This window comes from Pectobacterium atrosepticum (assembly GCA_019056595.1).
GTDB lineage: Bacteria > Pseudomonadota > Gammaproteobacteria > Enterobacterales > Enterobacteriaceae > Pectobacterium > Pectobacterium atrosepticum.
On sequence record CP036163.1, the window covers coordinates 4,152,349 to 4,210,019 of the forward strand.

Annotated in this window: 43 protein-coding genes (1 of these 43 running past the window's edge); 27 read left to right on the forward strand and 16 right to left on the reverse strand. The window is 51.8% G+C overall.

Annotated elements, in window-relative coordinates:
- The 6 genes from DCX48_19525 to DCX48_19550 form a co-directional block, all read left to right on the forward strand.
- Positions 1-693, forward strand: partial view of a DNA polymerase III subunit gamma/tau gene (locus DCX48_19525; protein ID QXE16509.1) — the end only. 1,383 nt of this gene lie to the left of the window's left edge; the window shows 693 of its 2,076 coding nt (coding positions 1,384-2,076); its start codon lies beyond the left edge, outside the window; its stop codon occupies positions 691-693.
- 40 nt (positions 694-733) lie between these two features.
- Complete coding sequence (locus tag DCX48_19530; GenBank protein QXE16510.1) at positions 734-1,063, forward strand: YbaB/EbfC family nucleoid-associated protein; 330 nt, start codon at positions 734-736, stop codon at positions 1,061-1,063.
- On the forward strand, positions 1,063-1,668 hold the full coding sequence (recR, locus tag DCX48_19535) for a recombination protein RecR (GenBank protein ID QXE16511.1): 606 nt from the start codon (positions 1,063-1,065) through the stop codon (positions 1,666-1,668). The genes DCX48_19530 and recR overlap by 1 nt, the downstream gene beginning before the upstream one ends.
- Positions 1,669-1,837: 169 nt before the next feature.
- On the forward strand, positions 1,838-3,727 hold the full coding sequence (gene htpG / locus DCX48_19540; protein QXE16512.1) for a molecular chaperone HtpG: 1,890 nt from the start codon (positions 1,838-1,840) through the stop codon (positions 3,725-3,727).
- Between the two features lie 261 nt (positions 3,728-3,988).
- The gene (locus DCX48_19545) at positions 3,989-4,633 is read left to right on the forward strand and encodes an adenylate kinase (GenBank protein QXE16513.1); all 645 of its coding nucleotides are present in this window, start codon (positions 3,989-3,991) and stop codon (positions 4,631-4,633) included.
- 222 nt (positions 4,634-4,855) lie between these two features.
- Positions 4,856-5,818 (forward strand): ferrochelatase, encoded by a 963-nt coding sequence (locus tag DCX48_19550; GenBank protein QXE16514.1) that lies wholly within the window; start codon positions 4,856-4,858, stop codon positions 5,816-5,818.
- 118 nt (positions 5,819-5,936) lie between these two features.
- Here the strand turns inward: DCX48_19550 and DCX48_19555 are convergent, their stop codons facing one another.
- Positions 5,937-7,622 carry a Kef family K(+) transporter gene (locus tag DCX48_19555; protein ID QXE16515.1) on the reverse strand — a complete coding sequence of 562 codons (1,686 nt, stop codon included), beginning with the start codon at positions 7,620-7,622 and terminating at the stop codon, positions 5,937-5,939.
- Between the two features lie 667 nt (positions 7,623-8,289).
- On the opposite strand from DCX48_19555, the gene DCX48_19560 reads away from it, so the two are divergent.
- From DCX48_19560 to DCX48_19590, 7 genes are all read left to right on the forward strand, one after another.
- Positions 8,290-9,939 (forward strand): bifunctional UDP-sugar hydrolase/5'-nucleotidase, encoded by a 1,650-nt coding sequence (locus tag DCX48_19560; protein ID QXE16516.1) that lies wholly within the window; start codon positions 8,290-8,292, stop codon positions 9,937-9,939.
- A 230-nt stretch (positions 9,940-10,169) separates the two neighbouring features.
- Positions 10,170-12,182 (forward strand): discoidin domain-containing protein, encoded by a 2,013-nt coding sequence (locus DCX48_19565; protein ID QXE16517.1) that lies wholly within the window; start codon positions 10,170-10,172, stop codon positions 12,180-12,182.
- Between the two features lie 159 nt (positions 12,183-12,341).
- Positions 12,342-14,372: a discoidin domain-containing protein gene (locus DCX48_19570; GenBank protein ID QXE16518.1), complete on the forward strand. Its 2,031-nt coding sequence runs from the start codon at positions 12,342-12,344 to the stop codon at positions 14,370-14,372.
- A 292-nt stretch (positions 14,373-14,664) separates the two neighbouring features.
- The gene (locus DCX48_19575; GenBank protein ID QXE16519.1) at positions 14,665-16,818 is read left to right on the forward strand and encodes a carbon starvation protein A; all 2,154 of its coding nucleotides are present in this window, start codon (positions 14,665-14,667) and stop codon (positions 16,816-16,818) included.
- A gap of 145 nt (positions 16,819-16,963) precedes the next feature.
- The gene (locus DCX48_19580; protein ID QXE17318.1) at positions 16,964-17,167 is read left to right on the forward strand and encodes a YbdD/YjiX family protein; all 204 of its coding nucleotides are present in this window, start codon (positions 16,964-16,966) and stop codon (positions 17,165-17,167) included.
- 16 nt (positions 17,168-17,183) lie between these two features.
- Positions 17,184-18,170 (forward strand): GTPase, encoded by a 987-nt coding sequence (locus tag DCX48_19585; GenBank protein ID QXE16520.1) that lies wholly within the window; start codon positions 17,184-17,186, stop codon positions 18,168-18,170.
- 275 nt (positions 18,171-18,445) lie between these two features.
- On the forward strand, positions 18,446-19,828 hold the full coding sequence (locus tag DCX48_19590) for an exo-poly-alpha-D-galacturonosidase (GenBank protein QXE16521.1): 1,383 nt from the start codon (positions 18,446-18,448) through the stop codon (positions 19,826-19,828).
- A 451-nt stretch (positions 19,829-20,279) separates the two neighbouring features.
- Here the strand turns inward: DCX48_19590 and ybaK are convergent, their stop codons facing one another.
- The 3 genes from ybaK to copA form a co-directional block, all read right to left on the reverse strand.
- Complete coding sequence (gene ybaK, locus DCX48_19595; GenBank protein ID QXE16522.1) at positions 20,280-20,759, reverse strand: Cys-tRNA(Pro)/Cys-tRNA(Cys) deacylase YbaK; 480 nt, start codon at positions 20,757-20,759, stop codon at positions 20,280-20,282.
- 70 nt (positions 20,760-20,829) lie between these two features.
- Positions 20,830-21,648 (reverse strand): conjugal transfer protein TraB, encoded by an 819-nt coding sequence (locus tag DCX48_19600; GenBank protein QXE16523.1) that lies wholly within the window; start codon positions 21,646-21,648, stop codon positions 20,830-20,832.
- 155 nt (positions 21,649-21,803) lie between these two features.
- Positions 21,804-24,527: a copper-exporting P-type ATPase CopA gene (gene copA, locus DCX48_19605; protein ID QXE16524.1), complete on the reverse strand. Its 2,724-nt coding sequence runs from the start codon at positions 24,525-24,527 to the stop codon at positions 21,804-21,806.
- A 115-nt stretch (positions 24,528-24,642) separates the two neighbouring features.
- Here copA and cueR point away from each other — a divergent pair, with 115 nt between their 5' ends.
- A complete protein-coding gene (gene cueR / locus DCX48_19610) occupies positions 24,643-25,053 on the forward strand; it encodes a Cu(I)-responsive transcriptional regulator (protein ID QXE16525.1) in 411 nt (136 codons plus the stop codon).
- A 34-nt stretch (positions 25,054-25,087) separates the two neighbouring features.
- Here cueR and DCX48_19615 read toward each other — a convergent pair whose 3' ends face one another.
- From DCX48_19615 to ubiG, 6 genes are all read right to left on the reverse strand, one after another.
- Positions 25,088-25,543, reverse strand: coding sequence for an NfeD family protein (locus DCX48_19615; GenBank protein QXE16526.1), 456 nt, complete (start codon positions 25,541-25,543; stop codon positions 25,088-25,090).
- On the reverse strand, positions 25,543-26,457 hold the full coding sequence (locus tag DCX48_19620) for an SPFH/Band 7/PHB domain protein (GenBank protein ID QXE16527.1): 915 nt from the start codon (positions 26,455-26,457) through the stop codon (positions 25,543-25,545). Before DCX48_19620 ends, DCX48_19615 begins: the two co-directional genes overlap by 1 nt.
- Positions 26,458-26,720: 263 nt before the next feature.
- Positions 26,721-26,981, reverse strand: coding sequence for a 2Fe-2S ferredoxin-like protein (locus DCX48_19625; GenBank protein ID QXE16528.1), 261 nt, complete (start codon positions 26,979-26,981; stop codon positions 26,721-26,723).
- 3 nt (positions 26,982-26,984) lie between these two features.
- Positions 26,985-28,115: a ribonucleotide-diphosphate reductase subunit beta gene (locus tag DCX48_19630; GenBank protein QXE16529.1), complete on the reverse strand. Its 1,131-nt coding sequence runs from the start codon at positions 28,113-28,115 to the stop codon at positions 26,985-26,987.
- Positions 28,116-28,226: 111 nt separating this feature from the next.
- The gene (locus DCX48_19635) at positions 28,227-30,512 is read right to left on the reverse strand and encodes a ribonucleoside-diphosphate reductase subunit alpha (GenBank protein QXE16530.1); all 2,286 of its coding nucleotides are present in this window, start codon (positions 30,510-30,512) and stop codon (positions 28,227-28,229) included.
- A gap of 349 nt (positions 30,513-30,861) precedes the next feature.
- Positions 30,862-31,581: a bifunctional 2-polyprenyl-6-hydroxyphenol methylase/3-demethylubiquinol 3-O-methyltransferase UbiG gene (gene ubiG, locus DCX48_19640; protein ID QXE16531.1), complete on the reverse strand. Its 720-nt coding sequence runs from the start codon at positions 31,579-31,581 to the stop codon at positions 30,862-30,864.
- 249 nt (positions 31,582-31,830) lie between these two features.
- On the opposite strand from ubiG, the gene gyrA reads away from it, so the two are divergent.
- Positions 31,831-34,470 carry a DNA topoisomerase (ATP-hydrolyzing) subunit A gene (gene gyrA, locus DCX48_19645; GenBank protein ID QXE16532.1) on the forward strand — a complete coding sequence of 880 codons (2,640 nt, stop codon included), beginning with the start codon at positions 31,831-31,833 and terminating at the stop codon, positions 34,468-34,470.
- Positions 34,471-34,585: 115 nt separating this feature from the next.
- A complete protein-coding gene (gene rcsC / locus DCX48_19650; protein ID QXE16533.1) occupies positions 34,586-37,441 on the forward strand; it encodes a two-component system sensor histidine kinase RcsC in 2,856 nt (951 codons plus the stop codon).
- Between the two features lie 36 nt (positions 37,442-37,477).
- Here rcsC and rcsB read toward each other — a convergent pair whose 3' ends face one another.
- From rcsB to DCX48_19670, 4 genes are all read right to left on the reverse strand, one after another.
- Positions 37,478-38,122 (reverse strand): transcriptional regulator RcsB, encoded by a 645-nt coding sequence (gene rcsB, locus DCX48_19655; protein QXE16534.1) that lies wholly within the window; start codon positions 38,120-38,122, stop codon positions 37,478-37,480.
- 8 nt (positions 38,123-38,130) lie between these two features.
- Entirely contained in the window at positions 38,131-40,812 is a 2,682-nt protein-coding gene (rcsD, locus tag DCX48_19660) for a phosphotransferase RcsD (protein ID QXE16535.1), read from the reverse strand.
- A 16-nt stretch (positions 40,813-40,828) separates the two neighbouring features.
- On the reverse strand, positions 40,829-41,998 hold the full coding sequence (locus DCX48_19665; protein QXE16536.1) for an MFS transporter: 1,170 nt from the start codon (positions 41,996-41,998) through the stop codon (positions 40,829-40,831).
- Positions 41,999-42,134: 136 nt separating this feature from the next.
- Positions 42,135-42,554, reverse strand: coding sequence for a transcriptional regulator (locus DCX48_19670; protein ID QXE16537.1), 420 nt, complete (start codon positions 42,552-42,554; stop codon positions 42,135-42,137).
- A gap of 377 nt (positions 42,555-42,931) precedes the next feature.
- Here DCX48_19670 and DCX48_19675 point away from each other — a divergent pair, with 377 nt between their 5' ends.
- The 9 genes from DCX48_19675 to DCX48_19715 all read left to right on the forward strand — a co-directional run bounded on the left by DCX48_19675 (position 42,932) and on the right by DCX48_19715 (position 53,411).
- A complete protein-coding gene (locus DCX48_19675) occupies positions 42,932-43,702 on the forward strand; it encodes an SDR family NAD(P)-dependent oxidoreductase (protein ID QXE16538.1) in 771 nt (256 codons plus the stop codon).
- A 65-nt stretch (positions 43,703-43,767) separates the two neighbouring features.
- Positions 43,768-44,649, forward strand: a complete 882-nt coding sequence (locus DCX48_19680) for an SDR family oxidoreductase (protein QXE16539.1) — start codon at positions 43,768-43,770, stop codon at positions 44,647-44,649.
- Between the two features lie 107 nt (positions 44,650-44,756).
- Positions 44,757-45,644, forward strand: coding sequence for an SDR family oxidoreductase (locus DCX48_19685; protein QXE16540.1), 888 nt, complete (start codon positions 44,757-44,759; stop codon positions 45,642-45,644).
- 433 nt (positions 45,645-46,077) lie between these two features.
- Positions 46,078-47,400, forward strand: a complete 1,323-nt coding sequence (gene menF / locus DCX48_19690) for an isochorismate synthase MenF (GenBank protein QXE16541.1) — start codon at positions 46,078-46,080, stop codon at positions 47,398-47,400.
- Positions 47,401-47,688: 288 nt separating this feature from the next.
- Positions 47,689-49,371 (forward strand): 2-succinyl-5-enolpyruvyl-6-hydroxy-3-cyclohexene-1-carboxylic-acid synthase, encoded by a 1,683-nt coding sequence (locus tag DCX48_19695; GenBank protein QXE16542.1) that lies wholly within the window; start codon positions 47,689-47,691, stop codon positions 49,369-49,371.
- The gene (locus tag DCX48_19700; GenBank protein QXE16543.1) at positions 49,359-50,159 is read left to right on the forward strand and encodes a 2-succinyl-6-hydroxy-2,4-cyclohexadiene-1-carboxylate synthase; all 801 of its coding nucleotides are present in this window, start codon (positions 49,359-49,361) and stop codon (positions 50,157-50,159) included. The genes DCX48_19695 and DCX48_19700 overlap by 13 nt, the downstream gene beginning before the upstream one ends.
- A gap of 5 nt (positions 50,160-50,164) precedes the next feature.
- Entirely contained in the window at positions 50,165-51,022 is an 858-nt protein-coding gene (menB, locus tag DCX48_19705) for a 1,4-dihydroxy-2-naphthoyl-CoA synthase (GenBank protein QXE16544.1), read from the forward strand.
- Complete coding sequence (locus DCX48_19710; GenBank protein ID QXE16545.1) at positions 51,022-51,993, forward strand: o-succinylbenzoate synthase; 972 nt, start codon at positions 51,022-51,024, stop codon at positions 51,991-51,993. The genes menB and DCX48_19710 overlap by 1 nt, the downstream gene beginning before the upstream one ends.
- Positions 51,981-53,411 (forward strand): o-succinylbenzoate--CoA ligase, encoded by a 1,431-nt coding sequence (locus DCX48_19715; protein ID QXE16546.1) that lies wholly within the window; start codon positions 51,981-51,983, stop codon positions 53,409-53,411. Before DCX48_19710 ends, DCX48_19715 begins: the two co-directional genes overlap by 13 nt.
- Before the next feature lie 141 nt (positions 53,412-53,552).
- Here the strand turns inward: DCX48_19715 and DCX48_19720 are convergent, their stop codons facing one another.
- A complete protein-coding gene (locus DCX48_19720; protein QXE16547.1) occupies positions 53,553-53,750 on the reverse strand; it encodes a catalase in 198 nt (65 codons plus the stop codon).
- 250 nt (positions 53,751-54,000) lie between these two features.
- On the opposite strand from DCX48_19720, the gene DCX48_19725 reads away from it, so the two are divergent.
- Entirely contained in the window at positions 54,001-54,540 is a 540-nt protein-coding gene (locus tag DCX48_19725) for a hypothetical protein (GenBank protein QXE16548.1), read from the forward strand.
- Positions 54,541-54,734: 194 nt separating this feature from the next.
- Here the strand turns inward: DCX48_19725 and tyrP are convergent, their stop codons facing one another.
- Positions 54,735-55,943 carry a tyrosine transporter TyrP gene (gene tyrP, locus DCX48_19730; protein ID QXE16549.1) on the reverse strand — a complete coding sequence of 403 codons (1,209 nt, stop codon included), beginning with the start codon at positions 55,941-55,943 and terminating at the stop codon, positions 54,735-54,737.
- Positions 55,944-56,288: 345 nt separating this feature from the next.
- Here tyrP and cinA point away from each other — a divergent pair, with 345 nt between their 5' ends.
- Entirely contained in the window at positions 56,289-57,482 is a 1,194-nt protein-coding gene (gene cinA / locus DCX48_19735) for a nicotinamide mononucleotide deamidase-related protein YfaY (protein ID QXE16550.1), read from the forward strand.
- Positions 57,483-57,671 lie beyond the last annotated feature (189 nt).

Sequence of the window (57,671 nt, forward strand, 5' to 3'; positions counted from 1 at the left end):
CAGGCTCGCAGCCAGCTACTGCGAAAACAGGGGAGTACGCCACCAAAAAAGGCTGAACCGGCAGCGTCTGACAACACGCGGCCGGCAACCTCAGCGCTGGAGCGATTGGCTTCGGTGACTGAGCGCAGTATTCAACGGCAAAACGCGCAAACCTCTCCCTCCGAACCTAAAAAGCCGGAAGCGTATCGTTGGCGGGCGCAGAATAAAGTCGACGAAGAGAAGGTCGATGTGACGACGCCAAAAGCGCTGCGTTCGGCATTGGAGCACGAAAAAACGCCTGAACTAGCGGCACGGCTGGCGGAAGAGTCATTGGAGCGGGATCCATGGGCGGCGGAAATCCATCGCCTGACATTGCCAAAACTGGTACAACAGCTGGCACTCAATGCGTTTAAAGAGAGCGAAGAGGCAGGAAAAGTCCATCTACATCTGCGTTCATCTCAGCGGCATCTGAATTCGCCTGTGGCGCAAAAGACGCTGCTGGATGCATTGACGGCCCACTATGGGCATCCTGTAGAATTACTGATTACTGAAGACGATAACCCAGCGGTGCGGACGCCGCTGGAGTGGCGTCAGGCTATATATGAAGAGAAACTGGCGCAGGCGCGTCAGTCGATTCTGGCCGATACGACGATTCAAACGCTGCGGCGTTTCTTTGATGCGGAACTGGACGAAGAAAGTATCCGCCCTGTTTAACCGCTGCGAGTGCGCAGCCCGACGTGATAGAGAGAAAACTATGTTTGGTAAAGGTGGAATTGGCAACCTGATGAAGCAAGCCCAGCAGATGCAGGAAAAAATGCAGCAGATGCAGGAAGAAGTGGCGAATCTGGAAGTCACGGGCGAATCGGGCGCAGGTCTGGTGAAAATCACGATCAACGGTGCGCATAATTGCCGCCGTGTTGAGATCGACCCTAGCCTGATGGAAGACGACAAAGAGATGCTGGAAGATCTGATCGCTGCGGCGTTCAATGATGCCGCTCGTCGCATCGCAGAAACGCAGAAAGAGAAAATGGCAACGGTTTCCAGCGGTATGCAATTGCCGCCGGGCTTCAAGATGCCGTTCTGATGCAGACCAGCCCGCTTCTTGAATCATTGATGGAAGCGCTGCGCTGCCTGCCGGGCGTTGGGCCCAGGTCGGCGCAGCGTATGGCGTTTCAACTACTGCAACGTAACCGCAGCGGTGGTATGCGTTTGGCGCAGGCGTTGACGCAAGCCATGTCCGAAATCGGGCACTGTAGCGATTGCCGGACATTCACCGAGCAGGACGTTTGTGCGATTTGCTCGAATCCACGCCGCCAGCAAAATGGGCTGGTTTGCGTTGTAGAAAGCCCGGCTGATATTCATGCCATTGAACAGACGGGGCAGTTTGCTGGTCGTTACTTTGTGCTAATGGGGCATTTGTCGCCGCTTGATGGCATTGGCCCAGACGATATTGGTTTGGGGCGATTAGAAGAGCGCCTGCAAGTGGAATCGTTCAACGAAGTGATTCTGGCTACTAACCCGACGGTAGAAGGCGATGCTACAGCGAATTATATCGCTGAGCTCTGTGCGCAACACGGCGTGATGGCCAGCCGCATTGCACACGGCGTTCCCGTTGGCGGTGAGCTGGAAATGGTCGATGGCACGACGCTCTCTCATTCGCTCGCGGGTCGTCAGCCCTTCCGGTTTTAATCTGTCGGCTGCCAGTCGCATCATCTGGTAGCCGCAGTCATCTTTTCTTCCCCCACGATTTTCTTGATCCGCTGAAATTTACCCCTTGAAATCACCTTGGTTTATCCCCATTTGCTACTTATCGTCAGTTTAATCAGCCTGAATAATATTAGGATTGAGGTAAGCAACAATGAGTATGAAAGGCCAAGAAACTCGCGGGTTCCAGTCCGAAGTTAAGCAACTACTGCATTTGATGATCCATTCGCTTTACTCCAATAAAGAAATTTTTCTGCGTGAATTGATCTCCAACGCCTCTGATGCAGCAGACAAGCTACGTTTCCGTGCGCTGTCCACACCAGAACTGTATGCGGGTGATGGCGACCTGCGCGTGCGCGTGTCTACGGATAAAGAAAAACGTACTCTGACGATTTCTGACAACGGTATCGGCATGAGCCGTGACGAAGTGATTGATAATCTGGGTACTATTGCAAAATCCGGCACTAAATCCTTTCTGGAATCCATGGGTTCCGATCAGGTTAAAGATAGCCAACTGATTGGTCAGTTCGGTGTGGGTTTCTACTCTGCCTTCATCGTGGCGGATAAAGTGACCGTGCGTACCCGTGCCGCGGGCGCGAATGCCGATCAGGGCGTGTATTGGGAATCTGCCGGTGAAGGCGATTATACCATTGCTGACATCACTAAAGACGATCGCGGAACGGAAATCACTCTGCATCTGCGTGAAGGCGAAGACGAGTTTCTGGATGACTGGCGTGTGCGTTCCGTCATCAGCAAATACTCTGACCATATCGCGCTGCCGGTAGAAATCGAATCCCAGACAGAAAGCGAAGAAGAAGGTGGTGAGTCCACTGTTAGTTGGGAAAAAATTAACAAGGCACAAGCCCTGTGGACGCGCAGTAAATCTGAAGTCAGCGATGATGAGTACAACGAATTTTATAAGCACATCTCCCATGACTTTACCGATCCGCTGAGCTGGAGCCACAACCGTGTAGAAGGCAAGCAGGAGTACACCAGCCTGCTCTACATTCCTGCACATGCACCGTGGGATATGTGGAATCGCGATCATAAACACGGTCTAAAATTGTATGTTCAGCGTGTCTTCATTATGGATGATGCTGAACAGTTCATGCCGAATTACCTGCGTTTTGTTCGTGGCCTGATTGATTCCAACGATTTGCCGTTGAACGTTTCCCGTGAGATTTTGCAGGACAGCCGTGTGACGCAGAATTTGCGTAATGCGCTGACCAAACGTGTGCTGCAAATGCTGGACAAACTGGCGAAAGACGACGCGGAAAAATATCAAACGTTCTGGCAACAGTTCGGTCTGGTGCTGAAAGAAGGTCCGGCGGAAGACGGTAGCAACCGGGAAGCGATCGCGAAACTGCTGCGCTTTGCCACCACGCAATCTGATAGTTCAGCGCAGACGGTGTCGCTGGAAGATTACGTTAGTCGCATGGTGGAAGGTCAGGACAAGATCTACTACATCACTGCAGACAGCTATGCGGCAGCGAAGAGCAGCCCACACCTGGAGCTGTTCCGTAAGAAAGGCATTGAGGTATTGTTGTTGTCCGAGCGTATTGACGAATGGATGATGAGCTACCTGACCGAGTTTGACGGTAAATCCTTCCAGTCTGTTAGCAAAGCGGATGATACGTTGGACAAACTGGCTGATGAAGAAAACGATGCGCAGAAAGAAGCACAAAAAGCGCTGGAGCCGTTTGTCGAGCGTGTGAAAACGCTGCTGGGCGAACGCGTTAAAGACGTGCGTTTCACGTACCGTTTGACCGATACGCCTGCAATTGTCGTGACGGATGCCGACGAGATGAGCACGCAGATGGCGAAACTGTTCGCCGCAGCGGGCCAACAAGCGCCGGAAGTGAAGTACATTTTTGAACTGAACCCGGAGCACGCGTTAATTAAACGTGCAGCTGACGTTTCTGATGAGGCTGAATTTGGTGAGTGGGTTGAGCTGCTTCTGGATCAGGCTTTGTTAGCGGAACGCGGAACGCTGGACGATCCAAATCTGTTCATTCGTCGTATGAATCAGCTATTAAGCGCCTGATATTGATGTCCTTCAGACCCCGGTGTCAACCGGGGTCTTCTCCGATTTTACTCTTCCTTCCTCTGACGAGGGTTTCTTCGTCTACACTGAATGGCAACATTAGGCAGACGGCAAACCGTATTTTTGGGTATTTGGTTTTTTTTCATCTGCCTACGCGATGCTGAAGCGAGCCAGTTCCTTGAGCATAAGCGTCCAGAATGGTATGGTTCAGCGTTTTTCAAATTTATTTTATAAATATTACATAGCAAGGGGATTTACGCGATGCGTATTATTCTGCTGGGCGCTCCGGGCGCAGGCAAAGGTACTCAGGCTCAATTCATCATGGGAAAATACGGTATTCCGCAGATTTCCACGGGTGACATGCTGCGTGCAGCGGTAAAAGCCGGTACTGAATTGGGCAAGCAGGCTAAAGAAATCATGGACGCGGGTAAACTGGTCACTGATGAACTGGTCATTGCTCTGGTTAAAGAGCGCATTGCACAGGACGATTGCCGTAACGGTTTTCTACTGGATGGCTTCCCACGCACCATTCCGCAGGCTGATGCTATGAAAGATGCTGGCATCGATGTGGACTACGTCATCGAATTCGCAGTTCCTGACGAACTGATCATCGATCGTATCATTGGTCGTCGCGTTCATGCGGCGTCCGGTCGTGTTTATCACGTAAAATTTAATCCGCCTAAAGTTGAAGACAAAGACGATGTGACCGGCGAAGACCTGAGCGTTCGTAAGGACGATCAGGAAGATACCGTGCGTAAACGTCTGGTTGAATATCATCAGCAGACTGCGCCACTGGTTTCTTACTATCAGAAAGAAGCTGACGCGGGTAATACGCGCTATTTCAAAGTGGAAGGCACGCGTAAAGTAGAAGAAGTTCGCGCAGAACTGGAAACCATTCTGGGCTAGTTTTTCTAAGCGAATCATACCCCGCCATCTGAATGCCAGACGATCGTCTGGCATTTTTTTGTTCTGAAATTCTTGTTTGCTTATTTTTCTCTATTGATAGCATCGGCTTTACCCCTGCTATCTACCCGTATTTGTTTAGCTTTTTTTCGCTACAATAGGAATCTGATGTTACGCACTGGTGGGCTGAAAGAAAGCCTGCTTCTCCATAAAAGGAAGACGGCGATGAAACAAGAGAAATACGGCGTGCTGATGGTGAACTTAGGGACACCTGATGCCCCGACGCCGCAGGCGGTGAGGCGTTATCTGGCTGAGTTTCTGAGCGACCGCCGCGTAGTGGATACACCGCGTTTGCTATGGTGGCCGTTGCTGCGCGGTATCATCCTGCCAATTCGCTCACCACGAGTGGCGAAGCTCTATCAATCTGTCTGGATGGAAGGCGGATCGCCGCTGTTGGTGATTAGCCGTCGACAGCATCAGGCGCTGGCTGCACGTATGCCAGACACGCCTGTTGAGCTAGGCATGAGCTATGGTTCGCCCAGCTTGCGTTCAGCGCTGGATAAGCTGCTGGCGCAGGGCGTAACGCAACTGGTGGTTTTGCCCATGTATCCGCAATATTCCTGTTCAACGACCGCCGCGGTATGGGATGGGCTTGCTGCGCAACTGCGTGATAATCGGCAGTTGCCTGCGATTCGCTTTATCCGTGATTACGCTGAACATCCTGCTTATATTGCGGCCTTGAAGCACCGTGTTGAGCAGTCTTTTGCGGAGCATGGTGAGCCGGACAGATTGGTGATCTCCTATCACGGCATTCCCGTGCGTTATGCCAATGAAGGGGATGACTATCCGCAGCGCTGTCGGGCGACGACTGAGGCGCTGATTGCCGCGCTGGGGCTGCCGGAAGGCAAAATAATGATGACCTTCCAGTCGCGTTTTGGCCGTGAACCCTGGCTAACGCCGTACACGGATGAAACCATGCAGGGATTACCCGCACAGGGAATCAAGCACATTCAGATTATGTGCCCTGGTTTTGCTGCGGACTGTCTGGAAACGCTGGAAGAGATTCAAGAACAGAACCGTGAAATCTTCCTGCACGCTGGTGGAGAAGCATTCCACTATATTCCTGCGCTCAATGACGATCCGCTACATATCGATCTGCTGGAACAGCTAGTTGGAAAAGTAGAATAGGGGAGAGATTACCTTTGTTTGGTAATGCTTGAAAGCATCATACCTACGTTGAACAGCATAAAAAATGGCGGGCATAATTTGTCCGCCATTTTTGTTATTCAGCATGTAGTCGAGCCGTTTAGATAGGACACGCCTGAGGTGCTGGTGGGATTTCATCCAGCTTCAGCAGCGTGATCATGCTGTTGGCTATTTCCCTTTCGCCCATGACTACCTCATTGGCACCGTGCTCGGTAATGTAGCTAACTTCATCGTCATAGTGCGCGCGAGCAATAATCTCTAGGTCGGCGCGTTTCTCACGGGCCGCAGCGACGATTTCCCCGGCTTCATAGCCGTTCGGAATGGTCAGTAATAGCCAACGGGCACAGTCGATACGAGCAATATCCATGACTTCAGGCTTTGTAGCGTTGCCCAACACGGCTTTAATGCCTTGCTCACGTAGGGCATCGACGCGTGTACGTGAATTCTCAACCACTACCACGGGAATGCCTGCCTGATGCAATTTGGCGCCAATCAGGCTACCAACGCGGCCATAGCCGACCAGCAGAGCATGGTTGCACATATCGACAGGAATCTGTTTCTCTTCTTCGATGGCCTCTTCTACGATCTGCTCTTCTATTGTTTCGTTCTTCGCCAGATAGCGTTCAAGCAGCGTAAACAGCAGCGGGTTTATCATGATGGAGAGAATGGCACCGGCTAGTACCAGATTTCGACCCTCTTCGGACAACAGCCCCAACACAATGCCGAGTCCGGCTAAAATAAAGGCAAATTCGCCGATCTGCGCCAGACTGGCAGAAATCGTCAATGCTGTCCGTTTTGAGTGGCCAAAGAGGCGAACCAGCGCGAAAGCAGCGGCTGACTTACCGAACACGATGATTGCCAGAGTGATCAGCACGGAAACCGGATCGTTCAGCAAGATCATCGGATCAAACAGCATGCCGACAGAAACAAAGAACAGTACGGCGAAGGCATCGCGCAGCGGCAGTGTATCGTGAGCAGCCCGCTGACTGAGCTCAGATTCGTTCAGTACCACACCTGCAAAGAATGCGCCCAGTGCAAAAGAGACATCAAACAGTTTCACTGCGCCAAAGGCGATACCCAGAGCCATCGCTAATACCGCCAGTGTGAAAAGCTCGCGTGAGCCTGTGCTTGCGCTTTTTGCCAACACCCACGGCACTAGACGGCGACCTACCACAATCATCAGGGTGATAAACGCGATGACTTTACCTATGGTCCAAGCCAAATCGGCTAGCAGCTTGCTGGTGTCAGCATGCTCAGCCCCGATCATGTCGCCGAAGGCTGGCAGCAGAACCAGCGTAAGCACCATCGCCAGATCTTCTACGATCAGCCAGCCGATAGCGATTTGGCCACGCTGGCTATCAATAAGCTGGCGTTCTTCCAGCGCACGTAGCAGAACCACTGTACTGGCGGTTGATAGACAGAGGCCAAAAACCAGGCCGCTCGCCAGGTTCCAGCCCAGCATAGTTGATAACCCCATTCCAAGTAGCGTTGCCACGGCAATCTGGGCTATCGCACCGGGAATGGCTATAGACTTTACCGCCATGAGGTCTTTCAGCGAGAAGTGCAGGCCAACGCCAAACATCAGCAGGATTACGCCAAGTTCAGCCAGTTCTGATGCTAGTGAGGTATCAGCGACAAATCCGGGGGTAAAAGGACCGACAAGTACGCCTGCGGCAAGGTAACCAACAAGGGGAGAGATACGTAGGCGGTGTGCCAGAATACCAAGGATGAAGGCAAGAACCAGCCCCCCTGCGATAGTAGAAATTAGCGGTGTTGCAGCATGCATCCCAACTCCTTGTGCCATAGATGAAACGTAATTGAGCGGATTTACCCTTCTTGCCTTGAAGCTACAGCGTGGTTAGCGGCGCTTACGTACCCTTATCACTCTTATTATGTACCGAAAAGCGTATTGGGATTCGTTCGTTTGCTGTCTGGTTGCAACGCCAATTATTCTGGGTATATACAAATTCTATTGCATATAACGAAATGTTGCTTGGATAAAAGTGGTATTTTATGAAAAATATCAGCTTCTCCAGTTAAAGGTAGTGTAACACAGATTTATGGATGGTTTCTCACGATAAGCATTGATAAACATGCGTAATTATTATGATGGCGTGATGTTCTTGGTGTGAATTCACTACAAATTTTCCGTGTATTCAACGGAATGATTTTTTCCACCTGTGTAAAAGCCAGAAAACAGAGGATAAACGGTGTGATGTTAGGTTATTACGATGAAGTATCCATATTAGCAAGAGTTCGTGACGGTGCGACGACAGTGCCAGGCCAGCGTGATATCACTATAGCGGCTATACCTAATCTGATTTTGTCACCTACTGCACATTGCTGACGGATGGCGTGAACGTGCTTGGCGCATTGTTCATCTGGCTGTGATAATTTGTGCAATGAATTTCTCAGTGGTTCCACTGCAGCTTTAAAATAAACGGAGATTTATCATGCGCTTTTCAATAAAAGCTCTGGGATGTGCAATGGCAGTATCGCTGGCGTTAACACCTGTTATGTCAATGGCTTGGGAAAAAGACAAAACATACGCCATCACTATTTTGCATACGAATGACCACCACGGTCATTTCTGGCATAACGATCACGGCGAATATGGTTTGGCTGCGCAAAAAACGTTGGTCGATCAGATTCGTCAGGAAGTGGCGAGTAAAGGTGGCAGCGTATTACTGCTTTCCGGCGGTGATATTAATACCGGCGTTCCTGAGTCCGATTTGCAGGATGCGGAGCCTGATTTTCGTGGTATGAACATGGTTGGCTATGATGCGATGGCACTCGGCAACCACGAATTCGATAATCCACTGTCTGTGCTGCGTCAGCAGGAGAAATGGGCAAAATTCCCACTGTTATCGGCCAATATCTACCAAAAAAGCACCGATCAGCGGTTGTTCAAGCCTTATGCCCTGTTCGACAAGCAAGGTGTGAAAATCGCAGTTATCGGCCTGACAACGGATGATACGGCCAAATTAGGCAATCCTGAGTATTTTACCGATATCGAATTCCGTAATCCTTCGACGGAAGCGAAGCAGGTTGTTGAGCAGTTGCGTAAGAGCGAAAAGCCAGATGTGATCATTGCTGCGACGCACATGGGGCACTATGACGATGGTAATCATGGCTCGAATGCACCGGGTGATGTGGAAATGGCGCGTAGCCTGCCTGCTGGATATCTGGACATGATTGTCGGCGGCCACTCGCAGGATCCGGTCTGTATGGCGCAGGAAAATAAAAAGCAGGTGGATTATGTGCCGGGCACGCCTTGTGCTCCCGATCGCCAGAATGGTACCTGGATTGTTCAGGCGCATGAGTGGGGTAAATATGTGGGTCGTGCTGATTTCACATTCCGTAATGGCGAATTGAAACTTGAGCATTATCAGCTGATTCCGATCAACCTGAAGAAAAAAGTAGAGAAAGACGGCAAGACCGAACGGGTTTTCTATACGCATGAAATCACGCAGGACTCTGACGTCATGAAAATGCTGACGCCGTTCCAGGAAAAAGGACAGGCGCAGTTGGGCATCAAGATCGGTAGCGTGAAAGGCAAATTGGAAGGCGATCGCAATCAGGTGCGTTTCCGTCAGACCAATCTGGCACACGTGCTGCTGTCTGCGCAACTTGAGCGAGCAGAGGCCGATTTCGCCATCATGAGCGGCGGTGGAGTACGTGATTCGATTGAATCGGGTGATATCACTTATAAAGATGTACTGAAGGTTCAGCCGTTTGCTAACACGCTGGTTTATGTGAATATGAAAGGCAGCGACGTCGAGAAATACCTAGCCGTAGCCGCTAATAAAAAGGTGGATTCTGGTGCCTATGCGCAATTCCTTAACGTTAGCCTAACGGCAGACGGACAGGGCGTGCAGAACGTGAAAATCAAAGGTGAGCCGTTGCAGGCAAATAAAGTTTACCGCATGGCAACGCTGAACTTTAATGCGATGGGGGGGGATGGTTACCCACGTCTTGATAATTTGCCAGGTTATGTGAACACCGGTTTTGTTGATGCTGAAGTGCTGAAGCAATATATCGAGAAGCATTCTCCGCTGGATGCGCAAGCTTATGCACCGAAAGGTGAGATTGTTTATAAATAACTGATAATGATGGCGGTTTTTGTCTCTGTGCTGGTGGCGAAAACCGCTGTTTTTTCTCTGAGATATCTTAAAGAAATAGCGTGGATTTAAGATCTTATTTGCCAAAGTGAAATAAATTAATTCATTGGTTTAAATTATAAAAATCCCTTTTTCTTAACGCGCTTTAAAATAATTCCCCCGCAAAATAAATGATACTCCCTGTGCCTTTTATCAACGGAGTTATCAAAATAATGAAAAGCGTAAATATTGAAATTAATGTCTGTGATAGTACAGGAAAATCGACGTGTACTGTTCATCCCCCTATTCAGGTCACCCCTCATACTTGCTGTCATTCAAATGACGAGGGTGAGGAAGAACCTAATGTTTCGGGTGTTTTCTCCGTATTTGGACGGACTGGTGTTGTCACTGCACAATCCGGTGACTATACCGCCGATCAGATTACCGAAACGGCCACCAGAAAATTTGCTACATCGGATGAGAAAGCAGTCTGGAATGCGAAGCAGGCTGCATTAATCTCTGGAACAAATATTCGTACGCTCTTTGGCCAATCGTTGTTAGGTAGCGGTGATCTTTCACCAACACCAGCACAAATGGGTGTAGCAGCGGTAGGACATACTCATACCACATCGGAAATCACCGACTACACGCAAAAAACGAAACAGCTCATCCATTCCTCATTGGAAGCAGGGGCGGGCATAACGCTGAGTTATAGCCCTGCGAGTGAGAAAACGGTAATTAGCGCAACGGGCGGAGGCTCTGGCAGCGGCGATTCTGGCTATATTGTCGCCGATCGACAGGGCGCAACGGCAGGGCAAAATCACGCGTTCAGCATGAGTCCACAAAATAAATTTAATCTCGCGGCGTATGCGCTGAAAGAAGTCGTTGGTGCAGCGAATCAGGTTTATGTGGTTGATGATTTCAATGCATCGAGCAAAATTAACTATGAAACAACAAATGATGTTGTTTTTGATGGAAAAATACATCCGAATATTGGCGGAGGTGTTGAGCTTGTTAAGAACGGTGATTTTTATTCATCGGAGGTGAATTCGGGTAATCGTGCTGTCTCTATTAGTCTACCCAGTGTGTCAATTGTACCCGTAATGACGGCAGACTCTGATCGCGGTTATATTGCATCGGCATCTTCAATATATTCGCCATCGTATCCTGCATATATCGCATTTGATAGAAATGATTCTAGCCCCAATAACGTGCGTGACTGCTGGGCCTCAAATCAGAGGCCGACAGACAGTAATCCTCAATGGCTGAGTTTGAAATTCCCTGACCATCAATATATTACTGAGTACGCGATAACAAACCGTGTATATGCTGGGCTGTCAAATCCAAGGTCATGGGAATTACAAGGGAGTAATAACGATAATGACTGGGCCACTCTGCATGCTGTATCAAACGATGAAAATAACACATCGGGCGTTATTCGCCGATTTACAGTATCGACTCCGGGGCGATACATGTCGTATCGATTATTGTTCACAGCATCGAATGGCGGCGATAATTTTGTTTGCATCAAAGAATTATCGTTGTTCACCGGTTCAAAGATGTTACTTAAAGCGGGTGAGCAATGGTTTACTGTGAGAAATGGAATTCTGTCAAATGTTCCTGCTCCAACCAGTGCCAGTGATTTTATTCGTGATGGTTTTATCGCATCAGGAAATATCCAACAATACCCATCCAGTAATATATATTCAGGGGAGGGAATACATGTTGACGTTCTTTACACACCACAATCCCAGCTATCAATTCAACGCTCTCTGCTCCCTGGTGGATCATGGTCACAAATCAATTCCGCAATCTTAACAGCTACGCAGACGGGCAGCGGCAAAGTGCGCGTCGCCGTAACGCGAGATCTGATTAACTGGTATGTCTTGCGGAGCGGGGCGTGGGTTGATGTTGGTGCATTGTCAGCAGATACGGCAGGCGCTACGGTGTTGATTGCTGATGGTATGACGCCAGCCGAGCTTGGTGGGATTACTGCGGCACAGTGGACGCAGTTGTTCTCATCAAACAATGACGTGCCGGACGCGCTTGCGTTTGCATTCGCACTTGATATCACCGATCCAGCCACAGATGTTGCGACTATTGATCGACTGGTACTGAACGTCAACGATGCGTCTAGCTGGAAAGTGCAATCCCCTGCGGAAGTGGAAATTCGCTGGCGCACCGACAGTGTGACATTCCGTACCGTGACGGCGGGTAATTATAAACTGGCGTATCAGGTTCCGTAATTCTTCTCCCTACTGCCTATTCCAATGGCCGTGTATATCGCGGCTTTTTTTTCATCTGTGTTTTATATAAAAGAATAAATTATTAAAACGCTTTAAAATAATACTCTCTCTAAATAAACGACACTTCTGATGCCTTTTATCAATGGAGCCATCAGTACTATGAAAAACATCAATATTGAAATCAATGTTTGTGACAGTACAGGCAAATCAACATTTACCGTTAATCCTCATACTTGCTGTCATTCCGATAACGGAAGTGGGCAAGAACCCGGTGTTTCTGACGTTTCCTCCGTATTCGGACGGACTGGTGTTGTCACTGCACAATCCGGTGACTATACCGCCGATCAGATTACCGAAACGGCCACCAGACAATTTGCTACACCGGATGAGAAAGCAGTCTGGAATGCGAAGCAGGCTGAATTAATCTCTGGAACGAATATCCGCACGCTCTTTGGTCAATCGTTGTTAGGTAGCGGTGATTTTTCACCAACCCCAGCGCAAATGGGCGTAGCAGCGGTAGGGCATACTCACACCACATCGGAAATCACCGACTACACGCAAAAAACAAAACAGCTCATCCATTCCTCACTGGAAGCAGGAGCAGGCGTGACGCTGAGCTATAACGCTGCGAATGAGAAAACGGTAATTAGCTCAACGGGCGGTGGTTCCGGCAGCAGCAACTCTGGCTACATCGTCGCCGATCGTCAGGGCGCAACGGCAGGGCAAAATCACGCGTTCAGCATGAGTCCACAAAATAAATTTAATCTCGCGGCGTATGCGCTGAAAGAAGAAGCAGGTGCTGCGAATCAGACTTATGTGGTTGATGATTTTAATGCGTCGAGTGAGCCAAATTACAAAGCGACGAGTGCAGTTATTTTTGATGGCATGGTCAGTCTTTATACTGGTTCAAATTATCAACTAATGCCAGATGAGGGTTTTTACTCTGCTGAAATAAAATCGGATGGTGAGAAATTAGATATCGCTGTAATGGCTGATTTTTCTTCGTCCGTTATTCCTTTTATGACATCTAATACATTGCCAGTAGGTTATACAGCGAGCGCATCTAATGAATCTCTAGGGATGTATAAAGCTTTTATCGCGTTTGATGGCTCTAACAATTCAGGTCCGCCACCCAACTGTTGGGGAACTGATGGGACATGGGTACCTTCTATTGAACGTCCTCACTGGCTACAAATCGATTTACCAGCGGAAGAGGTCATCGGTGGTTATCAAATTACCAACCGTAGCCAACTGGATATGGGGAATGTTCGAACGTGGAAACTCCAAGGCAGTAATGATAAGAGTGTAACGTGGGATGATTTACATTCCGTTACCGATGACGCAAATAATGAACCTGGTGTGATAAGGAATTTTACTCTCTCACAATTCTCTAGTTACAAACGTTACCGTCTGTTAATTACAGCTATTAATGGTAGCAGCCCATATGTCACTATTTCAGAATTAAAATTCTTTCAACCAAATGGAAAGTTTGTTATCCATACTGGTGGGAAAAACTATGGCTTCTCTGGAAGCGTACTGACTGAAATCACTGGAGAGTTGACCCCAGAAAAAATAGATCTGTTAGGTGTATCGAAAATCGATTCATTAAATACGACGCTGCCTATTTTTACTACTCCTGTAAAACTGATTTCTGATCGGCAGATTAGTGTGCGCACAACATATACACCATTAGAGCAATTAGTCATTCAGACGTTATTAACATCAACTGATTCATGGTCACAAATCAATTCAGCAACGCTAACAGCAACGCAGACTGGCAGCGGCAAAGTGCGCGTCGCCGTAACGCGAGATCTGATTAACTGGCATGTCTTGCGGAGCGGGGCGTGGGTTGATGTTGGTGCGCTGTCAGCAGATACGGCAGGTGCAACGGCGTTGATTGCTGATGGTATGACGCCAGCCGAGCTTGGTGGGATTACTGCGGCACAGTGGACGCAGTTGTTCTCATCCAACAACGGCGTACCAGATGCCCTCGCCTTTGCGTTCGCGCTTGATATCACCGACCCTGCCACAGATGTAGCGACCATTGACCGACTGGTGCTGAACGTCAACGATGCGTCTAGCTGGAAAGTGCAATCACCAACGGAAGTGGAAATTCGCTGGCGCACCGACAGTGTGACATTCCGCACTGTGGCAGCGGGCAATTACAAACTGGCGTATCAGGCTCCGTAATAACTCACGATACTCAACATTCTACTTGCCGCGAATGTCGCGGCCTTTTCTTTTTGATGTCGTCCAATTTTTCTCCAGCCACTCACTGCGTCATTCTAACCGCTTAGCACGCTATTCTGCCGCCTACCCAAATACCCGCCCCACGCGCGTACGCGATGACGTACTGTGCCGCCACTATCTTCCTTATCTGAAATACGCGATGACTCGCGTTATCGCACAACGCTTTACCAGGGTTTATTTTTCTACAGCTAACAAAATCAAACGATTGTGATTTTTAATTGAAGGATGTCTTATGAAGAGCAATTCCATTCTTAAACACATCCCCTGGATGATTCTTGGAATCATTGGGGCTGCCTGCCTCGGCGTAGTCGCACTACGTCGCGGTGAGCATGTCAGTGCCTTATGGATTATTGTTGCTTCTGTCGCCGTTTACCTCGTGGCCTATCGATACTACAGCCTGTATATCGCACAAAAAGTCATGCAGTTGGATCCGACCAGAGCAACCCCCGCCGTTGTCAATAACGACGGTCTTAACTATGTACCGACGAACCGTAACGTTCTGTTCGGGCACCACTTTGCTGCTATCGCAGGTGCGGGGCCGCTGGTTGGGCCGGTACTGGCCGCGCAGGTCGGCTACCTGCCGGGCACCTTATGGTTGCTGGGCGGCGTGGTGCTGGCGGGTGCCGTGCAGGACTTCATGGTGCTGTTTATTTCGACCCGCCGTAACGGTGCGTCGTTAGGCGAAATCGTTAAGAAAGAACTCGGCCCAGTACCGGGTACGATTGCGCTGTTCGGCTGCTTCCTTATCATGATCATCATTCTTGCCGTACTGGCGCTGATTGTGGTGAAAGCGCTGGCAGAAAGTCCGTGGGGCGTCTTTACCGTTTGTTCTACGGTACCGATCGCGCTCTTTATGGGCGTCTACATGCGCTTTATCCGTCCGGGTAAAGTCGGTGAAATTTCGGTGATGGGGATCGTGCTGCTGGTGCTGGCGATCTGGTTTGGTGGCGTAGTGGCACATGACCCGTACTGGGGTCCGGCGCTGACCTTCAAAGATACGACCATTACTTATACGCTGATTGGCTATGCCTTCGTGTCTGCACTGCTGCCAGTATGGTTGATTCTGGCTCCGCGTGACTATCTGGCGACCTTCCTGAAAATCGGTGTGATCGTCGGTCTGGCGATTGGTATTGTGATACTTAATCCCGATCTGAAAATGCCAGCGATAACGCAGTTTGTGGATGGCACCGGTCCGGTCTGGAAAGGTACGCTGTTCCCATTCCTGTTTATTACTATCGCCTGTGGTGCGGTGTCTGGCTTCCACGCATTGATTGCTTCCGGTACTACGCCGAAATTGATGGCTAACGAAAAAGATGCACGGTTCATCGGTTACGGTGCAATGTTGATGGAATCTTTCGTGGCGATCATGGCTTTGGTTGCGGCGTCTATCATCGAACCGGGTCTCTACTTTGCGATGAATACCCCGCCAGCGGCGTTGGGTATTACGATGCCGGATCTGCATCGACTGGGCACTGCGGATGCGCCGATGATTTTGGCACAGTTACAAGATGTATCTGCACACGCGGCAGCAACCGTCAGCTCCTGGGGCTTCGTAATTTCTCCTGAGCAGATTATGCAAACGGCGAAAGACATCGGTGAACCTTCCGTTCTTAACCGCGCAGGTGGTGCACCAACGCTGGCTGTCGGCATTGCACACGTGTTCCACCAGATCATTCCTGGCGCCAATATGGGCTTCTGGTATCACTTCGGTATTCTGTTTGAAGCGCTGTTTATTCTGACAGCTCTGGATGCGGGTACGCGTGCTGGTCGCTTCATGTTGCAGGATCTGTTGGGTAACTTCGTTCCTTTCCTGAAGAAAACGGATTCGCTGATTGCTGGTATGATCGGTACGGCGGGTTGTGTCGGTCTGTGGGGCTACCTGCTGTATCAAGGTGTGGTTGATCCGCTGGGCGGCGTGAAGAGCCTGTGGCCGCTGTTCGGTATCTCTAACCAGATGCTGGCTGCGGTGGCGCTGGTACTGGGTACCGTCATCCTGATTAAGATGAAACGTACACAGTACATTTGGGTCACATTGGTTCCGGCGGTTTGGCTGCTGATCTGTACCACTTGGGCGCTGGGTCTGAAACTGTTCAGCGACAACCCACAGTTGGAAGGCTTCTTCTACATGGCGAACATGTTCAAGGGCAAAATTGCAGAAGGCGGTGCCGATCTGAGCGCGCAGCAGATTTCGAACATGAACCATATCGTGACCAACAACTATACCAACGCCGGTCTGAGCATTCTGTTCCTGATCGTGGTGTACAGCATCATAGCGTACGGTATTAAAGCGGCATTGGCTGCACGTAAAGTGGCTGAACGTACCGATCAGGAAACGCCGTATGTTCCGGTTCCTGAAGGTGGCGTGAAACTCTCTTCTGGTCACTAAGCCACACGCGCCTGTCAGATTTTGCGAGACAGCTAGCAAGGTTGAACGCGAAAGATGACGGGTACAGATACCCTGTATAATGTATAACGTTATGCAGGGTATTTTTTATCTAGCCGCTATTGCAGGCGATGGTCTGGAGGTAATGATGTTTGGCAATCTGGGAAAAGCAGGAAAATATTTGGGCCAGGCGGCGCGTATGCTGGTCGGTATGCCAGATTATGATACCTATGTGCAGCATATGCAGACCAATCACCCGGATAAACCTGCGATGACGTACGAAGAATTTTTCCGCGAACGCCAGCAGGCGCGTTACGGCGGAGACGGCAAAGGCGGGATGCGCTGCTGTTAACGACTTGGAACCTGTTATGACTCAACCTTTATCCTCTGATGTGACTAAACCTGTGTATGTCACTATTTTGACCGGGTTTCTCGGTGCCGGAAAAACCACCTTATTACGGCATATCCTGAATGCCGAACACGGCTACAAGATTGCCGTGATTGAAAATGAGTTCGGCGAAGTTCCGATTGATAATACGCTAATCGGTGAACGTGCCAGCCAGATTACGACGCTGAGTAACGGCTGTATCTGTTGCACGAAGTCCAATGAGCTGGCTGATGCGCTGCTCGATCTGGTTGATGGCGTGGATAACGGCACGCTAGATTTTGATCACGTCATCATTGAATGCACTGGTATGGCCGATCCGGGGCCGGTGGCGCAAACCTTCTTCTCTCATGAAGTTATCTGTGAACGCTTTGTTCTGGACGGAATCATCACGTTGGTTGATGCGGCACATGCGCAACAACAGCTTAATCAGTTCACCATCGCACAGTCACAGATTGGCTATGCTGATCGCATACTGCTAACCAAAACCGATGTGGCAAGCGAAGACGAGACGCTGCTACCGCGTTTGCAACGCATCAACGCGCGCGCACCAATCTATCCTGTGGTACACGGGAATATCGATCTGAGCGTGCTGTTTAACATCGACGGCTTTGTCCTTAGTGACAAGCTGGACGTGAAAACGCCGGTATTTCGCTTTGTCGCTCCTACGCAGAATAACGTGCAGTCGATTGTTGTGTATCTCGATGATGCCGTTGAGCTTCAGGCAGTCTCCGATGTGATGGAAAACCTGCTGCTACAATTCTCCGATAATCTACTGCGTTATAAAGGCATTCTGGCCATCAACGGTGACGACCGCCGCCTGCTGTTTCAGGGAGTCCAGCGTTTGTACAGCGCTGACTGGGACAGAGAATGGCATGCTGATGAAGAAAGAAAGAGCGTGCTGGTGTTTATTGGTGTTGATTTGCCTGAACAGGAAATCCGTGACGCTTTCGCTCGTCTGACGGCATAACGCTATTGTTTATCTGTGCTGGCCATCCAGGTCAGCACAATCTTGCTGATTTACTTTTTTTCTGCCTCTTACTCTACTTATACAGCGCCCTGTCTGGTTGGGCGGTACGTGTCATATGTAGATTCTCATAATGGGAATAGTGCAATTGCACGAAAAAATCCCTACCTTATTGTAATTATTACGAATACATCTAAAACGTGATCGTCTCTCGCTTTTTAATGGAATGTTGGTGGTATTTTATTAAAACGATATTTCATTATTTAGTGAGGTTAAGTATGCGTAGTGGTCTTGCTCTGTCTTTAATGGCTTCCTGCATCACACTGGGTATTCAAGCTGGTACGGCACAAGCGGCCAGTTCAGTGAAATTCCCAGATAAAACCTGTGACGTCACACAATACGGGGCCGAAGGTCACCGCCTACAGATCGCACTAAATACCGAGGCTTTCCAGAAAGCGATTGATGATTGCGCTGCGGCTGGTGGCGGAACGGTACACGTTCCTCGCGGTAACTATCTGGTCGATCCGCTGTTTCTGAAGAGTAACATCCGACTGGATTTGGCAAAAGATGCAACTATCGTCGCGTCGACCGAAGTCGCGGCGTATCGCGCGACGGAAAAAACCAAGTACGCTGAAGCGGAAAATGGCTGGCTTCCCTTTATCAGTATTGCCGATGCGCAGAACGTGGCTATCACCGGTCAAGGCACCATTGATGGGCAGGGTGCCGTCTGGTGGGAGCGCTGGCGTGAGAATATTCGCGCAACCGGCAAGAAGGGCGGGACCGATCGTCCCCGTCTGATTTATATCAAAAGTTCCAGCAATGTGCTGGTGGACGGTGTCACACTCACGCATTCCCCGAGCTTCCACGTTGTGATGCGTTACTCGCATGATGTGGATGTGAACGGTACTCGGATTCTGTCACCGTGGCATGCACCAAACACCGATGCTATCGACCCGATCGACAGCCAGAATATCCGTATTACTAACAACTACATCGACTGTAATGACGACCATATCGCGATAAAAGCCGAGAAGCCGGATAGCCGCTTCCCGAATGGTGTCGTGGATAACATCTATATCGCCAACAATATCCTGAAGCAGGGGCGCGGCATTTCTATCGGCAGCGAAACTTCCGGCGGTGTGAATAACGTACTGGTTGAAAACAACCAGTTTGAAGGTTCCATGTACGGTATTCGCATTAAAACCCTGCGCGGTAAAGGCGGCGAAGTGAAAAACATCACTTACCGTAATACCAAAATGGTGGATGTCGAAATACCGCTGGTCTTTGCCGCTTACTACAAAGCCGCGCCGATTGTGCAGGCTGAGGTAGACAAGATGCTGGCCGAAGGCGGCTTCACGATGGGTGAGCAGATTTACCCACCGGATACCGACCCAGAGCAGCCATTTGATCAGTACAAGACGCCGCATTTCAGCAATGTCACCATTGAAAATCTGGAATCTACCGGTAAAACCAAGGCCGCCGCGTACATTATCGGCGTGCCGGAAGCGCCGCTCAGTGGTTTCCACTTTGATAACGTGCGGATTGATGCGGATAAAGGTATTCGGGTAAGGAATGCGGAACTGCAAACCAAAGGCCTGACTGTCAATGTGAAGGAAGGCCCGGTAATGCAGTTGGATAAAGGGGCGAAAGTCGATCAGTAATCGATTATACCCTAAATAATTCGAGTTTCAGGACAAAAACGGCAAGGCGTTTTTGAACAGTGCGTGCGCTGACCCCGAAGGGGTGAGGCCATAAGGCCGAATAACGCGGCAAGGGAAGGACAAATTCGTCGGGAACGAATTTGACCAGCCAACGGCTGGCCTCCGGTGAGAGACAGGATGTCTCTCATTTCATCCCGATGAGCTTACTCAAGTAAGTGATTCGGGCGACTGACAAATCTGCCAGAGGCAGGTTTGAACGCTGCTTGCAGCGGCCCCAGCGGGGCGAGACACACATCAGTGTGTCGAGTAGTGCAGCCAACGTACATGCAACTTGAAGTATGACGAGTATATGAAGCGGTAGCGGGGGACACACTGGCCGTGGAGTCCTCTGCTATCTGCTTCGCTTTGATACTACATTGCCTGACAGGTTATGCTCGTTTAATCACAGGAATTAATCATGCTTGGCGATATCAGCAAAGGTGGCGCGCAGTAGCCGCGCCAGATCATCTGCCGATAATTCGATATCCAATCCACGTTTACCGCCGGAAATGAAAATGGTATCGAACTGGCGCGCTGGTTCATCAATCACGGTCGGCAGCAGTTTCTTCTGCCCAAGTGGGCTAATCCCTCCCACCAGATAACCCGTTACACGCTGAGCGATGACCGGATCGGCCATATCGGCTTTTTTGGCGGACAGCGCACGTGCGACTTTCTTGAGATCCAACATTCCAGCGACCGGCGTGATGGCAACTGCGAGATTTTTTGCATCACCATTCAGAGAAACAAGCAGCGTTTTATAAACCTGTTCTTTATTCAGCCCCAGTTTTCTGGCCGCTTCCTCGCCAAAGTTGGTTTCGTCGCTGTCGTGGTGGTAACTGTGTAGCGTAAAGGCGATCTTATTCTTTTCGAGTAAATTGACTGCGGGTGTCATGACTTCACTATCCTTAAACCCTTTTTGGGTCTTATCTTGCGGACGCACAGGTGCGCCATAGTGTGTTCTTTCACTGTTTTGCTGAATGACCGTCGTTGAGCAGCGTAGGTAAATTCTCATCGCCATACAGATGCAGCGCACCGACGGCTACAACGTAGTTTCCGGGCGGCAGCGCCTGAAGCTGCTGCTGCCAACGACGGTTACGCTGACCCATCAGCAGGTCAGTCATTTCATTGCTGAACGTTGCGGGGATATCCGGTTTATAGGTGCCGGGCTTGTTGTCTAGCCACCAGCCCACCATCGTTTGCAGCAAACGCGCGTTGGTGTGCCAGTGCTTAATGGTGTCTTCCAGCAAGAGCAGACCGCCCTGAGGCAACTGTTGTAACAGGTCAACCTGCGTCTGCTGTCCTTCCAGTTCGATAATCTGAATTCCGTGGGATTTCGCGGCATTAATCAACTGATAATCAATGCCGTAGTCGGGGCGTAAGCCCAGCAGCTGTGCCTGTCTCGCTTGCAGCATCAGCGCGGCCTGCCAGCCTGGAAGCGTATTGATAGTGCTCTCATCGAAAGAGAGCGATGCGCAGATTTTTTGCAACTGGCGGTAGTTCTCCGGGCTGAGGCGCTGCACGAGCGGTGGCTCGGTATCACTGTGTCCGAAGGGAGAGTGAGAATCAGAGATGTCGGCTTCTACAATGAGTGCAGTCGCCTGCTGGAGCTGTTGCAGCAGCGTATCGGGCAGCGGTGCCATATCCAGGCTACCCATATGGATACTGCCAACCAGATGCAGTTGTCGTTCATTGCCAAGCTGAACATCTATCGCCGGGTAGGCATAAGCCAGTGGTGAAATAAAACCAAGAAAAGTCGCGATTCTACGCAGCAGTTGCCCCATTGATTCCGTCTCCTGATGTGGGAATAGCTATGCTAAACGCTAGATGCAGAACAATACAAGGTATACCGCGGGTGGCGCGAATGTGGTGGGGTGGTAAGACGATTATGCGAAAGAAAGCGTGCGCCATCATTCGCAATGAAGATGGCGCACTGACATTACTGACTTTTAGGTTTAAAACGCAGCAAGCGGTTAGCGTTACTGACCACGGTGATGGAGGAGAGCGCCATGGCGGCACCGGCAACTACTGGGCTGAGCAGCGTTCCGGTCAGCGGATAGAGCACGCCCGCTGCAATCGGAATGCCTAGCGAGTTATAGATAAACGCACCCAGCAGGTTCTGCTTCATGTTGCGCAGCGTGGCATTGGAGAGTTCTAGTGCATCGGCGACGCCGTGCAGGCTGTGGCGCATCAGCGTGATGGCGGCCGTTTCAATCGCGATATCGCTGCCGCCGCCCATCGCAATGCCGACATCGGCCTGCGCCAGTGCGGGGGCATCGTTGATACCATCGCCAATCATTGCCACGCGTTTGCCTTGAGCCTGTAGCTTTTTGATGGCCTCCGCTTTACCGTCTGGCAGTACCCCGGCGATCACCTGATAGATACCCGCTTCTTTAGCGATGCTCTTCGCCGTTAGCGGGTTATCCCCCGTGAGCATAACTAACTGATAGCCCTGCTGATGCAGACGCTGCAAGGCGCTGACGCTATCCGCTCGCAGCGGATCGTGGATAGAGAACACCGCGATGATGTGGCCATTCGCCGCAAGCAACACCGGCGTGATACCGCGCTGAGCCTGTTCGTTGATCAGCGTTTCACCTTCGGTGGTATCGACCTGATACTGTTGGAGCAGCGGCGGATTTCCCAGCAGCAGGTCGGTCTCCCCGATCTTACCGCTGACGCCGAGGCCGCGTAGTGTGCGGAACTGCTCGACTTGCGTTAGCGTAAGATTTTCCGCGCGTTCAAGAATTGCCTTCGCCAGCGGGTGATTAGACCCCTGTTCCAGCGAGGCTGCCCATGCCAGCGCCTGCTCTTCTGTTACGCTGCCGAACGTATGAATTGCCACGACGCGCGGTTGTCCCTCGGTTAGCGTACCGGTCTTGTCAAACACCAGTACATCCAACTTGCTGGCCTGCTGTAACGCATCGGCATCTCGCACTAGTACGCCAAACTCAGCAGCCCGTCCGACGCCGGAAATAATCGACATCGGTGTTGCCAGTCCAAGAGCACAAGGGCAAGCAATGATCAGAACGGTTGTGACGATAATGAGCGTATAGACTATCTGCGGCTGTGGCCCCACGAAGAACCAGATCGCGCCGCTGAGAAGCGCGATGGCAACGACAACGGGAACGAATACGGCAGAAATACGATCCGCTAGCTGCCCGATAGCGGGTTTGCTGCTCTGCGCCTGCCTGACCAGTCGGATAATACGCGACAGGGTGGTTTGGTTGCCGATCGCGTCCGCACGGAAGAGAACGCTGCCGTCGGAAACCAATGTGCCTGCGTGAACCGTATCGCCGGATGTTTTGGATTGTGGGATCGGCTCACCAGTCAGCATGGCTTCATCCACCCACACTTCGCCTTGCAAAATCTCGCCATCGACGGGAATACGATCGCCAGTTGTCAGGCGTAACGTCATGCCGGACTGGACTTCGGACAGTGGAATAGATTTCTCACCTTCCGGTGTCACGATGCGGGCGGTTGGGGGCGTTAAATCCAGCAGCCGCTCTAAAGCGCGTGAAGAGCGTTGGCGAGCACGCTGTTCCAATGCATGACCCAGATTGATTAAACCGATGATCATCGCGCTAGCTTCATAGTAAAGATGACGCGCTGCCATCGGAAAAAGATCCGGCCACAGGTTAACGGTAATAGAGTAAAGCCATGCCGCACCCGTTCCCAGCGCGACTAGCGTATCCATGGTCGCCGCACCGTTTTTCAGGCTGCGCCAGGCGTTACGGTAAAAATGACTGCCTGCTAATACCATCACCGCCAGCGTCAGAATACCGATGACGAGCCACGGAGTTTGGTTCTCCGGCGTCAGACTCATGCTGCCGCCCAAAACACCCCACAGCATCAGCGGTACACCCAGCAGTAAACCTAGCGCCGCCTGCCATTGAAAACGGCGAATGGCCTGCTGAGCCGTTTGCTGCTGACGCGCGCGGCGTGCTTCTTCGTCCTGAATAATTTCTGCGCCATAGCCCGCTTGCTCAACGGCGGCAATCAGCGCTTCCGGCTCGGCGTGACCGCTCACTAATGCGCTGCGCTCAGCCAGATTCACGCGCGCCTGCGTGACGCCGCTGACGTTTTGTAACGCCGTCTGTACACGGTTCACGCAACTGGCGCAGCTCATCCCCTGAAGCAGGAGCTGCACGCTGTCGTCAGCGTTGGTGGTGTGTCTTGTGGTTGCCGGAAGAATACTCTCGGCCGCTGGCAGCGCTTCCGGCGTCGTCGCTACCTGTGCCAGCGGCTCAGTTTTTGGGTGAACGCTCTCCTGCACGGTGGCGTGATAGCCCGCGTCTTCAATAGCACTAATCAGTGTGGTGGCCTCAACGTTGCCATACACGGCAGCCTGTTCTTTAGTGACATCCGTCGCCACGACGCCGGGAATGGCTTCCAGCACTTTACGCGTAGCGGCGACACAGTGGTTGCAGCTCAGGCCAGAAAGTTGGAGTGACACATCCGGCGTGGTAGCCAGCTGTGCGTCGTAGCCTGCCTGCTCGATAGTGTCGATCAACGTTTGGGAATCAACGTCGCCGCTGACTCTGGCGTACTGTTGGGTGACGTCGGTTTGTTCGACAGCGGGTAGCGCGTCCAGTGCTTTTTTAACGCGTTGAACACAGTGCCCGCAGGTCAGTCCCTGCAACGACAACACGATAGTTTGAGACATAATAATTTTCTCCCGTGATCACAGCCGGAGGTGAAAGACGTTGACCGGCCATCTGATTTCTACTAGTTATTGAGTAAGGTAAACCTTCTAGCAAGGGGAGGGTCAAGGGGAAATCATGAATATCAGTGATGTTGCGAAAAAAACCGGCCTCAGCAGTAAAACCATTCGCTTCTATGAAGAGAAAGAACTTCTGACTACGCCGCTGCGTTCTGAAAATGGTTACCGCAGCTACGATGATCATCACGTCGAGGAGCTAACGCTGCTGCGTCAGGCGCGTCAGGTTGGTTTTAATCTGGATGAATGCCGCGAATTGGTTACGTTATTTAACGATCCGCTGCGGAGAAGCTCGGATGTCAAAGCGCGAACCTTGCAGAAAGTGCAGGAAATCGAGATGCATATCGAAGAGTTGAAAACGATGCGTGAACAGTTGCTGGCGCTGGCCGAACAGTGTCCGGGAGATGGTGGTTCGGAGTGCCCGATAATCAATAATCTGGCAGGCTGTTGTCAAAAGGGAAAAGCGTCATAAAGGGGAGACGGGCTCCCCCAAATAGTGCGTTATGTTAGCGCTCAATTGAGCGCACATGCAGCGTGATGCCGTCAACGGCAATCACTTCAACATGCGTGCCAGCAGGCAGATCCTGCTCTGATTTCACGCGCCAACTGCTGTCACCGATGTTTACCCGGCCAAAGCCGTTAGTCACCGATTCTGACACGGTGGCACGCAGGCCAACCAGCTGTTGTCCGCGTTGGTTGAGCGTCGACGGTGGACGCGACAGCGTTCGTTTACGCAGCCAATACCACCAGAGCAGCGCCGTGACGATCGTCAGGATGGCGAAAATCGTTCCCTGCCATGGCCAACCTAGCGGCATGATCCACGTTAACAGCCCAACCAATACCGCCGATAAGCCGCTCCACAGCAAATAGCCACTGCCACCCAGCATTTCGGCGGCCAACAGCAGACCGCCGAGCGATAGCCAGAACCAGTGTGCATTTTCCATCACCAGTTCAATGCCCATTATTGACCTCGGCTGTCTTTGCTGTCTTTAATCAGTTCCGTGATCCCGCCAATAGCGCCCATCAGGTTGCTGGCCTCCAGCGGCATCATGATCACTTTGCTGTTATTGGAGGAGCCGATCTGCTGCAAGGCGTCGGTATATTTCTGTGCGACAAAGTAGTTAATCGCCTGAATGTTGCCCGCTGCGATGGCTTCGGATACCATTTTGGTCGCCTGTGCTTCGGCTTCTGCCGCACGCTCACGCGCTTCAGCTTCCAGGAACGCGGATTGCCGCTGACCTTCGGCTTTCAGAATCTGTGACTGTTTTTCCCCTTCGGCTTTCAGAATCGCGGCCTGACGAATCCCTTCGGCTTCGAGAATATCGGCACGCTTGTTACGCTCTGCTTTCATCTGCGCATTCATGGCTGCAATCAGTTCAGCTGGCGGGCGTACGTCACGAATCTCGATGCGGGTGATTTTCACGCCCCACGGGTTGGTGGCTTCATCAACAATGTGCAGCAGGCGCGTGTTGATGCTATCGCGCTGAGACAGCATTTCGTCCAGCTCCATAGAGCCCAGCACGGTACGGAAGTTGGTCATGGTGAGGTTCACGATAGCCTGTTCCAGATTGCTAACTTCATAGGCGGCCCGCGCGGGATCGATCACCTGAATAAAGCAGACGGCATCAATGGCGACATTGGCGTTATCGCGAGAGATAATTTCCTGAGAGGGGATATCTAATACCTGTTCCATCATGTTGATTTTGCGACCAACGCGATCCATAAACGGCACGACCAAATTAAGCCCTGGCATCAGCGTTTTGGTATAGCGACCAAACCGCTCCACAGTCCATTGGTATCCCTGAGGTACGATCTTGATGCCTGACCAGACGATGATGAGTGCAACAAAGATCAAAATAGGAATGACGGTAAGCATGTTCTAAAACCTCCAGGTTGTTTTATCCCCGTCATACTTCACGCTGCATGTGTGTTGGATTCCCTTACTCACCCCAGTCACTTACTGGTGTAAGCGCCTGAGGATTCGCTCGGTCTTCGCCTGCCTGCAACTCGAATTATTTAGGGTATATATCGGTCGAAAGACGTGTCATTAGACAGTGTAACTCACTTGAGTATGAAAGCGGGTAGGAAATACGCCCGCCGGTAAGAGCGATAGGGAGAGTGGCCAGTGAGGGGACGGGGCTAAATATCGAGTTCGATGTCGCCTTGTGGCATGCAGCAACAGGGTAGGATTTCATCTTGTTGGATGCAGGCCAGCGGTGTTTGTCGATACGCTACGCGGCCTTTTACCAGACGCAGTCGGCAGGAACCGCAATAGCCAGAGCGGCACTGATATTCAATGCTGACGCGGTTGGATTCCAGTACATCCAGCAGGGAAGGGCCATCGCCTGAACAGGAAAACTGCGCACCTGATGTGCGCAGCGTAATGGTTGGGTTGCTCATAGATTACAGTTGGAAATCGCTCAGATCGTCATCGCTGATTTCTGAATCGATCTGGCCGACCAGATAAGAGCTGACTTCGACTTCCTGCGGTGCGACCTGTACGTTATCGGATACCAGCCAGGCGTTGATCCACGGAATGGGGTTAGTGCGCGTCTGGAACGGCAGCGAGAGGCCCACGCCCTGCATGCGGATGTTAGTGATGTATTCCACGTACTGGCACAGAATATCTTTGTTCAGGCCAATCATCGAGCCGTCGCGGAACAGGTATTCAGCCCACTCTTTTTCTTGCTGAGCGGCGAGCACGAACAGGTCATAACACTCCTGCTGACACTCTTCGGCAATCTGCGCCATTTCGGGATCGTCATGGCCGGAGCGCATCAGGTTTAGCATGTGCTGCGTGCCAGTCAGGTGCAGTGCTTCATCACGGGCGATCAGCTTGATGATTTTAGCGTTGCCTTCCATCAGTTCGCGTTCAGCAAAAGCAAACGAGCAGGCGAAGCTGACGTAGAAGCGAATCGCTTCCAGCGCGTTTACGCTCATCAGGCACACATACAGCTGCTTTTTCAGCGCATGCAGGTTAACGGTCACGGTCTTGCCGTTAACCTGATGCGTTCCTTCACCGAGCAGATGATAGTAGCTGGTCATCTCAATCAGCGAGTCGTAGTAGCCGGAGATATCTTTGGCGCGCTTCAGGATCTCTTCGTTAGCCACGATATCGTCAAACACCAGCGACGGATCGTTCACGATATTACGAATGATGTGCGTGTAGGAACGTGAGTGAATGGTTTCCGAGAAGGCCCAAGTTTCCACCCAGGTTTCCAGCTCAGGGATAGAAATCAGCGGCAGCAGCGCCACGTTCGGGCTACGTCCCTGAATCGAATCCAGCAGCGTTTGGTATTTCAGGTTGCTGATGAAGATGTGTTTTTCATGATCCGGCAGCGCCTGATAGTCGATGCGATCGCGGGACACGTCGACTTCTTCCGGGCGCCAGAAGAAGGACAGTTGCTTTTCGATCAGTTTTTCGAAAATTTCATATTTTTGCTGGTCGAAACGCGCAACGTTGACAGACTGGCCGAAGAACATCGGTTCGAGCAGTTGGTCATTTTTATTCTGTGAAAAAGTGGTATAGGCCATGAATCTCTCCAAAAAAAATGCTGGGAGCATTTTTTTACGCCAGGTGCGGCTACGGGTAGGACGCCCGCGCTAAAAGGATGAAAGGCTGCATTGCAGCCTTTCATTATTGGCTTAAATCTTACACGCGCCGCCTTCGCAGCCATCGTCCTGCGGTTCTGCCAGCAGGTCGTCTTGTACGTCTTCAGCGCCGTCACGGGTGTTTTGGTAATACAGCGTTTTAACGCCAAATTTGTAGGCCGTGACCAGATCTTTCAGCAACTGTTTCATCGGTACTCGACCTGACGGGAAGCGTGATGGATCGTAGTTGGTGTTAGAGGAAATCGCCTGATCGACAAATTTCTGCATCAGGCCCACCAGTTGCAGGTATCCATCGTTATTTGGCATTTCCCACAGCAGTTCGTAAGCATCTTTCAACGTTTCGTATTCCGGTACGACTTGACGCAGAATGCCGTCTTTGGACGCTTTGACGCTGATGTGGCCGCGCGGCGGTTCAATACCGTTGGTGGCGTTGGATATCTGAGACGATGTTTCAGACGGCATCAGCGCAGACAACGTGGAGTTGCGCAGACCGTATTCTTTGATGTCTTTACGCAGCGTTTCCCAGTCGAGATGCAGCGGTTCGTTACAGATCGCATCCAGATCGCGCTTATAGGTATCGATAGGCAGAATACCCTGCGAGTAGGTGGTTTCATTGAACCACGTGCAGGCACCTTGTTCACGTGCCAGCACATTCGACGCCTTCAGCAGATAGTATTGAATCGCTTCAAACGTTTTATGCGTCAGGCCGTTGGCGCTGCCGTCGGAGTAACGTACGCCGTTTTTCGCCAGATAGTAGGCGAAGTTGATGACGCCAATACCCAGCGTGCGACGGCCCATCGCACCACGTTCTGCTGCCTTAATCGGGTAATCCTGATAATCCAGCAGGGCATCGAGCGCGCGCACAGCAAGCGTTGCTAAATCTTCCAAATCGTCCAGGCTATTAATCGCGCCGAGGTTAAACGCTGACAGCGTACACAGTGCGATTTCACCGTTTTCATCATTCACGTCGTTCAACGGTTTGGTCGGCAACGCGATTTCCAGACACAGGTTGGACTGGCGAACTGGCGCAATCTGCGGATCGAACGGGCTGTGCGTGTTGCAGTGATCAACGTTCTGAATATAGATACGGCCCGTTGAAGCACGTTCCTGCATCATCAGGGAGAACAGCTCACTGGCTTTGATCCGCTGCTTGCGGATACTGGCATCCTGTTCATATTGCACATACAGGCGCTCGAATTCATCCTGATCGGCGAAGAAGGCGTCATACAGTCCCGGTACGTCAGAGGGGCTGAACAGTGTGATCTCTTCACCTTTTACCAAACGCTGATACATCAATTTATTCAGTTGCACGCCGTAATCGAGGTGACGAACGCGGTTGCCTTCCACGCCGCGGTTGTTTTTCAGTACCAGCAGGCTTTCCACTTCCAAATGCCACAGCGGATAGAACAGCGTGGCAGCACCGCCGCGTACGCCACCCTGAGAGCAAGATTTCACCGCCGTCTGGAAGTGTTTATAGAAAGGGATACAGCCGGTATGGAATGCTTCACCGCCGCGAATCGGGCTGCCGAGTGCACGGATATGACCGGCGTTGATGCCGATACCTGCACGTTGAGAAACATATTTTACGATAGCGCTGGACGTCGCGTTAATGGAATCCAGGCTGTCGCCGCATTCAATCAGCACGCAGGAGCTGAACTGACGTGTCGGGGTACGCACGCCTGCCATGATTGGCGTCGGCAGAGAGATTTTGAACGTGGAGATCGCGTCATAGAAACGTTTAACGTAATCCATACGCGTTTCGCGCGGGTAGCCGGAGAACAGGCAAGCGGCGACCAAAATGTACAGGAACTGGGCGCTTTCGTAGATATCACCAGTGACGCGGTTTTGTACCAGATATTTCCCTTCCAGCTGTTTAACCGCAGCATAGGAGAAATTCATGTCACGCGAGTGATCGATGAAAGCGTCCATTTGGGCGAATTCTTCCGAGTTATAATCTTCCAGCAGGTGCTTATCGTATTTGCCCAGTTCCACCATGTTGGTGACGTGGGTTAGCAGAGCGGGTGGCTCAAACTGGCCATAGGCTTTCTTGCGAAGATGGTATATAGCCAAGCGCGCGGCCAGATACTGGTAATCCGGGCTTTCACGGGAGATCAGATCGGCTGCGGCCTTAATGATGGTCTCATGGATATCAGAGGTTTTGATGCTGTCATAAAACTGAATGTGGGAACGCAGTTCCACCTGAGAAACGGAGACATTGTGTAAACCTTCTGCGGCCCAGGTAATGACGCGGTGGATTTTATCCAAATTGATTTTTTCTTTACTGCCATCGCGTTTGGTGACGAGCAAGCTCTGGTTCATGTTGGGATTTACCTATTGGTGAAAATAAAAAATATCCCCTGTTTATTCACAGAAATTCTTCTGTGACTAACTCTGTGGATAAATACTAGATATGGATATTTTTTGATAAATGACTACTACATGGTGAGTATTCTAGTCTGGATTCGTTTGAGTACAAGGCTTGATTTTGGTGTTAATTTCAGGTTGCGGAAGCGTTGGTTTCTCGAAATCCTGATTTTGTAAGGGCTAAGAGGATGTCAATATTCTGTAAAAAAAATAAGTCTCGGCCATTTTGTTGGTTTTCCAGGTAAACCCTGGGAAATTGCGCGGTGAAAAACCACGCAATTTTTAAGAGCATTCTTAATGGGTTCTATTTGTCGTGGTGAGTATGCAGCATGTAGTTCACGTCTACGTTTGGGCCAAGTTTAAAATGGTCTGTCAGCAGATTGTAGTGCAGCCCAGTGATATGCCTTTCGCGCAGCGCGGTGTCATCAACCCAGCGCATCAGCTCAGCCGGGCGAATGAATTTCTTAATATCGTGTGTGCCGCGCGGCACCATCTTTAAAACATACTCAGCGCCGATAATGACCATCATCCACGCTTTGGCATTACGGTTGATCGTGGAGAAAAAGACGTGCCCGCCGGGTTTGACTAACTTAGCGCACGCCTGCACCACAGATTGCGGGTCGGGAACGTGCTCCAGCATTTCCATGCAGGTGACCACATCGTAAAGGCCCGGGTGAGCGAGTGCATGTGCTTCTACCGTTTCCTGCACGTAATCGACAGTGACGCCGCTTTCCAGTGCATGTAAACGCGCGACCTGCAACGGCTCCGCGCCCATATCCAGCCCGGTGACGTCCGCGCCTTCACGCGCCATGCTCTCGGCCAAAATGCCGCCGCCGCAGCCGACATCCAACACTTTCTTGCCGAACAAGCCTTCTGCGCGCTGTGAAATATAGCCCAGACGCAGTGGGTTAATGCGGTGCAATGGCTTGAATTCGCCTTCTAGATCCCACCAGCGTGAGGCGATAGCCTCAAATTTGGCAATTTCCTGATGGTCAACGTTCGGAGTTTGATTTTCTACATTCATGTGTCATCGCTGCCTTTCGTCATCTTCTACTGCCGCGAGTATACTCCCTTCGTGTCGCAACGTGCAGCGGTGTCGCTTTTCTCTACGGGATAAACGTTCACTGGGAAAACAGTCTGTTCAGAGCGGAAGTGAGTTTCCCCCGAAACGGCGGTTTGTGATATAATTTTTCACCTTTTGAACAGTTCACCTTTCTGAACGGTTCACTTTTCTGAACACGGGTAGATGCCTAAATAGAGGGATAGCGGCTCCATGAGCGACCTTGCCAGAGAAATCACACCGGTCACTATTGAAGAAGAGCTGAAAAGCTCGTATCTGGATTATGCGATGTCCGTTATTGTCGGACGTGCATTGCCAGATGTTCGAGATGGACTGAAACCGGTACACCGCCGCGTACTGTACGCAATGAGCGTACTGGGTAACGACTGGAACAAACCGTATAAAAAATCCGCCCGTGTCGTCGGGGATGTCATCGGTAAATACCACCCGCACGGTGATTCTGCCGTTTATGAAACCATCGTGCGTATGGCGCAGCCTTTCTCACTGCGCTACATGCTGGTTGATGGTCAGGGCAACTTCGGTTCGATTGACGGCGACTCTGCTGCGGCCATGCGTTATACCGAAATTCGCATGTCGAGAATTGCTCATGAACTGCTGGCCGATCTCGAAAAAGAGACGGTCGATTTTGTGCCGAACTATGACGGCACCGAGCAGATTCCTGATGTCATGCCTACGCGTGTTCCCAACCTGCTGATTAACGGTTCTTCCGGTATCGCCGTCGGGATGGCAACGAACATCCCACCGCATAACCTGACAGAAGTCGTGAACGGCTGTCTGGCGTATATCGACGATGAGAACATTAGCCTTGAAGGGTTAATGGAGCACATCACAGGCCCTGATTTCCCGACGGCGGCAATCATCAATGGCCGACGCGGCATTGAAGAAGCCTATCGTACCGGGCGCGGCAAAATTTACATCCGTGCGCGTGCCGAAGTTGAAGCGGACGCGAAAACTGGGCGTGAAACCATTATCGTGCATGAAATTCCGTATCAGGTGAACAAAGCTCGCCTGATCGAGAAAATTGCCGAACTGGTCAAAGATAAACGTATTGAAGGCATTAGCGCACTGCGTGACGAATCCGATAAAGACGGTATGCGTATCGTTATCGAGATTAAGCGTGATGCCGTGGGCGAAGTGGTCCTGAATAATCTGTACTCTCAGACGCAGCTTCAGACGTCATTCGGCATCAACATGGTGGCACTGCATCAGGGCCAACCGAAGATCATGCCGCTGAAAGACATTCTGGCTGCGTTTGTGCGCCACCGCCGTGAAGTGGTGACGCGCCGTACCATTTTTGAACTGCGTAAAGCCCGTGACCGCGCCCATATTCTGGAAGGGTTGGCGATTGCGCTGGCGAACATCGATCCGATTATCGAACTGATTCGTCGTGCTGCGTCACCTGCTGAAGCGAAAGCTTCACTGATCGCAGAAGCATGGGAATTGGGCAGTGTTGCTACCATGCTGGAACGTGCGGGCGATGATGCTGCGCGTCCAGAGTGGCTGGAGCCAGAGTTCGGCATCCGTGACGGTCGTTACTACCTGACGGAACAGCAGGCGCAGGCGATTCTGGATCTGCGTTTGCAGAAACTGACCGGTATGGAGCACGAAAAGCTGCTGGATGAATATAAAGACCTGCTGGCGGAGATCGCCGAGCTGCTTTATATCCTCAATAATCCTGAGCGCCTGATGGAAGTGATCCGCGAAGAGCTGGAAGCGATCAAAACGCAGTACAGCGACGAGCGCCGCACAGAAATCACGGCAAACACCTCTGACATTAACATCGAAGACTTGATCAATCAGGAAGATGTTGTTGTTACGCTGTCTCACCAGGGTTATGTGAAGTATCAGCCGCTGAGCGACTACGAAGCACAACGTCGTGGTGGCCGTGGCAAATCTGCAGCCCGTATTAAAGAAGAAGACTTTATCGATCGCCTGCTGGTGGCCAACACTCACGATACGATCCTGTGCTTCTCCAGCCGTGGCCGTCTGTACTGGATGAAGGTGTATCAATTACCGGAAGCCAGCCGTGGCGCACGTGGTCGTCCTATCGTCAACCTGTTGCCGCTTGAACCGAATGAGCGTATCACTGCGATTCTGCCGGTACGTGAGTACGAAGAAGGCCGCCACATCTTCATGGCAACCGCGAGCGGTACAGTGAAGAAAACGGCGCTGACGGAATTCAGCCGTCCGCGTAGCGCGGGGATCATCGCGGTTAACCTGAACGACGGTGACGAGCTGATTGGCGTCGACCTGACCGATGGCAGCGATGAAGCGATGCTGTTCTCAGCGGAAGGTAAAGTGGTTCGCTTCTCCGAACAGGCGGTGCGTTCCATGGGTCGTACGGCAACGGGCGTCCGTGGTATCAATCTGCAAGGTGAAGATCGCGTCGTTTCGCTGATTATCCCTCGCGGCGAGGGTGATATCCTGACCGTCACGCAAAATGGCTTCGGTAAGCGTACTGCCGTGAGTGAGTACCCAACTAAGTCGCGTGCGACGAAAGGGGTTATCTCTATCAAGGTCAGCGAGCGTAACGGTAAAGTGGTTGGTGCGGTTCAGGTTGATACCGCAGACCAGATCATGATGATCACCGATGCGGGAACGCTGGTGCGTACACGCGTATCTGAAGTCAGCATCGTTGGCCGTAACACACAGGGTGTGACGCTGATTCGTACAGCGGAAGACGAACATGTTGTTGGCCTGCAACGCGTTGCTGAACCGGTAGAAGATGAAGAGCTAGATGGCGTGGTAAGCGTTGAAGGCGAAATCGCTGAAGACGATGATGCTATCGACGACATTGATGGCGATGATGATATCGCTGAAGATGACGAATAAGCCTTTTCCTTAAACCGGAATGAGTCGATTAAGCCAGCGCGATGCGCTGGCTTTTTTTATTGACTCTCGGTAGTGTATCAGCAAACGGGTTCTCCCATTATTCAACGGTATCCACTTGAAATATCTCGCCTCATTCCATACCACATTAAAAGTTTCCCGCTATTTATTTCGGGTTCTGGCAGTCATGTTGTGGGTGTTGGGAGCGCTGATATCCATTTTTTATGTCACTAAAGTATTGAATGAAAAAGAGTCAGAGCTGCGGCAGGAATATAATCTCAGCTTTGATCAGTCGCAGGGTTACATTCGGCACGCGTCGGATATTGTGCGCGAACTCCAGTATCTGGCGGCAAATCGTCTGATTCTGGCGAGAGAAAAGGCAGAACCGCCAACGGAAGGAGGCCCCGGTGTCTCCGTTTATGCCCTTGCTCCCGGCGCAACGTGTTCCACGCAATATGGCGGGAATACGGCGCTGCTCTCATTGAGCCATTTTTTCAACGGCTGGCAGGATAATTTCTCAGCCGTCTACGATCTCAATCGGGTCTTTTTTGTCGGCGGCGATCGGCGCTGTATGGTTGATTTTGGCATTCGTAACCAGTCACTCGATCGTGATAATTTGCTTAAAAACGTGCAGGATCGGTTTCAGGATCAGAAGAAAAACCGCACCCAAACCGGCCGTGATGAAACGCTCTATTGGATTGCTCCCGCGTCTGTCCCCGATGTCGGCTATTTATATGCGCTGACGCCGATTTATGTGGATAACAAACTGGAAGCCATCATGGGGATTGAGCAGACGATTCGTCTGGATGATTTCGTCACCGTGGGTAAATTTCCAATCAATGCCAGACTGCTGGATCAATATAATCAGGTTGTTTTGCAGTTTTCCGATGCTAAAGAGCGCTATGCGTCTTCGGTAGACAGTTATCCCTCCGATCATAACTATTTTGGCTATGTGAATGGCTATGATGAACTCATTCTGAAAAAGTCGCTGCCACCGACTTCATTCAGCATCGTGTATTCGCTGCCGTTGAAAGTGCTGCTCTCCCATATCAGTGCATTGATGATCAACATGCTCGTGCTGAATATTCTATGGGCCATTTTTCTGTTTGTGTTGGCGCTGGTGTTTGAGCGGAAAATGCTATTGCCTGCGGAAGTGAATGCGTTCCAACTGGAAGAGAATGAGCAATTCAACCGCAAGATTGTGGCGTCGGCGCCAGTAGGAATTTGCATCCTGCGTATTAATGATGGCACGAATATCCTCAGTAACGAACTGGCGCACAACTATCTCAACCTGCTTACCCACGAGGATAGGCTGCGAATTACCCGCATTATTTGCGAGCAGCAGTCCAAATTTGTCGATGTCATGACCAGTCGCAACCATCATCTGCAAATCAGCTTTGTCCATTCGCGCTATCGTAATGAAAATGTGGCAATTTGTGTTCTGCTGGACGTCAGCGCACGCGTCAAAATGGAAGAGTCGCTACAGGAAATGGCAAATGCCGCCGAGCAGGCAAGCCAGTCTAAATCGATGTTCCTTGCCACCGTCAGCCATGAATTGCGTACGCCGCTTTACGGGATTATTGGTAATCTCGACCTGCTGCAAACCAAGTCGCTGCCGAAGGATGCAAACCGTCTGGTCGTGGCGATGAACAACTCTTCTTCGCTGCTGCTGAAAATCATCAGCGATATCCTCGATTTTTCCAAGATTGAGTCGGAGCAGTTGAAGATAGAACCGTGTGAATTTGCGCCGCATGAGGTCATCAGTCACATTACCAGCAACTATCTCCCGCTGGTGGTCAAAAAACGTCTGACACTGTACTGTTTTATCGATCCTAATGTTCCCGTCAGCCTGTTTGGCGATCCCGTGCGCTTGCAGCAGGTGTTATCTAACCTGTTGAGCAACGCCATCAAGTTTACGGATACGGGCTGCATCATTTTTGAAGTAGGTTGCCGCGATGGTTATCTGGAATTTGTGGTGCGCGATACCGGCGTGGGCATTCAACCGCGCGAGGCGGTGAAGTTGTTTGATCCGTTCTTCCAGGCCGGGAGTGGTGTGCAGCGTCATTTCCAGGGCACAGGCTTAGGGCTGGCGATTTGTGAAAAGCTGGTCAATCTGATGGACGGTGACATTACCATCGAGTCAGAACCTGGGCTTGGCAGCCTGTTTGGCGTCAGGATTCCGTTGTATAAAGCGCACTATGCTCCAGTGGCGATCAACGCCAGCCTGCAAGGGAAAATATGCTGGTTGAGGGTACGCAATGCCCGGCTGGAGACGTATCTACTGACGCTGTTGCAGGAACAAGGCGTGCAAGCTGTGCGTTATCAGAATCAAACGGTATCGCTTGATGATGTAATGATTAGTGATTACACATCGACAGAAAACATTGCCGTTCGGGCGCATATCGTGATGAGTGGTGCGCATAACGGATCAGCGCAGAAAGTTAGCGAAGGGCACTGGCTGCAAGGGACATCGACACCTCAACACCTGCCTGATTTACTGGAGAAAATCTATCGCTCAGAAAGTGAGGACAGGACTCATGCCGAGATTTCGCTACCGCTGACCAACTATGTGCGGGATGAGAATGGCGACATTATGATTCTGGTGGTTGACGATCATCCGATCAACCGTCGACTGCTGGCGGATCAGCTCGGTTCTCTGGGCTATCAGGCGATGACGGCGAATGATGGCATCGATGGGTTGAATGTATTGAGTAAAAATCACATTGATATCGTGCTGACGGATGTCAATATGCCGAATATGGATGGCTACTTGTTCACACAGCGTATGCGTGAGCAGGGATTACGCTTCCCGGTTATCGGTGTGACGGCAAATGCGTTGGCGGAAGAACGAGATCGTTGTCTTGGGGCAGGGATGGATAACTGTTTGTCAAAACCGGTTACGCTGGGTACGTTGCAGCAGGCGCTGTCGTATTACAGTAACGTGGTCCGTCAGGCGAGAACATCTGTGGAATAACCTGCACCAGCGGTTGCTGGTGCAGGAAGGAAAAGCTTAGTCTACCTGCGTGCCATTAACGGAAGACAGGTAGTTCAGCAGGGCGATATCGTTCTCGACGCCCAGCTTGGTCATGGCAGATTTCTTCTGGCTACTGATCGTTTTAATACTACGATTCAGTTTTTTGGCGATTTCGGTAACCAAAAAGCCTTCAGCAAACAAACGCAGCACTTCGCTTTCTTTCGGGGACAGGCGTTTATCGCCGTAGCCGCTGGCGCTGATTTTCTCCAGTACTTTGGATACGCTGTCCGGCGTGAATTTCTTCCCTTTTTGCAGGGCTGCCAGCGCCTTGGGTAAGTCGGTCGGCGCGCCCTGTTTCAGTACGATACCTTCGATGTCCAGATCCAATACTGCGCTCAGAATCGCCGGATTATTGTTCATGGTGAGAACAATAATAGAGAGATGAGGAAAATGGCGCTTAATGTATTTAATGAGGGTGATACCATCGCCGTATTTATCGCCAGGCATGGATAAATCGGTGATTAAGACGTTAGCGTCCAGCTTAGGCAGGTTATTAATCAGCGCTGTTGAGTCTTCAAATTCGCCAACCACATTGACCCATTCAACCTGCTCAAGCGATTTTTTGATGCCAAAAAGGACAATAGGATGGTCGTCGGCAATAATTACGTTTAGGTTACTCATTGTTTTGGTTACTCATCTTGTTGGCTACCTTGCTGCCCTTTAGGTTCTATTGGGGATAGTAATGCACTGACAAACCTCTCAATTTCATGAAGGTTAGCCTCGATTTGTACACTATCGTGCGCGGTAATATGCTGTTCAAGCTGTTCACACAACTGTTTGCCAGGATGCAGATTCAGCATGGCAAACACGCCTTTCAGCCGGTGTGCCGTCTGCGAAAGTGACGGAAAATCGCCTGCTTCCGCTTCAGTATACAGCCTCTTTAAATCATCCGGTACTGTCTCCACGAACAGCGAATAATAGTCACTTGACGCCAATTGAGCGGCGTAAAATTCGACATCGTTCGGTTCCCCCTCTTGCATCGCATCGGGTGGTGTTTCCAGTTGCAGTTCAATCAGCTTAAGCAATGCCTCCAGTAGGAGGTGGCTGATATTATAGTTCACCCGCAAACGGCGCGGGCCCAAAGGCGTTACTGTGTCATCGTCATGACTCAACAGTAGCGTATAATCTGCTTTTTTCTCCGGGTCATCAGTAATAAAGATATCCGCTTCCTGATTAATCTGGCGTTCATCGCTGACCTGATAATTAGCGCCCCAGCCTGTCAGCATATGGCCGACAATATGCTGTACTTCATCGGATGTCACATCCAGCAGAACGGTAATACCATCCAACAGCTTTTCTTCCTCAACGGGAAGCGTTTCCGGTTCCAGTTTGAGCGTCAGAATATAGTGTGTGCCTAACCCGGATTTACTGTTGATGGTTAACGCACCGCCCAGTTTATTACAGAGTTGATTGCACAAAAATAAGGTCAATCCTGAATTTTGTCCGAAACGATCGGAAGACGCAGGATGCAGGAAAGGATGTCGAATATTTTCCTGCTCTTTACCTGAAACATTCGTTCCTGTATCGCTGACCTGAATAATCAGTATGTCCGACTCATTATTTTTTCTATCAACCGACACCGTAATTTTGCCGTAATCCGTATTGGTTACCGAATAATTTAGCAGCAGTGCCAGCGTTTTTTTCAACAGCCCTGCATCACCCACGTAAGTTTGATTACTATCCACATTGTAATGATGGAATAGGGTCAGCCCTTTTTGATTCAATCGTGGCAGCAGCTCAAGAAGAACATTATCGATAAGCGCCAGCGGTGAAAAGCTGTCGTTGATCACGGTCCATTCCTGCGCTTCCAGTTTTTCATGCAACGCGATATTTTCCAGCAGTTCGATAGCGCAGCGGGTATCCGCTGTTAGTTGATCCAGCGTTTGTGTTTGTACGGTTGCTGTATCGCTGTGGCGTATCGCATAAATATGCTGTTGTAGTGAAATCAGTGGCTGTTTGAATTCGCTGAGCAGATTTTGGAATAAGCGTTTTCTGGCATGAATATTCTTTTCGTACTCACGCTGGGCGAGCTGCAATTTCCGCTGCACCAGAATCTCTTTATCCTGTTCACGCAGCAGGAAGAGGCAATAGTCTGGTGAATATTGGCTACGGATTTGGCGGATTTCATACATCTCATTATTAATGGTGACCTGAATGACGCCTTGATGCTCATCCGCCATATTGGTGATTTTTTGCAGGCTCAGGTGCGGAAGCAGATGCTCTGCACGCTCATTTTGTATGACCACCTTGTTGCTGCTGAAATCATAAACCAGCACGCCCATCGGGATTTTTCCCGTTGTTTCGCGGTAAATATCCAGCTTCTTCTCTAATTGATGAGATAAGTCCTCTCCTGGATGGGCATACTTCCGACGGAAAAGATAAAAACCAGCGATGGATGCACTCAGCAGAACCAGATTCAACAACAGAAGCCAGATGTTATTACGCAATGAATCAACAATCAGTGTTTTTACGGGCACCTGAAAAACGATTTTTATCGGTGCATTCACGAGCGTAGCGGAGATCTCCAGATTAGAGCCATGAAGCTGCACGTCGGCCGTGCCTTCGCCATTGCTATCCATATTGCTGGCTGCTGGTGTATCCGGCTTCAGCATAAGGAACTCACGCGGGATCGTGTCTGGAATTAAATCGTTAATTGGCAGATCGAACGCCAGAATTGTCGCTAGGTGACCTGGCTGATTGAATGTCGTGCGCAGCGTAAAATAGTAGTCGTTATAGAAGCGTAATTTACGCAGCGGAGAAAAACTTTCGCGCTCGTCTAACACATTCGCCTGTTGCAGCATTTCCGTCCGACGGGCTTCGGCGATGACCGTAATATAATTGCCGCGGAACTGCGAGGAGATATCTTTCAACGTCTGCGTAGAAATCATCGTCAGGCTGTTGTCGATGCCATTCAGGTAATACATGGAATAGACGTTATTCTCTGCTCCCCAAAGAATATCGAGGTAACGCGATATGCGGCGAACCGACGTCAGCGTTCCTTTATCGTGTTGTCCAAAAATCAGAGCATCCGTCTTCTGACCATTTTTTTCTACGTAGAAAACATTGGGCATTAAATTAATCGCGGTAATGCTAGCGTCGCTAGCGGACGGTTCGCTGTTCAGACTGCCGTAAATTTGGTACGTGAAGAAACGGTAGGTATCAATGCGTTTCTGAACACCTTGGGCAATGGTCGTCAGTGAATGTTTTTTGTCCGCCAGCAAATCGTTGATGTAGCTATAGCCGAACGTTCCGGTAATCAGGATCGATAACACCGTAAGGAGAGAAAAATAACGCAGGATTATGGCTGGCATCAATTAACGCTCCTGATTAGCGGATTACGGCACGCGCGCTGGCGCTGACGGCAAGCAACAGCAGTGCGACAAACCCGAATGCGGTGGCTAAATTGCTGAACTGCGCAATAAAACCGAGAATGGTTGGGCCGATCAAAATACCCGCATAGCCTACCGTTGTAATGGAAGCGATAGCCAGATTTGGTGGCATGATTTTTTGATTTCCTGCTGCGCTGAAGAGGATCGGTACCACATTGGATGCGCCGACGCCGACCATAACGAAGCCAAGAATAGCGGTTACTGCGTTATCAATGCTAATCGTTAACACTAGGCCGAGTGAGGCGCAGAGGCTGCCACCGGTAAGAATCGCGTGGCGTCCGAGCGCATTAACGATGCGATCGCCATTCAACCTGCCTAGCGTCATCGCCACGGAAAACGCGGCATAGCCCATGCCCGCTTGCGCGCCGCTCAGGTTGCGTTCAACCGTTAAAAAGAGGGCGCTCCAGTCCAGTATGGAACCTTCGGCTAAGAACATGATGAAGCACAGTGAGCCAATGAACATAACCCAACCGCGTGGGATAACAAACAGCGGGCCGCTGTTATCTTGATTCGTGGTGCGCAGCAGGTGTTTGTGCGCCGTTGTCATGAATATCAGCATGAGTGCGACAATAGCCAGAATGGCCATCAGTGGGGACAGACCAAGCCACAGCAGGGCACTGACGCCACCTGCACCGACAATTCCCCCTACGCTGAAGAAACCATGAAAACCAGACATCATGGCTCGACCGCTGGCGCGTTCGACGATGACGGCCTGAATATTCATCGCGACATCGATCATGCCGATGGAGGCGCCAAAAAAGAGTAACATGACCGCCATCATAGGCAGTGTTTCTGCCTGCGTCAGTGCGGGCAACACGAAACAAAGCAGTGCACTTGCCAGCAAAATAACGCTGCGACATCCCAGCTTGCTGGTAAGGAAGCCGGTGAGTGGCATGGCCAACAGTGAGCCAATACCGAGAGAAAGCAGTAACATCCCCAGAGAAGCGTCACTGATAGCCAGCCGCGTTTTGACAAATGGCACTAACGGTGCCCAGGAAGCCATGGCAAAGCCCGCAACAAAGAAAACGATGCGTGTCGCTGCCTGTGCTTTTTTGCCTGACAGATTCTGATTAATGCATAACGGGTCGGAATTCAGCGTTGTACTCATCCTGAACGAGGCTATCCGGTCGATGTAACAAGGGCCTCTTTTTACCATAATTAGCGGTCTGAATGGAAAGAATCATGATGCTCATCACGCCTATAATTGACAGCAAACTTTGCCGGCTACTTCCCCTGGTGCAGCCTTAGCTGCTTTTGGCTTGCAGATCGAATGTGGCACGGGCTTGCTCGATGATTTCAAGGTTTTGCTCAGCCCATACCCACACGCCACAGAACGCCGCTCCAAGTCCAAGACCGAGATCTGTCAAGCGGTACTCCACCTTTGGGGGAATAACGGGATGTACGGTGCGGATCACCAACCCTTCACGTTCCATTTGGCGCAGGGTTTGCGTCAGCATTTTCTGGCTGATCCCTGCCACTTTTTTTGCCAATTGTGTGAAGCGTAATTCTCCGTTTTCAGCCAGGACCTCAAGGATGAACATCGTCCATTTGTCTGCTACTCGGCCGATCACTTCGTTAACCAGTGCTTCTACGCGTGGATCCTGCTTTGTCTCTGATGAAAGCTTTCTCTGGACTTCTGAGTGTTTAGCGACGTCGATGCTCATAGGCCACTCTCTTTCTTTTGGGTAATGGTGATCATTATGGTGCTTTTCTTTCCCGAAGTTTGCGTATCGCGGTATCGAGAGTCAAGTATCCACGTTCCTTAAAGCACGTATTCTCTACGCTTACTGTTTGGTAAGTATTGCACTTTATGGTGCCTACTTCCCAAAGGTTTGTGATGTGCTTATTCTTTGAAGCCTACCCGCTTTCCAGTAGAAACGTGCATCTGGCATTTGTGCGCAGCCCCTGTTTCTTAGGCCTGCGATGTTGTTCCTTATTGCGCACGAATACTGTCGGAAGACGGGCATCGACTATGCGGCTGCATAGCGCCTAAATTTAAAAGAGATAGTTCCTGAATGTAAACGAGAAGGGGAAGCTAATTATGCAAACGGCAAATAACACAATACTCATTACGGGAGGTGGTTCCGGCATTGGTCGCGAGCTCGCACAGCGTTTCAACGATCTCGGCAACACGGTTATTGTGACGGGTCGGCGAGCTTCTCTCCTGCAGGAGACGATCGCTGGACGACAAAATATGCACGCGTTCGAATTAGATATCGATGATCCCAAGGCTATCAATGCGTTTGCACAGCGGATCGTGACGGAATATCCATCCCTTAACGTCCTGATTAACAATGCTGGCATCATGCGTTACGAAGATCTGAGTACGAGAAGCGATCTGTGCGATGCGCAGGCGCAGATTACTACGAACGTGCTTGGGCCTATCCGCCTCACAAATGCCTTTATCGATCACCTGAAGAGCCAACAGAATCCAGCGATTGTTAATGTGTCTTCGGGTCTGGCTTTCGTTCCGCGCGCTGATGCGGCGGTTTATAGCGCGACTAAGGCTGCCGTTCACTTCTACACCCTGTCATTGCGGCATCAGCTCGTGGATCAGGTGGAAGTCATCGAACTCGTGCCACCGGGTATCCAAACCGAGCTCACGCCGGGTCAGTCGGATCGCGAAGGTTACATGCCTCTGAACGCATACATCGATGAAGTTATGGCTCTGTTTTGCAAGCAACCGACGCCAAACGAGATCGTTGTGGATCGCGCTCAACTACAACGCTTGGCTGAGCGTGAAGGGCGCTTCGAACAGGTGTTTGATTTGATCAACGTGCGGGCAACTGAGCAGCGCGCTAGGGGTAAATAAGCCTTCCTCATACCGGCGGTATCGCTTTCTACCGCAATCTCAAATCAATAGTGAAGGATTTCGTTATGTCCACACAAGATTTCAACAATCCCGTTCGTTCTGGTGAGACTAACCTTTCCAGACGCAAGATCCTGACGGCCGCTGCTGTAGCCGTGCCAGCCGCATTGATTCTTGGTCCGGCGAGTGGTGTCGCTGCCGCTGCGCAATCCAATGCTACCAATAGCAAAGCGGCACTGGTTACGGGGTCGTCGCGAGGCATTGGTGCGGCGATAGCGAAGCGACTGGCTCTGGATGGATATGCGGTGACCGTTAATTATCTGAACAATCGTGAACTCGCGGCTGGGGTTGTGCGTGACATTGAGTCTGCGGGCGGGAAAGCTATTTTCGAGCAAGCCGATGTCAGTGATGCCAAGGCTGTGCGCCGTCTTTTTGACAAACACCGTGAAGCGTTCGGTCAGGTGGATATCGTTGTCGCGAATGCGGGAATCCAAAGGCTAGGGGCGTTCGCCGATATGAGTGACGATGACTATGTCAGGTTGATAGACGTCAACATGAAAGGTGTTTTCCACACGCTGCGTGAGGGCGCTAGGCAGGTCTCTGATGGCGGACGCATCATCGCTCTTTCATCAGGGACCACCAGTATGCGCCCACCCACTTACGGTCCCTATGCGGCCAGCAAAGCGGCCGTGGAGGTGTTTGTCAACATCCTTGCAAAGGAACTGGCAGGACGGATGATTTCCGTCAATGCGGTGGCACCAGGTACCACGAATACGTCTCTTTTTACCGACGGCAAGACGCCAGAACAGATCGCTGGGTTTGCACAGCAGACGCCGTACAAACGACTTGGTGAACCGGAAGACATTGCCAATGTTGTCTCAATCCTTGCTGGAGGACGCGGAGGCTGGATCAATGGCCAGGTGGTGAATGCCAACGGCGGTCTGGTCTAGGGTCATTCTTGTCAATACGTCGATATGTCCCACAGAGAGGGCTTGTCGACGCAAGCTATGTGCTACAGCGTCCAGTTAACTGATTTTCAATATTTCAGGAACACATCATGAGCATGAAAAATGACAATGAACACGCCGGTAAGACCGGAACTGAACCCAATCTCCATCGACGTAAAATGTTGACGGCCGCCGCCATGGCCGCGCCAGCCGTGCTGTTAATGGGGGCGGCGAGTAGCGGAGTTCAAGCCGCACAACCCAAGCCGGCTACTGGCAAAGTTGCATTGGTTACGGGGTCGTCACGCGGGATCGGCGCAGCCACTGCCAAGCGACTGGCTGCTGATGGCTTTAGTGTCACGGTCAACTATCTAACTAACCGCGAACTGGCAGCTGGCGTTGTGCGGCAGATCGAGCAAGAAGGTGGCAAGGCCATCAGCGTACAGGCCGATGTCAGTGACCCGTCAGCCGTGCGCCGCTTGTTTGAAGCCAATAACGAGGCTTTTGGCCGTGTCGATGTTGTGGTGAGTAACGCAGGCATCATGCAGTTGGCACCTTTTACTGAACTCTCTGACGAGCAGTTCGATCGTATGATGGCGGTTAACGTGAAGGGGAGTTTCAATGTCCTGCGCGAAGCTGCCCGTCGCGTACGCGATGGCGGAAGAATTCTTACGCTGTCTTCAAGCATTACGAAATTGCGCAGCCCGACCTATGGGTCGTATGCTGCTTCCAAAGCTGCGCAAGAGCTCTTTGCCAATATCCTTGCCAAGGAATTGGAAGGCCGCATGATTTCGGTCAATGCCATTGCTCCGGGATTGGTCAACACGACTCTCTTCACCGATGGCAAGACGCCGCAGCAAATTGCTGGTTTTGCCCAGCGCACACCGCACAAGCGATTGGCTGAGCCAGAAGATATTGCCAACGTCATCTCTACGCTTTGCAGTAACGACGGCGGGTGGGTGAACGGTCAAACCGTGTTTGCCAATGGTGGCATTATCTGACGGTGGGGCAGTGTACGCATTTCTATGGATGGCGGGCGTTCAGCGAAGTGCTTGACCAGAGATACTGTAAAACAAAAATGCCGATTAAATAATCGGCAAAAAAAAGCATAGATAAATTGAAGCAATAATAATGATGATGAAGTGCGATTTTAATCCGATGCATATGCCCCGTTTTGCCGTTTGATGCGATTTCAGTTCATGTTCACCGTTCTGGTCATGCGGATAATCCTCAGGGGGTAAAAATTTCCAGGAGAAATTTTTAACGTTGCATCAGCAACGGCCCGTAAGGGTGGCGCTAGGGATGGCACGTCATAAAGAATGCGATGAGGCGTGCTCGACTGAAGGTGGCTTTTTTGTCTTGCGTAACCACTCACCCACGACGTGTTTTTTTCCCGTATAATCCCCTACTTTGTGTTAGGTCTCCGGGGTTACGGTGAAACAACTTTCCGACTTGCTGCGACATTTGCAGCAGGATTTGCGCGAGCCACAGCCTGAATGCGCAGGTTTTAGACAAATAACGCGTTCATTAACTCTCAGCGATGCGTCTGAGCTACTACCGTGGCTGGCGACCCAGCCAGTGTACCCCCAGTTCTATTGGCAGCACCGTCAGGATCGTGAAGAAGCCGCCGTTTGCGGCAAGGTGTGCGGGTTTCGTCATATTCAGGATGCTGAGGCATTCCTCGTTCAGCAGCAGTGCGATCCCGATGTGCGCATCTGGGGGCTGAATGCCTTTAACCAGGCGAAAGAAGAGGGCGTTTCGTCACCGGGTTATCTATTCTTGCCCCGCGCGGAGCTGCGACGTCAGGATGATATGCTCAGCCTGAGTATTAACCTGTTCAGTGAAACGTCATTGCAACAGGATGCGGCTGAAGCCTCAGCGTTTATTAATCTGCTTCTTCCGTCTGCGTCACTGCCTCTTTTACATGCGGAGGTGCAATCTGTCGGGCATCAGCCGGAGCGTCAGGGGTGGATTGATTTGCTCCAGCGGGCGCTGCATGACATCAACACAGGGTTAATGGAAAAGGTCGTTTTGGCGCGAGCAACCACGTTAACGCTGACTCAGCCGTTACAAGCAACCACCTTTATGGCCGCCAGTCGTGCGGCGAATCACCACTGTTTCCATTTCATGCTGGCGCACGATGCGCGTCATGCGTTTCTCGGCTCCAGCCCTGAGCGGCTTTATCGCCGGCGAGGGAGTGAGCTGGAAACGGAAGCCTTGGCGGGAACGGTGGCAAGCGATCGTGATGCACATAAAGCGGCCGAACTGGCCGATTGGCTGATGAAAGACACTAAAAATCAGCATGAGAACATGCTGGTAGTGGATGATATTTGCCAGCGGTTACAGCAGTCGGCGCTGTCGCTGGATGTGATGCCGCCGGAAATTGTGCGTCTGCGCAAGGTGCAGCATCTGCGTCGTACCATTCATGCCACGCTACGCACCGCTTCTGATAGCGCGTGCCTCGATGCATTGCAGCCTACGGCGGCGGTAGCGGGGTTACCTCGGCAAGAGGCGCGCCGTTTTATTACGGCACATGAACCGTTTGAGCGTCGCTGGTATGCGGGTTCTGCGGGTTATCTTTCGCGTCAGCAGTCTGAATTCAGCGTGGCGCTACGTTCGGCCGAGGTGCGGGATCATGTTTTGACACTTTATGCTGGCGCCGGAATTGTGGCAGGTTCTGATCCAGAACAAGAATGGCAGGAGTTAGAAAACAAAGCCGCTGGGCTGAGATCCCTGCTAGACGGTGATATGTCATAGTTTTGTTTTATGATTGTTGTGCTAGGTACTGGTTTATATCAAAGTCAGCGTAGTAAAAAAAAATATAATAAGGCTGATCGCGATGTTCGTTGAAGGGTAACCAGGCCACCAACAGTTTGATCATTATTATTTGCTATACCCTAAATAATTCGAGTTGCAGGCAGGCGGCGAGCGCACGACTCCCAGGAGCTTACATCAGTAAGTGACTGGGGTGAGTAAGAGAAGCTAACGCACATGCAGCTTGAAGTATGACGGGAATAACCTGCAACCTGAGTTGTTGAGTCCACCATGTCAACAAGTGTATTTAATCGCCGCTGGGCTACATTACTGCTGGAATCGCTGACCCGTCACGGCGTCCGGCATATCTGCATCGCGCCTGGTTCTCGCTCCACCCCGCTGACGCTGTCCGCGGCGGATAATCATGCGCTGATTTGCCATACGCATTTCGACGAGCGAGGGCTCGGGCATCTTGCGCTGGGGCTGGCAAAAGCCTCGCGTGAACCTGTTGCGATTATCGTGACATCCGGCACGGCTGCCGCGAATCTCTATCCCGCAATCATTGAAGCCGGGCTGACCGGTGAACGGCTGGTCGTTCTGACGGCTGACCGCCCGCCGGAGTTGATTGACTGCGGTGCGAATCAGGCGATTCGTCAGCATGCACTGTATGCTTCACATCCTACGCTGGCGCTGGATTTGCCTCGCCCTACGCCCGATATTCCGGCCACCTGGCTGGTTTCCTCTGTGGATAGTGCCATGGCGCGGCTTACGCACGGCGCGTTGCACATTAACTGCCCCTTTGCTGAACCGCTGTATGGTGCCGATGACGGCACGGCTTATCAGGACTGGCTAATGACGCTGGGTGACTGGTGGAACAGCCGTGAGCCTTGGCTGCGTGAAATGCGTCAGAGTACGCTTGTGGTGCAGCCGGACTGGCCGCAGTGGCGGCAGAAACGTGGCGTCGTCCTCGCCGGACGCGTGAGTGCTGAACAAGGCGCGCGTCTTGCTGCGTGGGCGAACGAGTTGGGCTGGCCGTTGATTGGTGATGTCCTGTCGCAAAGTGGGCAGCCTTTGCCCTGTGCAGATATTTGGTTGGCGCACCCTGAAGCGGCGAGTCTTTTACGGCAGGCGGAAATCGTCCTACAGTTCGGCGGAAGCCTGACGGGCAAACGTCTGTTGCAATGGCAGGAACAGTGCCAGCCGCAAGAGTTTTGGTTAATTGATGATTTACCCGGACGACTGGATCCGGCTCACCATCGTGGGCGCCGTCTGGTCGCGGACGTTGGCGAATGGCTGTCGGCGCATCCAGCAGACAAACAGACGCCGTGGGCGGACTTGCTGGTGGATATTGCCGACAGAACGCAGCGGCAGGTTGACGCGCATCTGGCTTCCCATTTTGGTGAAGCGCAGCTGGCGCAGCGAATACCGGCGCTTTTGCCGCCGGATGGGCAGCTGTTTGTCGGCAACAGTCTCGTGGTACGTCTGATCGATGCGCTGGCACAGCTTCCGCAAGGGTATCCTGTGTATGGTAATCGAGGGGCCAGTGGTATTGATGGCCTGATCTCCACGCTGGCAGGCGTACAGCGTGCCACGGCGAAAGCGACGCTCGGCATCGTCGGCGATCTCTCTGCATTATACGATTTGAATGCGCTGGCGCTGTTGCGTCAGTCCCCCGCACCGCTGGTGTTGATCGTGGTGAACAATAACGGTGGCCAGATATTTTCCCTGTTGCCGACGCCGGTTGCACAGCGTGAAGCGTTTTACTGCATGCCGCAAAATGTGGAGTTCGGACATGCTGCTGCGATGTTTGGCCTGAATTACGTGCGCGCCGAAAGCTGGGAACAGCTGGCAGATACGGTGTCAGATTGCTGGACTCAGGGCGGCGTCACGCTGCTTGAAGTGGTAGTTGAGCCGAAAGACGGTGCGGAAACGCTCAATGAACTGGTCGCGCAGGTGGCGGCGTGGACTCACTAGATTTTCAGGGGCTAAGTTGCCGAAAAGTGACGCATGGCGCGGTTGCTCCGATACAGCCGTGGCTGGTGTGCCTGCATGGCTTATTCGGCAGTGGCGAGGACTGGTCGCCTGTCCTGCCGTTTTTTCGTGACTGGCCCATGCTGCTGGTGGATTTGCCCGGACACGGTGCGTCGCGAGCCATTACTACAGCAGATTTTGCCGAGGTAAGCCGCCAGCTAACCGCTACGCTGTTGGAGCAGGGTATCGAGCGTTATTGGCTGTTGGGCTATTCGCTTGGCGGGCGCATTGCGATGTACCACGCCTGCGAAGGGCATCATGACGGCATGCTAGGATTGCTGGTCGAAGGCGGACACCCCGGCCTGGCAACGCCCGAGCAGCGTACGGAGCGTATCCACCATGATGCACGCTGGGCGCAGCGCTTTCGTCAGGATCCGCTGCCAGAGGCCTTGCAGGACTGGTATCAGCAGGCGGTTTTTGCCGATATTGACTCAGTACAGCGTGAACAGCTGATCGCGCGCCGCAGCGCTAATCACGGCGCATCTGTCGCGGCAATGCTGGAAGCCACCTCGCTGGGGCGACAGCCTTTCTTGGCGGCGCGGCTACAGCATCTGTCGATACCTTTTATTTATTTATGCGGTGCCAGCGACGTGAAGTTTCAGACGCTGGCGGCGCAATATGGCCTGCCGTTACTGAGCGTTGCTCTGGCGGGTCATAATGCTCATCAGGCGAATCCGGCGGCCTATGCCGAGCGGGTTCGCACTTTTCTTTCGCATCCCGTTAAGGATTGATAACTATGCTTTATCCGAGTGAAGAACTGCTTTACGCACCGATTGAATGGCACGATTGCAGCGGCGACTTCGCCGATATCCTTTACCATAAATCTATCGATGGTATTGCCAAAATCACCATTAACCGTCCTCAGGTACGCAATGCGTTCCGTCCGCAAACGGTAAAAGAGATGATTCAGGCGCTCGATAATGCCCGTCACGATGACGGTATCGGGACGATTATCCTGACCGGTGCTGGCGATAAAGCATTCTGCTCCGGCGGCGATCAGAAAGTACGCGGTGACTACGGCGGCTATCAGGATGACAGCGGTGTGCATCACCTGAACGTGCTGGATTTCCAGCGCCAGATCCGCACCTGTCCGAAACCCGTTATCGCGATGGTGGCTGGGTATTCCATCGGCGGTGGACATGTTCTGCATATGATGTGTGACCTGACCATTGCGGCAGAAAATGCCATCTTCGGTCAGACTGGCCCGCGTGTCGGTTCTTTTGACGGCGGTTGGGGGGCCTCTTATATGGCACGCATCGTTGGTCAGAAGAAAGCCCGTGAAATCTGGTTCCTGTGCCGCCAATACGACGCTGCTCAAGCGTTGGATATGGGACTGGTGAACACCGTCGTACCGTTGGCCGATCTGGAAAAAGAAACCGTGCGCTGGTGCCGTGAAATGTTGCAAAACAGTCCGATGGCGCTGCGCTGCCTGAAAGCGGCGCTGAATGCGGACTGCGACGGTCAGGCTGGTTTGCAGGAACTGGCGGGCAACGCCACCATGTTGTTCTATATGACAGATGAAGGGCAGGAAGGCCGCAACGCGTTCAATGAGAAACGCCAGCCGGACTTCAGCAAATTCAAACGGAACCCGTAATGCGCCAGGTCACTCTCTATCGTTATAGCGTGCCGATGGAAGCCGGAGTGGTGCTGCGCAATCAGCGCCTGAAAACCCGCGATGGTCTTATCGTTCGCCTGCAAGAAGATGAACGATTGGGTTGGGGGGAAATTGCGCCACTGCCGGAGTTCAGTCTGGAAACGCTGGCAGAAGCGGAATCAGCCGCGCTTGAGCAACTGGCTGCGTGGGCGGCAGGGCATGCATTTTCTGAGGATCTTCCTCCGTCCGTTGCCTTTGGTTTGAGCTGCGCGCAGGCCGAACTGGATCAGCACCTGCCGCAGGCGGCGGACTATCGCAAAGCGCCCTTGTGCAATGGCGATCCTGATGAGCTGTTCGAAATGCTACAGGCGATGCCGGGTGAGAAAGTGGCAAAGGTGAAAGTCGGCCTGTACGAGGCGGTGCGTGACGGAATGATCGTTAACGTACTGCTGGAAGCCTTGCCGGATCTGAAACTCCGTCTGGATGCCAACCGCAGTTGGACACGCGCCAAAGCGGACGGCTTTGCCCGCTATGTTGCTCCGTCGTTACGCTCACGTATTGCCTTTCTCGAAGAGCCTTGCAAAACCCGTGAAGAATCCCGTGAGTTTGCGCGTGAAACCGGCATCAACATCGCCTGGGACGAAAGCGTGCGTGAGGCGGATTTTCGGGTGGAAGCTGAACCGGGTGTGAGTGCGATTGTGATCAAGCCGACGCTGGTCGGCAGCCTTGCTCGCTGCCAGCAACTGGTGCAGGAAACGCATCAGGCTGGGTTAACGGCGGTGATCAGTTCCAGCATTGAATCCAGTCTGGGGTTAACGCAACTGGCGCGTTTGGCAAGCTGGCTGACGCCGGACACGATCCCAGGGCTGGACACGTTAGATCTGATGCAGACGCAGGTGATTCAGCGTTGGCCGGATAGCGCGTTGCCGCTTCTGGCTGCCGAGCAACTGGACGTGGTATGGCAATCCTGACTGACTGGCCGTGGCGATACTGGGCTAGCCAGACGCCCCAGCCTGTCCCGTTGAATGAGCCTGTCGCGTTGATTGACGATGAAACCCGTTGGAGCTGGCAGATGCTTGCCCAGCGGGTTGATCGTCTGGCAGAGCATTTCGCACAGCAGGGGGTGACTGCCGAAAGCACGGTAGCGCTACGCGGGAAAAATAGCGTACCGATGCTGTGCAGCTATCTGGCGCTGTTACAGTGCGGTGCGCGTGCGTTACCGCTGAATCCACAGTTGCCCGATACGTTAACTGAGGTGCTGCTGCCTGCGCTGAATGTCGCGTGTGGTCTGTGTCTGAATGATAAGCCCTGGCCTGATTCTGTACGTACCCTTTCTTTACCATCAGCTTCCTCGCTATCGGGTGATATCGAAGAAACCATCGACACCAATAGATTACGCTGGCAGGACGAGCGACTGGCGACGCTGACGCTGACATCCGGTTCTAGCGGAATGCCGAAAGCGGTAGCGCACACTTTTTCTGCCCATATCTCCAGCGCGGAAGGTGTGGTTCAAATGATGGCGTTTTCCGCCAGCGACAGTTGGCTGCTGTCACTTCCGCTCTTTCACGTGTCTGGGCAGGGTATCATCTGGCGCTGGCTTGCTACTGGGGCGACGATTGTTGTTCGCGCGCATCAGCCTCTGGATACTGCGCTGCGCGATTGCACCCACGCTTCTCTGGTACCGACCCAACTGTGGCGACTGCTGTCGGAGAAGGCCTTTCCTGAAGCATTGAAAGCGGTATTGCTCGGCGGCGCGATGATCCCGCAGACGCTGACGCAACAGGCGGAAGCACGCGGTGTCAGCTGCTGGTGTGGCTACGGTCTGACTGAACTGGCCTCTACGGTTTGTGCTAAGCGTGCCGATGGGCGTTCGGGCGTCGGAATGCCGCTGCTCGGGCGAGAGATCCAGCTTGTGGACGATGAGATTCTGCTGCGTGGCAGCACGTTGGCCGCTGGCTATTGGCGTGACGGAAAACTGATTCCGTTGGTCGATGATGACGGCTGGTTCCACACGCGCGATCGCGGGCTATTTACCGAGGGCGAGTGGCACATTCAAGGGCGTTTGGATAATCAGTTCTTCAGCGGTGGAGAAGGGGTTCAGCCGGAGAATATCGAGGCCGTGTTGTTGACGCATCCTGCTGTTCAGCAGGCATGCATTGTGCCCGTTGAAGACGTGGAGTTCGGCCACCGCCCCGTTGCTGTGTTGGAGGTAGTACAAACCACGACGCTTGATGCGGTTCGTGATTGGCTACAGCCGCAGCTTGCCGGCTTTCAGCGCCCGGTCGCGTATTATGCGCTGCCTGCCGAACTGAAAAATGGTGGAATTAAGCTTTCTCGCCAACAGGTGAAAAACTGGGTAAAGGCAACGTATCCCCAACCTAAAAGGTAGGGGTGCTTGGCTAATGCCGATCGTTTAAGGATCGAGATACCGGGGCTACCACGGAGTGAGGCATCCCTGCGGGAACCTCATCACCGTGTTTCCCCTAAATCCATGCTTAAGTGACTGGCATTAGGGGCGTTTGGCGTCATATTATTTATCTGGAACATGAAGGTTTGAACCTATCTTGAATCTCTGATGACTGGCGCTGGTTTCGCGATCAAACTGTGCCAGTTTTTCTAAAAACCACATATCCTGAAACTGTATCGGGCTGCGTCTCTCGGCATTCACCGTAGGATGATCGCCTCTCTCTGTGGTGCTTTTCCCTGCGGCTAATTTTCCTTCTCTCACGATCGCTTCCTCCCGCCTGTTTCCCATCATCCATGGTGAGTACTATTGTTCACTTTGTGTTTTTGGGGCAAATAGGTGGTGCTTATTGCTGCTATTGTCAGTAATTTTCAATAAGTATTTTTATGATTATTAACAGAATAAATCACTGCTCAGGGCAATTTCATGCTGGAGTGGGGGGATGTTTCGGGTAGAATCGGCAACGATAACATCTTTACACGCGCGTTTAACGACGGTTTTAAGGATATTGAAAATGAAAAAGTTTGTGATTGCCTGTGCGGGAAGCCTGTTGCTTGCAAGTGCTTCTGTACATGCCATTAGCCTTTCTGGGGAAGCAGGTCGTGATTACGCTGGTGCCAGTGCGGGCTTCGGTCTGGGCATTCCTGGGCTTGCGGGCAATGTGAGCTATGCTCACGGCGACAACAACAATGACGTATACGGTTTTGGCCTGGGATACACCATTCCCGTTGGTCCACTCAAGCTGACTCTGGGTGGCAAAGCGCTGTATTTGAACCAGGATCACGGCAATGATGGCTATGGCGTCGCACTAGGTGGTGGCGTGCAGTGGCCACTGAGCCGTCAGTTCTCGCTGTATGGCGAAGGCTATTATGCACCGGATGCTTTCTCCAGCCATGTCGATCACTATGTTGAAGGGAAAGCGGGCGTGCGCTGGCAGGTATTTGCACCGCTGAGCGTGGATGTCGGCTATCGCTACATCAATATGGCGCGTGAGAACGGCCCAGATAACAAGTTGGCTGATTCTGCCTATGTCGGCGTTGGTCTGAGCTTCTAATATACCCGTTATACTTCAAGCCGCAGGTATGCTGGTTTTATGTCGTAGCCGGAAAGAAAAAAGAGCGTGAATGTTGAGTTCACGCTCTTTTTTTATGACGGACATCCTTGTCCGTCACCCTTCGGGCCGTCGCTACACAACGTTGAAAACGCTCCCTGCGTTTTTTTATGTCTCGGTGGAGCTGATATAGAATATTAACTGATGGATGGCAACCAGCCTGCCACCATCGCTAGTTGGATCAGGATGATGCTTACGCCGCTGGCGAACACCAGCGCCAATACCGGTACACCACCGCGAGTCGCGCGTATTTCAGGATTCTGTTTGCGTACTTGCCAGCTCAGCAGAACGGGAATAAGTAATGCCAGCACGGCCAGTGCAATCGCCGCATAGCCCAGCGCCATCACAAACCCTTGTGGATAAAAGAGTGCGAACACCAGTGGTGGAATAAAGGTCAGTAAGCCCGTCTGCGCGCGCCCTGTGACGCTATTTTTACGTTTAAACAGATCGGCTAAATAATCGAACAACCCGAGCGCCACGCCGAGGAAAGAGGTCGCCAGTGCCAGATCGGCAAACAGGTGGACGGCCAGTTCAACGTGTGGAGAGGCAACGAGTGTGCGAATTGCCTGCATCAACCCATTCAATCCTGCCTGATCGGCCAAAATAGCATTGAATGTCGAAGAGCTGAGGCTGCCTAGTATCACGAACTGCCAGAAAATATAGGCAATCAGCGGTATCACGCTACCGATAAGAAATATCCGGCGCAGCTTGCGGCTGTCTCCCCCCATGTAGTAGACGATGCTGGGGATACTGCCGTGAAAGCCGAATGAGGTCAGAATGACCGGTAATGCCGAGAGCGTGAGGCCCTGTTGCAGCGGCAGCGTTAAGAGATTGACGCGCTGAATATGCGGAACCATGACGGCCAGCATGATGACGAGCATCAGCACTTTGCCGCTAAACAGGATGCGATTAAACAAGTCGACTGAGGATGTCCCGATACAGACGACGCCGCCAGCAACCAGCGTGAAGAGCAAAATCCCTGCGGACATCGGAAGTGAGTAGCCACTCCACTGGCTGATGCTACTGGCGATCAGTTCGCCTGCGCCGCTGATATAGGCCGCCGTTAGTGCATACATCAGAAATAGCATACTGAAACCGGTAATCCACTGTCCCCAGCGGCCGAGGTAGATTTTTGCCAATGTGCCTAACCCGGTGTGTGACGGCTGATGCTGATACACTTCAACCAGCAACAAGGCGCTATAACACATCAGTGCCCACAGGCCGATCAATATCATCAATGTGGTACCAAATCCGACGCCAGCCGTTGCCAACGGCATCGCCAACATTCCTGCTCCAATTGTGGTACCAGCAACGATAAAAACACTGCCAAGAGTACGATTTTTCACCTATTCCTCTATATATAGCGTGGTCATACTCCAAATAATTCGAGTTTCAGGCAGGCGGCAAGCGAGGGAGTCCCGATGAGCTTACTCAGGTAAGTGATTCGGGTGAGTGAACGCAGCCAACGCACATGCAACTTGAAGTATTACGAGTATATCCAGATATTTTTGGCAGCAGGGTAGAGTATTCAGCGAATCCTGTCAAAACACCGTTACGAGGGGTGTAATTTTATATTTACACTGGAGTGCGGTGTGTCGGCGTCGCGTATTATCGGGCAGGCTGAAAGAAATATTGTGTTTGTTCATCTGACTTTCTAAAGTGGTTTCAGAATCATTATCAGGAGTGAAAAAATGCTTAGGGTTGAGATGTTATGTACCGGCGATGAAGTGCTGCATGGTCAGATTATTGACACCAATGCAGCCTGGCTGGCGGATTATCTGTTTCAGCAGGGACTACCGATGACCAGCCGGATGACGGTGGGTGACGATCTCGATGCGCTGGTGACGGCGATAACGCAGCGTAGTCAGATAGCCGATATCCTGATTGTGAACGGCGGCCTAGGGCCGACCAGCGACGATCTTAGCGCATTGGCGGCGGCCACCGCCGCTGGAGAAGGGCTGGTTGAGCACGCCGACTGGCTGGCGCGTATGGAAGCTTTTTTTGCCGAGCGCGGCAGAGTGATGGCGCCCAGCAACCGCAAACAGGCGCAAATCCCTGCCAGCGCAGAAATGGTTGATAACCCGGTGGGTACCGCCTGTGGTTTTGCGCTGCATTTGAACAAGTGCCTGATGTTTTTTACGCCGGGCGTACCGTCCGAATTTAAGGTCATGGTCGATCAGCAAATTATGCCGCGCCTGCGTGAGCGTTTTGCTGTCGCAGATGCGCCGTTATGCCTGCGTTTGACCACCTTTGGCCGCTCCGAGAGCGATCTGGCAAGCCAGTTGGATGGTATGGCGTTACCGTCTGGCGTGGTGCTGGGCTACCGCTCTTCTATGCCGATTATCGAGCTGAAGCTGACCGGCCCAGCGGCACAGAAGGAAAAGATGGAGCAACTGTGGGAAACGGTGCGCACCGTCGCAGGGGAAAATACCATCTTTGAAGGAACGGAAGGGTTGCCCGCACAGCTTGCACGACGTCTGGCAGAGCGTGATATGACGCTGGCGGTGAGTGAACACTTCACTGCGGGATTGCTCAACTGGCAGCTCCAGTCGGCGAGTGCTCCGCTGGCAGGCGGAGAATTGTTGGCAAACGTTCAAGACACCAGCCTGTCTGGGCTAGTGGACTATGCACGCCATCTGGCAGAGCGTCAGGGCGCGTCGTTAGCGTTGGTCGTCGGGAGCCGGGACGATGCTGAGCTTTCCTTAGCGCTGCATACGCCCGAAGGATCTTTCGCCCAAACGATACAGTTCAATGTACAGCGCTACAGTCTGAAAACCCATCAGGAAGTCGTCGCGATGCTGGCGATGAATATGCTGCGCCGCTGGCTGAACGGTTGGCCAGTGTACGGCGGACACGGTTGGATCTCGGTGTTGAAGACGCTGTAGTCAGCGGGGAATTGAGGATCTGATCCTCATCCTGCCTCTTAGCCGCATTTCTATTTGGCTTTCGGGGCAGTTTCGTGCGCGATAGTACCGTTATTTTCATGCTACTTCGTAGCACGCGCCCGACACGGGACGGCTCACACGCCGCTCGCCCCGTGACCCCAGGCTTTTTGGCGTGAATTACGCCGCTGC

Bases quoted from the DNA above. Each gene is read 5' to 3' on its own strand.
- ubiG (QXE16531.1), bottom strand. From the start codon at position 31,581: ATGAATGTAGAAAATCAAACTCCGAACGTTGACCATCAGGAAATTGCC.
- DCX48_19570 (QXE16518.1), top strand. From the start codon at position 12,342: ATGAAAAACATCAATATTGAAATCAATGTTTGTGACAGTACAGGCAAA.
- DCX48_19620 (QXE16527.1), bottom strand. From the start codon at position 26,457: ATGCTTACCGTCATTCCTATTTTGATCTTTGTTGCACTCATCATCGTC.
- rcsB (QXE16534.1), bottom strand. From the start codon at position 38,122: ATGAGTAACCTAAACGTAATTATTGCCGACGACCATCCTATTGTCCTT.
- DCX48_19630 (QXE16529.1), bottom strand. From the start codon at position 28,115: ATGGCCTATACCACTTTTTCACAGAATAAAAATGACCAACTGCTCGAA.
- DCX48_19565 (QXE16517.1), top strand. From the start codon at position 10,170: ATGAAAAGCGTAAATATTGAAATTAATGTCTGTGATAGTACAGGAAAA.
- htpG (QXE16512.1), top strand. From the start codon at position 1,838: ATGAGTATGAAAGGCCAAGAAACTCGCGGGTTCCAGTCCGAAGTTAAG.
- DCX48_19715 (QXE16546.1), top strand. From the start codon at position 51,981: ATGGCAATCCTGACTGACTGGCCGTGGCGATACTGGGCTAGCCAGACG.
- menB (QXE16544.1), top strand. From the start codon at position 50,165: ATGCTTTATCCGAGTGAAGAACTGCTTTACGCACCGATTGAATGGCAC.
- DCX48_19665 (QXE16536.1), bottom strand. From the start codon at position 41,998: ATGAGTACAACGCTGAATTCCGACCCGTTATGCATTAATCAGAATCTG.
- rcsD (QXE16535.1), bottom strand. From the start codon at position 40,812: ATGCCAGCCATAATCCTGCGTTATTTTTCTCTCCTTACGGTGTTATCG.
- DCX48_19635 (QXE16530.1), bottom strand. From the start codon at position 30,512: ATGAACCAGAGCTTGCTCGTCACCAAACGCGATGGCAGTAAAGAAAAA.
- recR (QXE16511.1), top strand. From the start codon at position 1,063: ATGCAGACCAGCCCGCTTCTTGAATCATTGATGGAAGCGCTGCGCTGC.
- DCX48_19545 (QXE16513.1), top strand. From the start codon at position 3,989: ATGCGTATTATTCTGCTGGGCGCTCCGGGCGCAGGCAAAGGTACTCAG.
- DCX48_19550 (QXE16514.1), top strand. From the start codon at position 4,856: ATGAAACAAGAGAAATACGGCGTGCTGATGGTGAACTTAGGGACACCT.
- DCX48_19575 (QXE16519.1), top strand. From the start codon at position 14,665: ATGAAGAGCAATTCCATTCTTAAACACATCCCCTGGATGATTCTTGGA.
- DCX48_19725 (QXE16548.1), top strand. From the start codon at position 54,001: ATGAAAAAGTTTGTGATTGCCTGTGCGGGAAGCCTGTTGCTTGCAAGT.
- DCX48_19680 (QXE16539.1), top strand. From the start codon at position 43,768: ATGTCCACACAAGATTTCAACAATCCCGTTCGTTCTGGTGAGACTAAC.
- DCX48_19530 (QXE16510.1), top strand. From the start codon at position 734: ATGTTTGGTAAAGGTGGAATTGGCAACCTGATGAAGCAAGCCCAGCAG.
- DCX48_19585 (QXE16520.1), top strand. From the start codon at position 17,184: ATGACTCAACCTTTATCCTCTGATGTGACTAAACCTGTGTATGTCACT.
- DCX48_19670 (QXE16537.1), bottom strand. From the start codon at position 42,554: ATGAGCATCGACGTCGCTAAACACTCAGAAGTCCAGAGAAAGCTTTCA.
- DCX48_19710 (QXE16545.1), top strand. From the start codon at position 51,022: ATGCGCCAGGTCACTCTCTATCGTTATAGCGTGCCGATGGAAGCCGGA.
- DCX48_19675 (QXE16538.1), top strand. From the start codon at position 42,932: ATGCAAACGGCAAATAACACAATACTCATTACGGGAGGTGGTTCCGGC.
- cueR (QXE16525.1), top strand. From the start codon at position 24,643: ATGAATATCAGTGATGTTGCGAAAAAAACCGGCCTCAGCAGTAAAACC.
- DCX48_19615 (QXE16526.1), bottom strand. From the start codon at position 25,543: ATGGGCATTGAACTGGTGATGGAAAATGCACACTGGTTCTGGCTATCG.
- DCX48_19560 (QXE16516.1), top strand. From the start codon at position 8,290: ATGCGCTTTTCAATAAAAGCTCTGGGATGTGCAATGGCAGTATCGCTG.
- ybaK (QXE16522.1), bottom strand. From the start codon at position 20,759: ATGACACCCGCAGTCAATTTACTCGAAAAGAATAAGATCGCCTTTACG.
- cinA (QXE16550.1), top strand. From the start codon at position 56,289: ATGCTTAGGGTTGAGATGTTATGTACCGGCGATGAAGTGCTGCATGGT.
- DCX48_19685 (QXE16540.1), top strand. From the start codon at position 44,757: ATGAGCATGAAAAATGACAATGAACACGCCGGTAAGACCGGAACTGAA.
- DCX48_19600 (QXE16523.1), bottom strand. From the start codon at position 21,648: ATGGGGCAACTGCTGCGTAGAATCGCGACTTTTCTTGGTTTTATTTCA.
- DCX48_19625 (QXE16528.1), bottom strand. From the start codon at position 26,981: ATGAGCAACCCAACCATTACGCTGCGCACATCAGGTGCGCAGTTTTCC.
- DCX48_19590 (QXE16521.1), top strand. From the start codon at position 18,446: ATGCGTAGTGGTCTTGCTCTGTCTTTAATGGCTTCCTGCATCACACTG.
- copA (QXE16524.1), bottom strand. From the start codon at position 24,527: ATGTCTCAAACTATCGTGTTGTCGTTGCAGGGACTGACCTGCGGGCAC.
- gyrA (QXE16532.1), top strand. From the start codon at position 31,831: ATGAGCGACCTTGCCAGAGAAATCACACCGGTCACTATTGAAGAAGAG.
- DCX48_19580 (QXE17318.1), top strand. From the start codon at position 16,964: ATGTTTGGCAATCTGGGAAAAGCAGGAAAATATTTGGGCCAGGCGGCG.
- DCX48_19695 (QXE16542.1), top strand. From the start codon at position 47,689: ATGTCAACAAGTGTATTTAATCGCCGCTGGGCTACATTACTGCTGGAA.
- DCX48_19555 (QXE16515.1), bottom strand. From the start codon at position 7,622: ATGCATGCTGCAACACCGCTAATTTCTACTATCGCAGGGGGGCTGGTT.